The 48,777-nt window shown below is 60.2% G+C and carries 46 protein-coding genes and 1 tRNA gene; 18 read left to right on the forward strand and 29 right to left on the reverse strand.

Translation table 11 applies throughout. The features are described from left to right. The coding region (locus MR935_RS10365) for a glutamine synthetase III family protein (RefSeq protein ID WP_290573277.1) at nt 1-1,665 on the reverse strand (1,665 nt) is incomplete at its 3' end. 429 nt (nt 1,666-2,094) lie between these two features. On the opposite strand from MR935_RS10365, the gene MR935_RS10370 reads away from it, so the two are divergent. The 12 genes from MR935_RS10370 (at nt 2,095) to MR935_RS10425 (ending at nt 13,833) form a co-directional block, all read left to right on the forward strand. Further along, nucleotides 2,095-3,192, forward strand: coding sequence for a class II glutamine amidotransferase (locus MR935_RS10370; RefSeq protein WP_290573279.1), 1,098 nt, complete (start codon nt 2,095-2,097; stop codon nt 3,190-3,192). Then, complete coding sequence (locus MR935_RS10375; RefSeq protein ID WP_290573280.1) at nt 3,192-4,697, forward strand: glutamate synthase-related protein; 1,506 nt, start codon at nt 3,192-3,194, stop codon at nt 4,695-4,697. The genes MR935_RS10370 and MR935_RS10375 overlap by 1 nt, the downstream gene beginning before the upstream one ends. Nucleotides 4,698-4,712: 15 nt before the next feature. Next, the gene (locus MR935_RS10380; RefSeq protein ID WP_290573281.1) at nt 4,713-5,141 is read left to right on the forward strand and encodes a 4Fe-4S dicluster domain-containing protein; all 429 of its coding nucleotides are present in this window, start codon (nt 4,713-4,715) and stop codon (nt 5,139-5,141) included. 6 nt (nt 5,142-5,147) lie between these two features. Further along, nucleotides 5,148-6,386, forward strand: a complete 1,239-nt coding sequence (locus MR935_RS10385; protein ID WP_290573282.1) for an NAD(P)/FAD-dependent oxidoreductase — start codon at nt 5,148-5,150, stop codon at nt 6,384-6,386. Beyond that, entirely contained in the window at nt 6,386-7,114 is a 729-nt protein-coding gene (locus tag MR935_RS10390; protein ID WP_290573284.1) for a glutamate synthase, read from the forward strand. The genes MR935_RS10385 and MR935_RS10390 overlap by 1 nt, the downstream gene beginning before the upstream one ends. A gap of 34 nt (nt 7,115-7,148) precedes the next feature. Then, nucleotides 7,149-8,468: a glutamine synthetase family protein gene (locus MR935_RS10395; protein WP_290573286.1), complete on the forward strand. Its 1,320-nt coding sequence runs from the start codon at nt 7,149-7,151 to the stop codon at nt 8,466-8,468. Between the two features lie 35 nt (nt 8,469-8,503). Then, complete coding sequence (locus tag MR935_RS10400; RefSeq protein ID WP_290573288.1) at nt 8,504-9,079, forward strand: ANTAR domain-containing response regulator; 576 nt, start codon at nt 8,504-8,506, stop codon at nt 9,077-9,079. Between the two features lie 159 nt (nt 9,080-9,238). After that, on the forward strand, nt 9,239-10,084 hold the full coding sequence (gene dapF, locus MR935_RS10405; RefSeq protein WP_320767298.1) for a diaminopimelate epimerase: 846 nt from the start codon (nt 9,239-9,241) through the stop codon (nt 10,082-10,084). After that, nucleotides 10,081-11,700, forward strand: coding sequence for a CTP synthase (locus MR935_RS10410; RefSeq protein WP_290573290.1), 1,620 nt, complete (start codon nt 10,081-10,083; stop codon nt 11,698-11,700). Before dapF ends, MR935_RS10410 begins: the two co-directional genes overlap by 4 nt. Beyond that, a complete protein-coding gene (locus tag MR935_RS10415) occupies nt 11,684-12,865 on the forward strand; it encodes an LL-diaminopimelate aminotransferase (RefSeq protein ID WP_290573292.1) in 1,182 nt (393 codons plus the stop codon). The genes MR935_RS10410 and MR935_RS10415 overlap by 17 nt, the downstream gene beginning before the upstream one ends. A gap of 57 nt (nt 12,866-12,922) precedes the next feature. After that, entirely contained in the window at nt 12,923-13,576 is a 654-nt protein-coding gene (locus MR935_RS10420) for a ComF family protein (RefSeq protein ID WP_290573294.1), read from the forward strand. Nucleotides 13,577-13,757: 181 nt separating this feature from the next. Continuing rightward, nucleotides 13,758-13,833, forward strand: a tRNA-Gly gene (locus MR935_RS10425). Nucleotides 13,834-13,899: 66 nt separating this feature from the next. On the opposite strand, the gene MR935_RS10430 is transcribed toward MR935_RS10425, so the two are convergent. From MR935_RS10430 to MR935_RS10440, 3 genes are all read right to left on the reverse strand, one after another. Next, nucleotides 13,900-14,820 carry a hypothetical protein gene (locus MR935_RS10430; protein WP_290573296.1) on the reverse strand — a complete coding sequence of 307 codons (921 nt, stop codon included), beginning with the start codon at nt 14,818-14,820 and terminating at the stop codon, nt 13,900-13,902. Nucleotides 14,821-14,898: 78 nt separating this feature from the next. After that, nucleotides 14,899-15,756, reverse strand: a complete 858-nt coding sequence (locus MR935_RS10435) for a PfkB family carbohydrate kinase (RefSeq protein ID WP_290573298.1) — start codon at nt 15,754-15,756, stop codon at nt 14,899-14,901. 26 nt (nt 15,757-15,782) lie between these two features. After that, nucleotides 15,783-16,415, reverse strand: a complete 633-nt coding sequence (locus MR935_RS10440) for a Vat family streptogramin A O-acetyltransferase (RefSeq protein WP_290573300.1) — start codon at nt 16,413-16,415, stop codon at nt 15,783-15,785. A gap of 195 nt (nt 16,416-16,610) precedes the next feature. Here MR935_RS10440 and MR935_RS10445 point away from each other — a divergent pair, with 195 nt between their 5' ends. The 3 genes from MR935_RS10445 (at nt 16,611) to MR935_RS10455 (ending at nt 18,685) form a co-directional block, all read left to right on the forward strand. Further along, entirely contained in the window at nt 16,611-17,885 is a 1,275-nt protein-coding gene (locus MR935_RS10445; RefSeq protein WP_290573302.1) for a glycoside hydrolase family 10 protein, read from the forward strand. A gap of 64 nt (nt 17,886-17,949) precedes the next feature. Next, on the forward strand, nt 17,950-18,261 hold the full coding sequence (locus MR935_RS10450; RefSeq protein WP_290573304.1) for a hypothetical protein: 312 nt from the start codon (nt 17,950-17,952) through the stop codon (nt 18,259-18,261). Further along, nucleotides 18,245-18,685 (forward strand): HEPN domain-containing protein, encoded by a 441-nt coding sequence (locus tag MR935_RS10455; RefSeq protein ID WP_290573306.1) that lies wholly within the window; start codon nt 18,245-18,247, stop codon nt 18,683-18,685. The genes MR935_RS10450 and MR935_RS10455 overlap by 17 nt, the downstream gene beginning before the upstream one ends. Nucleotides 18,686-18,752: 67 nt before the next feature. Here MR935_RS10455 and MR935_RS10460 read toward each other — a convergent pair whose 3' ends face one another. The 25 genes from MR935_RS10460 to MR935_RS10580 all read right to left on the reverse strand — a co-directional run bounded on the left by MR935_RS10460 (nt 18,753) and on the right by MR935_RS10580 (nt 44,745). Then, nucleotides 18,753-19,691, reverse strand: coding sequence for a magnesium transporter CorA family protein (locus MR935_RS10460; protein ID WP_290573308.1), 939 nt, complete (start codon nt 19,689-19,691; stop codon nt 18,753-18,755). Nucleotides 19,692-19,859: 168 nt separating this feature from the next. Continuing rightward, nucleotides 19,860-21,014, reverse strand: a complete 1,155-nt coding sequence (ftsZ, locus tag MR935_RS10465) for a cell division protein FtsZ (protein WP_290573359.1) — start codon at nt 21,012-21,014, stop codon at nt 19,860-19,862. 265 nt (nt 21,015-21,279) lie between these two features. Then, nucleotides 21,280-22,230 carry a cell division protein FtsQ/DivIB gene (locus tag MR935_RS10470; protein WP_290573310.1) on the reverse strand — a complete coding sequence of 317 codons (951 nt, stop codon included), beginning with the start codon at nt 22,228-22,230 and terminating at the stop codon, nt 21,280-21,282. 24 nt (nt 22,231-22,254) lie between these two features. Beyond that, nucleotides 22,255-23,391 carry an undecaprenyldiphospho-muramoylpentapeptide beta-N-acetylglucosaminyltransferase gene (gene murG, locus MR935_RS10475; protein ID WP_290573312.1) on the reverse strand — a complete coding sequence of 379 codons (1,137 nt, stop codon included), beginning with the start codon at nt 23,389-23,391 and terminating at the stop codon, nt 22,255-22,257. A gap of 38 nt (nt 23,392-23,429) precedes the next feature. Further along, a complete protein-coding gene (locus MR935_RS10480) occupies nt 23,430-24,656 on the reverse strand; it encodes an FtsW/RodA/SpoVE family cell cycle protein (RefSeq protein ID WP_290573314.1) in 1,227 nt (408 codons plus the stop codon). A 24-nt stretch (nt 24,657-24,680) separates the two neighbouring features. After that, complete coding sequence (mraY, locus tag MR935_RS10485; RefSeq protein WP_290573316.1) at nt 24,681-25,691, reverse strand: phospho-N-acetylmuramoyl-pentapeptide-transferase; 1,011 nt, start codon at nt 25,689-25,691, stop codon at nt 24,681-24,683. Then, a complete protein-coding gene (locus MR935_RS10490; protein WP_290573318.1) occupies nt 25,688-27,070 on the reverse strand; it encodes a UDP-N-acetylmuramoyl-tripeptide--D-alanyl-D-alanine ligase in 1,383 nt (460 codons plus the stop codon). Before MR935_RS10490 ends, mraY begins: the two co-directional genes overlap by 4 nt. 22 nt (nt 27,071-27,092) lie before the next feature. Further along, the gene (locus MR935_RS10495) at nt 27,093-28,529 is read right to left on the reverse strand and encodes a UDP-N-acetylmuramoyl-L-alanyl-D-glutamate--2,6-diaminopimelate ligase (RefSeq protein WP_290573320.1); all 1,437 of its coding nucleotides are present in this window, start codon (nt 28,527-28,529) and stop codon (nt 27,093-27,095) included. A 9-nt stretch (nt 28,530-28,538) separates the two neighbouring features. Then, nucleotides 28,539-30,929 carry a penicillin-binding transpeptidase domain-containing protein gene (locus tag MR935_RS10500; RefSeq protein ID WP_290573322.1) on the reverse strand — a complete coding sequence of 797 codons (2,391 nt, stop codon included), beginning with the start codon at nt 30,927-30,929 and terminating at the stop codon, nt 28,539-28,541. 100 nt (nt 30,930-31,029) lie between these two features. After that, nucleotides 31,030-31,515 (reverse strand): hypothetical protein, encoded by a 486-nt coding sequence (locus MR935_RS10505; protein ID WP_290573324.1) that lies wholly within the window; start codon nt 31,513-31,515, stop codon nt 31,030-31,032. A gap of 36 nt (nt 31,516-31,551) precedes the next feature. Further along, nucleotides 31,552-32,487 (reverse strand): 16S rRNA (cytosine(1402)-N(4))-methyltransferase RsmH, encoded by a 936-nt coding sequence (gene rsmH / locus MR935_RS10510; protein WP_290573326.1) that lies wholly within the window; start codon nt 32,485-32,487, stop codon nt 31,552-31,554. A gap of 18 nt (nt 32,488-32,505) precedes the next feature. Then, a complete protein-coding gene (gene mraZ / locus MR935_RS10515; RefSeq protein ID WP_290573328.1) occupies nt 32,506-32,913 on the reverse strand; it encodes a division/cell wall cluster transcriptional repressor MraZ in 408 nt (135 codons plus the stop codon). Nucleotides 32,914-33,209: 296 nt separating this feature from the next. Then, entirely contained in the window at nt 33,210-33,665 is a 456-nt protein-coding gene (locus MR935_RS10520) for a hypothetical protein (protein WP_290573330.1), read from the reverse strand. A gap of 3 nt (nt 33,666-33,668) precedes the next feature. Continuing rightward, nucleotides 33,669-34,154 (reverse strand): pantetheine-phosphate adenylyltransferase, encoded by a 486-nt coding sequence (gene coaD, locus MR935_RS10525; RefSeq protein ID WP_290573331.1) that lies wholly within the window; start codon nt 34,152-34,154, stop codon nt 33,669-33,671. After that, nucleotides 34,123-34,710, reverse strand: a complete 588-nt coding sequence (gene rsmD / locus MR935_RS10530) for a 16S rRNA (guanine(966)-N(2))-methyltransferase RsmD (protein ID WP_290573333.1) — start codon at nt 34,708-34,710, stop codon at nt 34,123-34,125. Before rsmD ends, coaD begins: the two co-directional genes overlap by 32 nt. 3 nt (nt 34,711-34,713) lie before the next feature. Continuing rightward, nucleotides 34,714-36,537: an excinuclease ABC subunit UvrC gene (gene uvrC, locus MR935_RS10535; protein ID WP_290573334.1), complete on the reverse strand. Its 1,824-nt coding sequence runs from the start codon at nt 36,535-36,537 to the stop codon at nt 34,714-34,716. Nucleotides 36,538-36,676: 139 nt separating this feature from the next. Continuing rightward, nucleotides 36,677-36,940 (reverse strand): HPr family phosphocarrier protein, encoded by a 264-nt coding sequence (locus MR935_RS10540; protein WP_290573336.1) that lies wholly within the window; start codon nt 36,938-36,940, stop codon nt 36,677-36,679. Between the two features lie 181 nt (nt 36,941-37,121). After that, complete coding sequence (locus MR935_RS10545) at nt 37,122-39,515, reverse strand: endonuclease MutS2 (protein ID WP_290573338.1); 2,394 nt, start codon at nt 39,513-39,515, stop codon at nt 37,122-37,124. Between the two features lie 50 nt (nt 39,516-39,565). Further along, on the reverse strand, nt 39,566-40,336 hold the full coding sequence (gene recO, locus MR935_RS10550; protein WP_290573340.1) for a DNA repair protein RecO: 771 nt from the start codon (nt 40,334-40,336) through the stop codon (nt 39,566-39,568). 3 nt (nt 40,337-40,339) lie between these two features. Continuing rightward, a complete protein-coding gene (gene era, locus MR935_RS10555) occupies nt 40,340-41,236 on the reverse strand; it encodes a GTPase Era (protein ID WP_290573342.1) in 897 nt (298 codons plus the stop codon). Continuing rightward, nucleotides 41,233-41,700, reverse strand: coding sequence for a diacylglycerol kinase family protein (locus MR935_RS10560; RefSeq protein WP_290573344.1), 468 nt, complete (start codon nt 41,698-41,700; stop codon nt 41,233-41,235). The genes era and MR935_RS10560 overlap by 4 nt, the downstream gene beginning before the upstream one ends. Further along, nucleotides 41,697-42,191 carry an rRNA maturation RNase YbeY gene (gene ybeY, locus MR935_RS10565; RefSeq protein ID WP_290573346.1) on the reverse strand — a complete coding sequence of 165 codons (495 nt, stop codon included), beginning with the start codon at nt 42,189-42,191 and terminating at the stop codon, nt 41,697-41,699. The genes MR935_RS10560 and ybeY overlap by 4 nt, the downstream gene beginning before the upstream one ends. Continuing rightward, complete coding sequence (locus MR935_RS10570; protein WP_290573348.1) at nt 42,188-43,243, reverse strand: PhoH family protein; 1,056 nt, start codon at nt 43,241-43,243, stop codon at nt 42,188-42,190. Before MR935_RS10570 ends, ybeY begins: the two co-directional genes overlap by 4 nt. A gap of 8 nt (nt 43,244-43,251) precedes the next feature. Further along, the gene (locus tag MR935_RS10575) at nt 43,252-44,478 is read right to left on the reverse strand and encodes a sporulation protein YqfD (protein ID WP_290573350.1); all 1,227 of its coding nucleotides are present in this window, start codon (nt 44,476-44,478) and stop codon (nt 43,252-43,254) included. Between the two features lie 12 nt (nt 44,479-44,490). Then, complete coding sequence (locus MR935_RS10580) at nt 44,491-44,745, reverse strand: YabP/YqfC family sporulation protein (RefSeq protein WP_290573352.1); 255 nt, start codon at nt 44,743-44,745, stop codon at nt 44,491-44,493. 89 nt (nt 44,746-44,834) lie between these two features. Here MR935_RS10580 and MR935_RS10585 point away from each other — a divergent pair, with 89 nt between their 5' ends. The 3 genes from MR935_RS10585 (at nt 44,835) to MR935_RS10595 (ending at nt 47,659) form a co-directional block, all read left to right on the forward strand. After that, complete coding sequence (locus MR935_RS10585) at nt 44,835-45,869, forward strand: nucleoside recognition domain-containing protein (protein WP_290573353.1); 1,035 nt, start codon at nt 44,835-44,837, stop codon at nt 45,867-45,869. Between the two features lie 106 nt (nt 45,870-45,975). Continuing rightward, nucleotides 45,976-46,215, forward strand: a complete 240-nt coding sequence (locus MR935_RS10590; protein WP_290573355.1) for a hypothetical protein — start codon at nt 45,976-45,978, stop codon at nt 46,213-46,215. Next, entirely contained in the window at nt 46,205-47,659 is a 1,455-nt protein-coding gene (locus MR935_RS10595; RefSeq protein WP_290573356.1) for a D-alanyl-D-alanine carboxypeptidase family protein, read from the forward strand. The genes MR935_RS10590 and MR935_RS10595 overlap by 11 nt, the downstream gene beginning before the upstream one ends. The last annotated feature ends 1,118 nt before the right edge of the window (nt 47,660-48,777 follow it).

The raw sequence follows: 48,777 nt of genomic DNA on the forward strand, positions 1-48,777 counted from the left end.
GCGCGAATAAATACCGTGCGCCGCGAACAACGCAACGTTCTTTTCATCCAGATAGTGCGGCAGCGCGTCGATCGTCGACTTAAGATTGCGCAGGCCGCGCTTTTCCGCCTCGTCCACCCATGCGTCATCATAACCGTTGCCATTGAAGATGATGCGCTTGTGCGCCTTCAGCTCCCGCTTGACCAGCGCGGTGAGCGCGGCGGGGAAGTCCTCCGCGCCTTCCAGCTCGTCGGCAAACAGGCGCAGCGATTCGGCAACCGCCGTATTCAGCATGATGTTCGGGCAGGCGATGTTGACCGAGGAGCCGAGCGAGCGGAACTCAAACTTGTTACCGGTGAAGGCAAAGGGCGAGGTGCGGTTGCGGTCGGTCGTATCCTTAGGAATGGCCGGCAGCACGGACGCACCGAGATCCATCTTGGTCTTACCCACGTCGGTGTAGTCCGCGCCGGTCTCGAGCGCGTCGATGATCGCCTGCAGCTCATCGCCGATGAACATGGAGATAATGGCCGGCGGCGCTTCGTTTGCACCCAGACGGTGGTCGTTGCCCGCCGAGGCGACCGAAATGCGCAGCAGATCCTGATATTCGTCGACCGCCTTGACCACCGCGGTCAAAAACAGCAGGAACTGCGCGTTTTCGCTCGGCGTTTTGCCCGGCTCGAGCAGATTTTCGCCCGCGTCGGTCGAGATAGACCAGTTGTTGTGCTTGCCCGAGCCGTTTACGCCGTCAAACGGCTTTTCATGCAGCAGGCAGACAAGATCGTGCTTCTGCGCAACGCGCTTCATGACCTCCATGGTCAGCTGGTTATGGTCGGTGGCGATATTGGTGGTGGTGAATACGGGCGCCATCTCATGCTGCGCGGGCGCGACCTCATTGTGCTTGGTCTTGGCGAAGATGCCGAGCTTCCACAGCTCCTCGTCCAGATCGGCCATAAACGCAGCCACGCGCGGGCGGATCGAACCGAAATAGTGATCCTCCATCTCCTGCCCCTTGGGCGGCCTTGCGCCGAACAGCGTGCGCCCGGTAAAAATCAAATCCTTGCGCTGCGCGTAGTCCTTCTGGTCAATTAGGAAATACTCCTGCTCCGGACCGACCGTGGTTGTCACGCGCTTGACATCCTTGCCGAACAGCGCGAGCACACGGCAGGCCTGCTTGCTGATCGCGTCCATCGAGCGCAGCAGGGGGGTCTTTTTGTCCAGTATCTCGCCGGTGTAGGAGCAGAACGCGGTCGGGATGTACAGCGATCCGTCCTTGACGAAGGCGTAGCTGGTCGGATCCCACGCGGTGTAGCCGCGCGCTTCAAAGGTGGCGCGCAGGCCGCCGGACGGGAATGAGGAGGCGTCCGGCTCGCCCTTGACCAGCTCCTTACCGGAAAACTCCATCATCACGCCGTCCTGCTCGGTCGGGGTGATGAACGAATCATGCTTTTCCGCGGTGATGCCGGTCATCGGCTGGAACCAGTGCGTGTAGTGCGTCGCACCCTTGGAGATCGCCCAGTCCTTCATCGCGCTCGCCACAACAGCGGCAACATCCGGGTCGATCGCGGTGCCTTCCCGCATGGTTTTTTGCAGCTTCTTGTAAACATCCTTGGGCAGGCGTTCCTTCATGACGGCCTCGTTAAAGACCATGCTGCCGAAGAGCGCGGGGACATTCCTTGCTGTGCTCATGAATGATTCGCTCCTTTACTTATGTGAATTTTATTGACAACAAAGTTTATAAAATAAAACAAGCGCTGCGGGTTGTGTTCCCACAGCGCCTTTGCTGTTAACACTTTGCATTATATCCATCCTCTCTTTGCTTGTCAAGTTCAAATGGCGTGTTTTTTCCCGTTTTGGCGGATTTGTTGCAAGATACTGAATTTCCGGCCGCTCAGCCGAATGCTTTCTATGCATTTTGCAAGAATCCGCAAATATATTATCTTTTTGCTTGACGCTTACCCACCCGCGCTATACAATGTGAACAGGACAAAGGCGTCCGCCGCAGCCAAGGATTTGGTTTTCCGATCCTCGGCTGCGGCGGGCGCCTTTTTATTTTGTTCCGTTTCCATCGCCCTGAAACGGGCGCTGCATCAGCGCGACACATAAGGAGGAAGCATCATGTTGCAAAAAGAAGGTCAAATCCGCATCCCCGCAGGCTGCGCGATCTCCGGCATCTTCCATAAGGACGGCACGCGGGAGAACGGCACGCGCATCATCGACTCCATCCGCACCATGCACGACCGCTCCAACGGCCTCGGCGGCGGCTTTGCGGGCTACGGCATCTATCCCGAATACGCCGATTACTACGCCTTTCACGTTTTTTATGATACGCAGACGGCCAAGGATACCTGCGAAAAGGAGCTTGAGCGGCATTTTGACATTGTAAACCTCTCCAAGATACCGACCCACCGCCACCCGCGCATTACCGACGAGCCGATGATCTGGCGCTACTTTGTCTCGCCGCTCAACACCAAGCTGACCGCCAGCCAGCTCGACGAGCGCGAATACGTCTCCCGCTTTGTCATCCGCATCAATCACACGCTGGATGGGGCATACATCTTCTCCTCCGGCAAGAACATGGGCGTATTCAAGGCCAATGGCTTCCCCGAGGACGTGGGCGAATATTACAAGCTGGAAGAGTATGAGGCCTACTCGTGGACCTGTCATGGCCGCTATCCCACCAATACCCCCGGCTGGTGGGGCGGCGCGCATCCGTTCGCGCTGCTCGACACAACGGTCGTGCACAACGGCGAGATATCCTCCTACGACGCCAACCGCCGCTTTATTGAAATGTTCGGCTACTCCTGCGATTTGCTGACCGACACCGAGGTCATCACCTACATTGTCGATTATCTGGGGCGCAAGCTCGGCCTGACCTATGACGAGATCGCAAACGTGATAGCCGCGCCGTTCTGGTCGACCATTGAAAAGCAGGAGACTGCCGAGCGCGAGCGCCTGACCTATCTGCGCAATGCGTTCGCATCGCTGCTGGTCACCGGCCCGTTTTCCATTCTGGTCGGCTTTGAGGGCGGTCTGATGGCGCTCAACGACCGTCTCAAGCTGCGCTCGATGGTCGTGGGAGAAAAGGATAAGACCGTATACATCGCCTCTGAAGAATGCGCGATCCGCGTCATCGAGCCGACGCTCGACGCGATCTGGGCGCCGCGCGGCGGTGAGGCGGTCATCGTAGGTTTGAGCAAGGGAGGAAACCGGTAATGGCTATTGATTTCTTGTATCCGCAGTATGAGGTCGCGCGCAATTACGACCGCTGCATTTCCTGCCGCGCGTGTGAGCGGCAGTGCGCCAACGAGGTGCACTTTTACGACCCCGAGTTTCAGAAAATGATGGCCGACGAGTCCAAGTGTGTCAACTGCCACCGCTGCGTGTCGCTTTGCCCGACGCGCGCGCTCAAGATCGTCAAGACCGACCACACCTTCAAGGAGAATGCCAACTGGACGGGCAAGGCCATCTCCGAGGTCTACCGTCAGGCCGGCTCGGGCGGCGTGCTGCTCTCCTCTATGGGCAACCCCGAGCCTTACCCCATCTATTGGGATAAGATTCTCATCAACGCCTCGCAGGTCACAAACCCATCCATCGACCCGCTGCGCGAGCCGATGGAGACACGCACCTTTCTCGGCAAGAAGCCGGGCAAGATCGAGCGTGATGCCAATGGCAAGCTCGTCCCCAACCTGTCGCCCCAGCTTGCGCTGAACGTGCCGGTCATGTTCTCAGCGATGAGCTACGGCTCGATCTCCTACAACGCGCATGAGTCGCTCGCCCGCGCCGCATGCGCGCTCGGCACCTTCTACAACACCGGCGAGGGTGGCCTGCACGCGGACTTTTACCAGTACGGCGCGCACACCATCGTGCAGGTGGCCTCCGGCCGCTTTGGCGTCCATCAGGACTATCTGGAGGCGGGCGCGGCCATCGAGATCAAGATGGGACAGGGCGCAAAGCCCGGCATCGGCGGCCACCTGCCCGGCCTGAAGGTCGGCCCGGATATCTCCAAGACGCGCATGATCCCGGAGGGCACGGACGCGATCTCCCCCGCTCCGCACCACGATATCTACTCCATCGAGGATCTGCGGCAGCTCGTATTCTCGCTCAAGGAGGCGACCGGCTACAAAAAGCCTGTCATGGTCAAAATCGCGGCAGTACACAACGTCGCGGCCATCGCCTCGGGCGTTGCCCGCTCGGGCGCGGATGTCATCTGCATCGACGGCTACCGCGGCGGCACGGGCGCGGCACCCACCCGCATCCGCGACAATGTCGGCATTCCGATCGAGCTTGCACTCGCCGCTGTTGACCAACGCCTGCGCGACGAAGGCATCCGCGATCAGGTCTCGATCGTGGTCGGCGGCTCGATCCGCAACGCGGCCGATCTGGTCAAGGCCATCGCGCTCGGCGCGGATGCCTGCTACATCGCCACCTCTGCCCTGCTCGCGCTCGGCTGCCACCTGTGCCGCTCCTGCCACGCCGGCAAGTGCAACTGGGGCATCGCCACCCAGCGCCCCGACCTTGTCAAGCGGCTCAATCCAGATATCGGCTCGCAGCGTTTGATCAATCTGGTCACCGCATGGGATCACGAGCTGAAGGAGATGATGGGCGGCATGGGCATCAACTCGATCGAAGCCCTGCGCGGCAACCGGCTGATGCTGCGCGGCATTGGCCTGAACGACCGCGAGCTTTCCATCCTCGGCATCAGGCACGCGGGCGAATAAGGAGGGTAAAGCGACATGAAACGTGTTTACGTCAACGAAAAATGGTGTCTCGGCTGCCATTTGTGCGAATATTACTGCGCGTTTGCCAACTCCGGCAAATCGTCCATGGTCAAGGCGCTCAAGGATCACAAGATCGCGCCCCGCATCCGCATTGAGGAACGCAACAACATCTCCTTTGCGGTCTCCTGCCGCCACTGCGAGGACCCGCTGTGTGTCAAGGGCTGCATCTCGGGCGCGCTGACCATTGTGGAGGGCGCGGTGCATATCGACTCGGAGCAGTGCGTCGGCTGCTACACCTGCATCCTGTCCTGCCCCTACGGCGCGCTGTACACCTCGCACGAAGGCGCGGTGCAGAAATGTGAGCTTTGCCTGAAAAATGAGTGCGGCCAGCCCATGTGTGTGCAGGGCTGCCCGAATAAGGCAATCGTCTACGAGGAGAGGTGAGCAACCATGAATTATGTTATCATTGGCAACGGCACCGCCGCCATCGGCGTGATTGAGGGCATCCGCGTCGTCGATAAGCACAGCCCGATCACCGTGATCTCCGACGAGGTCTATCCGGTTTACGGCCGCCCGCTGATCTCCTATCTGCTGCTGGGCGAAACGACCGAGCAACGTATGCTGCACTACCGCCCGGCGGACTTTTATGAAAAGAACAACGTCAAGACCCTATTCGGCCGGACGGCCTTGTCCATCAACACCGCCGGCAAGACTGTTTCTCTTGAGGGCGGCGAGAGCGTGCCCTACGACAAGCTGTGCATCTGCACCGGCTCGCGCCCTTTCGTGCCGCCGACAGAGGGCTTGGAGACCGTCAAGAACAAAACCAGCTTTATGACGCTGGATGACGCCAAGCGCCTTGATGCTTTGCTCGGCGACAAAAATGACAAGCGCGTGCTCATCATCGGCGCGGGACTGATCGGCCTGAAATGCGCCGAGGGCATCCACCGGCGTGTGTCCGCGCTGACCGTTATCGATCTGGCGCCGCGTATCCTGCCCAATGTGCTGACCGACGCGCCCGCCGCCATCATCCAGCGGCACATGGAAAGCAAGGGCGTCCAATTCATACTGGGCGACTCGGCCGCGCGGCTAACGCCAGACAGCGCCATCCTGCAAAGCGGCAAGGTGGTCGATTTTGATATTCTGGTCGTCGCCGTCGGCGTGCGCCCGAACACCGAGCTTGCCGCCGCGGCTGGCTGCACGGTCGAGCGCGGTATCCTGATCGACGACCACGCCGCCACCTCAGTGGCCGACATTTACGCCGCAGGCGACTGCACGGTATCGCACGACATCGCCTCCGATACCGACCGCATCCTCGCCATCCTGCCCAACGCCTATTTGCAGGGCGAGACGGCAGGCATGAACATGGCCGGCGGCGACCGCGCGTTTACCAAGGCCATCCCGATGAACGCCTCGGGCTTTATGGGGCTGCACATGGTCACCGCCGGCTCGTACGAGGGCGAGCAGTACCTTGAGCATGATGCGGACAGCTACAAGCTGCTCGTCACCCGGGACAACCGTCTGGTCGGCTTCATTCTGATCGGCGAGGTCGACCGCGCGGGCATTTACACCTCGCTCATCCGCGAGCAGACCCCGCTCGACACCATCGACTTCGCACTCATCCGCGAAAAGCCGCAGTTGATGGCGTTCTCCCACGCCGAGCGCGCAAAACAGTTAGGAGGGGCACACTGATGACTACTGTACAGGCAGGTCTTACCTATTATAAACAAGTCAACGAGGATATCCGCGCCGTTGCCGACAGCGAGATAACCGTCGAGAATGTCCTCGGCCAGCGCTACATCGGCTGCGGCTCGGCGGATAAAAAAATCACCATCCGCGGCACACCGGGCAACGGACTTGGGCAGTATCTAAACGGCTCGACGCTCGAGGTGTTCGGCAACGCGCAGGAAGCCGTCGGCGACACGATGAACGACGGCGATATCATCATCCACGGCAACGTGGGCGACGCCTGCGGCTACGGTATGCGCGGCGGGCGCATCTTCATCCAAGGCGACTGCGGCTACCGCGGCGGCATTCACATGAAGGCCTATCAGGATCACTTCCCCGTCGTTGTCATCGGCGGCAAAGCAGGCTCATTTCTTGGCGAGTATCAAGCCGGGGGGCTGATACTCGTGCTCGGCCTTGGTCAAGATGGTGCGTATCCCGCCAGTAATTTTTGCGGCACGGGTATGCACGGCGGCAAAATTGTGTTAAGATGTGATAAAGCGCCGGGCGGCCTGCCGCCGCAGGTGCTGGTGCGCGCCGCCTTAGCGGATGATCTGGACGAGATCGCCCCCTATATTACGGCATACTGCGGCTTTTTCGGCGGCGATCCCGCCGCATTGCAGGCGCAGCAATATTATGTGCTCACCCCCAACCCCGCAGCAGGCTATAAACAGCTTTACACCTATGAAGACTGATGCTTCATCCCCATATTGTTAGGAGGACGGCTTTATGGACACCACCATGAGCGAGGTCGTACAATTTATTGAGGAGAACGACGTGAAGTTCATCCGGCTGGCATTTTGCGATATCTTCGGCAATCAGAAGAACATCGCCATTCAGCCGGCCGAGCTGTCCCGTGCGTTTGACCAAGGCATTCATTTCAACGCCTCGGCGCTGCGCGGCTTTCTCAACGTTGATGTGTCCGACCTACTGCTTTTCCCCGATCCGTCCACGCTTTCCGTGCTGCCGTGGCGGCCCGCGCAGGGGCGCGTGGTGCGGTTCTACTGCGATATCAAATACCCTGACGGAACGTACTTTGAGGGCGACGGCCGTCATCTGCTGCGGCAGGCCAGCCGCCGCGCGCGGCAGGCGGGCTACTCGCTCACCATGGGTACGGCAAGCGAGTTTTATCTGTTCGAGCTGGATGAGCACGGCCACCCGACCACCATCCCGCACGACCACGGCGGATATTTCGACGTTGCCCCGCTCGATAAGGCGGAAAACGTGCGCCGCCAGATCTGCCTGACACTGGAGGAGATGGGTATCCAGCCCGAATCCTCCCACCACGAGCAAGGCCCCGGCCAGAACGAGGTCGATTTCCGTTACGCGGAGGCGCTTGAGGCCGCGGACAACTTCGTCACGTTCAAGTGGGTCGTCAAGACCATGGCCGCCTCGAGCGGCCTGCATGCCTCCTTCCTGCCCAAGCCCCTGCCGGACGCGCCGGGCAGCGGACTGCACCTGTCGGTCTCGATTCTGCGCGAGGGACGCAACCTCTTTCACCCCACGCTCGCGGACTCTGCCGACGGCCGGTGCTTTATTGCCGGTGTGCTGCGCCGCGCGGCTGAAATGACCCTGTTCGGCAATCCGCTGACCAATTCCTACCAGCGCCTGGGCGAGTTTGAAGCGCCCAAGTATATCACTTGGTCGCACCGTAACCGCTCGCCGCTCATCACTGTGCCGCTGGCCGACGGCGTGCGCGCAAACCGGATGAAGCTGCGCGCGTTCGACGGCTGCATCAACCCGTATATCGTCTTCTCGCTGCTCATCCATGCCGGTCTTGACGGCATTGAGCAGCAGCTCCCCCTGCCGGCGGCGTGCGATGACAACCTGTTCACCGCGCCCACCGATGTGCGCGCGCGCTACGCCGCGCTGCCCGGTACGCTGTGCGAAGCCATCGCCTGCGCCCGGCAGAGCGACTTTATCCGCCGCTGCCTGCCTGACAAGGCGCTGCGCGCATTCTTTCTGTCCAAACAGGCCGAGCATGACCAGATCGCCGCGGCGGAGGACCGCATCACAGCCGAGCACGCACTCTACTTTGAGCGCTACTGAAGCCCACCAGCTGCCGAAAAGGAGGGGGAAACCGTTTGGAGCACATTCTGATCGTATCAGCAACCGCCAAATCGCTGGCTATGCTGACCCAGTTTCTCTCCTCCTGCGCGGTACAGGCGCAGATCGCCACGGCCACCTCCTGCGCTGAGGCGCGCCGCACTCTGCTTGACACGGATTACGACCTGCTGCTTGTCAACGCACCTCTGCCCGATGAGTTCGGCCACGAGCTGGCGCAGACCGCCGCGCAGGACACGCTCGCGGGCGTCATCCTGCTGGCCAAGACTGACATCGCCGATGCCGTTTCCGAAAAGGTGGAGGACGGCGGCGTGATCGTCGTGCCCAAGCCGCTCTCCCGCACGCTGTTCTTGCAGGCGCTGCGCATGATCCGTGCTTCCCGCGCACGGCTGGCCGGGCTGCAAAAGGAAAACCGCCAGCTGCAAAAGCGCATCGAGGATATCCGCCTTGTCGACCGCGCCAAATGCCTGCTGATCGAATGCTGCGCGATGACCGAGCCGGAGGCGCACCGCTATATCGAGAGGCAGGCCATGGAGCAGCGCCTGACTAAGCGCGAGGTGGCCGAGCGCATCCTCAGCGGCGGGCTGCCCGGCTGAACGCCGCCCGCCGGACGGCGGGAAAAATTTTTGCACTTTTTTGAAATGGATAGAGAAATCCTCGACAAATTATGATATACTGAATGGTGTATGGGCTGCCGCGCCGCGCGTGTCCGCTCATGCGCCATTTTCGTTATCGTTTTTTAAGGAGGGAAAACCGTGAAGCTGTCCTTCACCAAGATGCACGGCTGCGGCAACAATTATCTCTACTTCAACTGCTTTGAGCAGACCGTATCCGATCCCGAAGCCCTTTCTATCCGCCTGAGCGAGCCGCATTTCGGCATCGGCAGCGACGGTATCATCCTCATTTCCCCTTCCGACAAGGCCGATGCGCAAATGCGTATCTTCAACGCCGACGGCTCGGAAGGACGGATGTGCGGCAACGGCATCCGCTGCGTGGGCAAATACCTATATGACAACGGCATGGTCGGCGGACGGACGACGATCACGGTGGACACGCTCTCCGGGGTCAAAACGCTCACGCTGTCGGTAAAGGACGGCCGGATGGAGACCGCCCGCGTCGATATGGGCGCGGCCATTCTCACTCCGCGGGATATCCCGGCCGCGCTGGACGGCGAGCGCGCGATCGGCGTGCCGCTCGTCGTGGATGAAACGGTGTACCACATCACCTGCGTATCCATGGGCAACCCGCACTGCGTCGTCTTTCTTGAGGAGGATATCGACCAGCTCGACCTGCCGCGCATCGGCCCGAAGTTTGAGCATAACGCGCTGTTTCCCGAGCGGGTCAACACTGAATTTGTCAATATCCTGCCTGACGGCAGCTTGAAAATGCGCGTTTGGGAGCGCGGCAGCGGAGAGACATGGGCCTGCGGCACAGGCGCCTGCGCTGTCGGCGTGGCCGCCTGTCTGACCGGGCGCGCGCGCATGAACGAGGATATCACCGTCCATCTGCGCGGCGGCGATCTAACGGTACAATACACCGACGAGACCGTGTTCATGACAGGCGCGGCAACGACTGTATGTAAAGGGGAAGTGGAGATATGACCAAGTACATCTTTGTGACCGGCGGCGTGGTTTCCGGTCTCGGCAAGGGGATCACGGCGGCTTCGCTCGGCCGTCTGCTCAAAAGCCGCGGCCTAAAGGTGGCCGCGCAAAAGCTCGATCCCTATATCAACGTCGATCCCGGTACGATGAGCCCGTTTCAGCACGGCGAGGTTTATGTGACCGACGACGGCGCCGAGACCGACCTTGACCTCGGTCATTATGAGCGCTTTATCGACGAGGATCTGAACAAATTTTCCAACCTAACCACCGGCAAGGTATATTGGAACGTGCTCAACAAGGAGCGCGCGGGCGAATATCTGGGCGAGACCGTGCAGGTCATCCCTCATATCACCAACGAGATCAAGTCGTTCATCTACTCGGTCGGCAAAAAAACCTCGGCCGATGTGGTCATCACCGAGATCGGCGGCACAACGGGCGATATCGAGTCCCAGCCCTTCCTGGAGGCTATCCGGCAGGTAGCCAGCGAGGTCGGCCGGCGCAACTGCCTGTTCATCCATGTCACGCTCGTGCCGTTCATCTCCGGCTCGAACGAGCCGAAGTCCAAGCCCACGCAGCACTCGGTCAAGGAGCTGCGCGGCCTTGGCATTTCCCCGGACATCATCGTCGCCCGCGTCGACCAGCCGATGGACGACGAAATCAAGCGCAAGATCGCCATGTTCTGCACCGTGGCCGAGGACTGCGTGATCGAAAACCGCACGCTGCCCGTGCTGTATCAGGCGCCGCTGATGCTTGAGGAAAGCCACCTGTCCGATATCGTCTGCCGCGAGCTGTCCATCGGCGCGGGCAAGGGCGATATGAGCGAGTGGATCGCCATGCTTGAGCGCATTGCCGCCCGTAAAGAGCATGTCAAGATCGCACTCGTCGGCAAATATGTCAAGCTGCACGACGCCTACCTCTCGGTTGCCGAGGCCTTGCAGCACGGCGGCTATGAGAACGAGTGTTTTGTCGATATCGACTGGGTTGACTCCGAAGAGATCAACGACTCGACTGCGGACAAGCTGCTCGGCGAGGTCGATGGCATCATCCTGCCCGGCGGCTTCGGCCCGCGCGGCGTGGAGGGCATGATCTGCGCGGCCAATTACGCGCGCACGCAGGGCATCCCGTATTTCGGCATCTGTCTGGGCATGCAGATCGCGGTGATGAGCTATGCGCGCAACGTGCTCGGCTTTGAGGATGCGAACTCGGCCGAGTTCGACCCCGATTCGACCCACCCGGTCATCGACCTGATGGAAAGCCAGCAGGGCATCTCCAAAAAAGGCGGCACGATGCGTCTTGGCGCATATCCGTGCAAGGTGCGCCCCGGTACGATCATGGCCGACTCCTACCAGCAGGAGATGATCTCCGAGCGCCACCGCCACCGCTATGAGTTCAACAACAGCTTCCGTGAGGAGATTGAGCGGCACGGTATGCTGATTACCGGCACCTCGCCCACCGGCGAGCTGGTCGAAACCGTTGAAATACCCGCGCACCCGTTCTATATCGGCGTGCAGTTCCATCCTGAGTTCAAATCCCGTCCAAACCGGGCGCATCCGCTGTTCAAGGCGTTTGTTGCCGCATCGCTGAAAAGGAGCAAACAACATGCAGATCAACACTAATTTTGACAACATCGCACAGAGCTACCTGTTCTCGACCGTCGCCAAAAAGCAGCGAGAGTTTCAGGCCGCCCACCCGGAGGCCGACGTCATCAAGCTGTCCATCGGCGACGTGACCCGCCCGCTCGTGCCCGCCGTCATTGACGCGCTGCACACAGCAGTTACCGAGCAGTCCCAGCAGGAAACCTTCCACGGCTACGGTGACGAGCAGGGCTACGGCTTCCTGCACGAAGCGCTGCAAGGCTATTACCGCGCGACCCACGGTGTCGCGCTTGATGCGGACGAGATCTTCATCTCGGACGGCGCAAAGAGCGACCTTGGCAACATCCTCGACCTATTCAGCGCGGACAATACCGTGCTCGTGCCCGACCCGGTCTATCCGGTTTATGTAGACACCAACGTCATGGCCGGCCGCCGCGTCATCTTTGCCGACGCCAATGAGGGCAACGGCTTTCTGCCGCTGCCGGATGCGTCGGTCTCGTGCGACGTGATCTACATCTGCTCACCCAACAACCCGACCGGCGCAGCCTACGACCGCGCGGGTCTCAAAGCATGGATGGACTATGCCAACGCGCAGGGCGCTGTCATCCTGTTTGACGCGGCGTATGAATGCTTCATTGAGGACACGAGCCTGCCCCGCTCAATCTACGAGATCGAGGGCGCGCGGACATGTGCGATCGAGTTCTGCTCCTTCTCCAAAATGGCGGGTTTTACCGGCACGCGCTGCGGCTGGACGATCGTGCCCAAGGCGCTGCTTGACGGCAAGCTGAACAAGATGTGGCTGCGCCGCCAGACGACCAAGTTCAATGGTGTGCCCTACATCGTGCAGCGGGGCGCGGCGGCCTGCTTCACCGAGGCAGGACAAAAGCAGCTCACGGAGACGCTGAGCTACTACAAGCAGAATGCCAAGGTGCTCGCCGCCACGCTTGACGCGCTCGGCATCTGGTACACCGGCGGCAAAAACAGCCCGTATCTCTGGCTCAAGTGCCCGAACGGCATGGATAGCTGGACTTTCTTTGACTACCTGCTCGAAAATGCCCACATCGTCGGCACGCCCGGCGCGGGCTTTGGCAAGAACGGCGACGGCTTCTTCCGCCTGACTGCCTTCGGTGACCAGCAGCGCACGCTGGAAGCCGCCGAGCGGCTGAAAAAGCTGCTCGGCAAATAAGTTCTCAAAGGGCTGTCCCTACGCGGATAGCCCTTTTTATAAGGGAGGTGTGTTGGGTTGGGCATTCTGTTTACCAAGCGCTGCGTGCTCTGCGGCAAGCTGCTCTCGACCGCGGATGATGGCCAAACTGCCATGCTGTGCCGCGCCTGTGCCGCCGAGATACGGAACAGCTACCGCTGCCCCGGCCATGTGCAGGTCAAAGGCGCGGATGAAGCTGCCGCCGCGCTGTACTATACAGGAGCGGTCAAAAGCGCGATGCACCGGCTGAAGTTCCGTCATATGCCGCACTATGCGGACTGGTTCGCGGCACAGACCGCTCCGCTGCTCGCTGCGCGGCTGGATGAATGGAAGCCCGATCTGGTCACCTTTGCGCCAATCGGTCGACTGCACCTGTACCAGCGCGGGTACAACCAAGCCGAGCTGCTCGCCCGCGCAATCGCACAGCTGCTTGCCCTGCCTTGCGCACCCACGCTGCGCAAGCGCAATTTTGCGCCCAAGCAGTCTGCGCAGCAGAGCGCTGAGGCGCGCTGGGTCAACGCTGACCGGTCGTTTCTGCCACGCAAAAACACAGACCTGACTGGTAAGTCAGTCATTTTCGTCGACGATATCATCACCACCGGCGCGACGGCTGCGGCCGCTGTCCATCTTCTGCGGCAAATGGGCGCGGCGCGGGTCTATGTGCTCGCACCGACCAAGGTGCCCCGCGGATAGGCGGCGGCTTTTTCAGCCACCTGCCTGTCCGACCGGCCGGTCTTCCCTCAGCCGATTCGCTGTTTAATGTGCCCGGCAAACTTATCCGAGAAATTTGTAAAAAAACGCTTGACTTTCTGCCATCCTCTTGCTATAATAATATTCGCGCTGATGAGTTAGCGCAAACAAAAAAATAAGACATGCGGCTGTAGCTCATCTGGTAGAGCGCCACCTTGCCAAGGTGGAGGTAGCGAGTTCGAGCCTCGTCAGCCGCTCCAACAAAAAGCACTATCGAAACGATAGTGCTTTTTATATTTTCCCTGCACATTAGGCTGCGGCGGTCATCATCCTGGTTTTCCGTCCGCTTTCTCTTGCAGATGCAACTGCTTGGCCAGCCGATCATAAAAGCCAACCACCCCTTGGTTGTCCCCCCGCATCAAAAACGTATACTGGTGCCGACCAAAGTCAAGCGTGCACCGCAGGATGTCCTCATACTGCTCTTCCTCTTGCACACGGATCGCATGGATATTTCCCAGTGGAATATAGGTGAACTCATAGCTGAACTCATTCTTCTTTGCCCTTTTTTCCTCTTTGCCGCGCCGAATCAGAATCAACTCCTCATGGTTGACCATATGCAGCATGCTTGGCATCGTACGAAGAGACAGCGGATGCACAATCTTTTGCAGCCAATCCCTCCCCGCCGATGCAAGCGGCGCTTCGGGCTGAAATGCACCCACACGCGCAGTTTCCCCCTCGCCTTCCATGTCCCGCAGCAGATTGATGAACAGCACATCCAAGTCGGGTATGTCCTTCGGGTCGCCCACGCAGAGCACCGCCGATGTGATGTGGCGCGCCGTCTGATACCGCGCACGGATGATCGAGACAAAGCGCTGCATGATCGACATAGAGACCGTGTTGAATGGAATACACACCTCACCCTTTGCCGTGTACAGCATCAAATTCCCCTGCAGGAAGTACCGGTACAGCGCAAGCCCCTCGATCTCCCGATACAGCACCTCGGTTCGCTGCACGGCCGCTTCGTGCCGCTTAAGCAGCACGACCCGCTCCTCATACGCCCCGACAACATAATCATACAGCTCCATGTCTGGCGTTGCCCTTCTTCTCTCGATATCCCGCGGGATCTTGAGAAGCATCAGGGCATCGGCCCGCTCCCGCACATAGGGCGCGAACAGGCGTGGAAGCGGATGCTCCCCATCAACCTCATATATCCACGGCCCAAACGCATCGTATTCCGAAATCGCCATAAAATCCCCCTCTCTTTCCGCGATACGCGCGCATTGCTGCTTTTTTGAGCCGCACCCCGGTCTCCCCTTGTGATGCGTTTATATGCTCATGGGCGCATTCCCGGTGTCTGCCGGCCGGCTGCTCAGCCGACCGAGCAGCTTTTCAAACTGTACCCCGTGCATCGGGTCAGTCTGCTGCGCTGCTGTGTACGCGATGCAGTCCTTGACAAATGCACCGGCGTGCGTACAGGCATCGGCCAGCTTACCGCCATTTAACAGCGCAGCCAGCATGACCGCGGCAAACAGATCGCCCGTTCCCGGATAGTACCGGTCAATGCGTTGGTGAAGCGAGAGTGCGCCGCCCTCGTCCGACAAGCACCCCGTACCCACGCGCCCCTCCGCAAAGTCAAGTCCCGTCAGCACGACCTGCGCACCGTATGCTGCGCACAGCGCGTGTATCCACTCCCACGCCTCGTCCGGGCCGGACGGGCGGCTGGCCGGGTCGCGGCCGAGCAGGATGGCAGCCTCGGTCGTGTTAGGCGTGATGATATCCGCAGCCGCGCACAGCTCGCGCATACGCGCGCACAGCGCGGCTGTCAGCGTGGCATACACCCTTCCGTTGTCGCCCATGACGGGGTCGATCAGCACTATGCCCCCCGGCGCCTTGAGTCGCGCTGCCGCCTCACGCACACGGTCGATCTGCCCGACCGAGCTGAGAAAGCCCGCATAGACCGCCTCAAACCGCAGGCCGATGCGCTCGTATTGCTCAATCGTACCCTGCATCGCATCAGTCAAATCGGTCGTTACCCAGCCGGGTATGGCCATATGGCTGGAAAACACCGCCGTGGGCAGCGGCACACACTGATGTCCGGCCGCTGAGAGCACTGCAATGACTGGCACAAGCGACGAGCGCCCAAAGCCTGAAAGGTCGTGCAGCGCCAAAACCTTTTTTTGCATCCATCCTTCACATCCTTCGCAATTTGTTACCGGGCAATATGCTTGATTCGCTGCAAATCCCCGCTGCACAGCGCATCCATATTTCTGAATATCTTTTCCGCGTCCCAGTCCCACCATTTCAGGTCGAGCAGATACGCGATCAACGCTTCGTCAAAGCGTTTTCGGAGCACCCTGCACGGGTTGCCGCCGGCGACGCAGTACGGTGGAATGTCCTTGGTCACAACAGAACTTGCCGCTATGATCGCGCCGTCTCCAATGTGAACGCCGGGCATGACCGCTACATCCTGCCCGATCCAAACATCATTGCCAACAACCGTGTCCCCTTTTAGCGGGAGGTCTTCAAAGCGCGGTGTAAATTGCTCCCATCCACCGCCCATGATATTGAATGGATAGGTTGTCACGCTGTTCATCCTGTGGTTTGCACCACTCATAACAAATTCTATCCCCTTTGCTATGGCACAAAACCTGCCGATGATCAGCTTGTCTCCGAGAAACGCATAATGGTGTGTAACATAGTCTTGAAAGCGCTCCGCACCGTTTATATCGTCGTAATAAGTATATTCCCCGACGATGATATTCGGTCTGGTGATAACATTTTTGATAAACACCACTTGCTTGATGTTTTCGTTCGGATATATGCTATGCGGATCCAGCCCCAAGACCTCACCCCCTCCAAACTGCTTGCTTTTCCCGCTTCATTCTATCATAGATCGCGGCGCGCTGCAATGCTCGGTGAACGCGCAAGCCACCGTTCTCGGCTGACACAGCGGTGCAGGCGAATCTCCCTTGCTTTCCGATGGACACAATGGTAAAATAATGATAGAACCAATCTGTTTGCCAAAGGAGTATGTTCCATGCTGCACAAACGCATCCTTTCCATTTTGCTGCTGCTTAGCCTGCTGCTGCCCGCCGCCTCAGCCGCCCCCACGGAGACAAGTGAAATGCGCGGTGTCTGGGTTGCCAGCGTGTATAATATCGACTACCCCACCAAGCAGGGCATGACGGCCGAGGCGCTCCGGCGTGAAGCCGACACCATGCTCGACAACATCACCGCCATGGGGCTGAACACGGTCTTTTTGCAGGTGCGTCCCTCGGCGGACGCACTGTATACCTCCACCCTGTTCCCTTGGAGCCGGTACGTCAGCGGTACGGCCGGGAGCGCCCCGGACGGCGGCTTTGATCCGCTGGCCTACTGGATCGAGGGCGCGCACCGACGTGGTCTGGAGCTGCACGCATGGCTCAACCCCTACCGCATCACCAAGCAGGGCAAGAGCGAGCTCGATGCGCTGCCCGCGGACAGCCCTGCCAAGGCGCATCCCGAATGGGTGATCGAATATGAGGGTAACTATTATTTCGACCCCGGCCTGCCCGCCGTGCGGCAGCTTGTGGTCGATGGCGCTGCCGAGATCGTCCGCAGCTACGACGTTGACGGCATTCATCTTGACGATTACTTCTATCCCGGCGCAGACTTCAACGATGCGGCCACCTACGCCCGCTACGGCAAGGATTTTGCCGATATCGCGGACTGGCGGCGCGACAATGTCAACACCCTGATCGCCGCGCTGGACAAGACCCTGCACCAGCTTGACCCCACGTTGTCCTTTGGCGTCAGTCCCGCCGGTATCTGGGATAATAAGCAGAGCAATCCCCGCGGCAGCGACACCCGCGGCCGCTCATCCTACCGCGAGATCTACTGCGATCCGCTGGCGTGGATCGAGCAGGGCACGGTCGATTACATCTGCCCGCAGCTCTACTGGTCGATCGGCTTTGAAGCCGCCGATTTCAAGGTGCTGGTCGAATGGTGGCAGCGCGCGGTGCAAAACAGCGACGTAGCGCTTTATATCGGCACGGGCGCTTACCGCGCGGCCGAAGCCGCGCCCGGCGATGTGTGGTACGGCACGGACGAGCTGACACGCCAGCTTGACCTGATGGACGGTGCCTCCGGCGTGCAGGGCGCGGTGTACTTCAGTTATACCTCACTGCGCAGCATCCCCGGCTGTCCGGCCATGCTGGCCGACCGCTATGCCGCCCGCGACCGCGACCAGACAGACGATAACATACCTGAGACCGTCCGGAAGGACTCGCTGCTGGACATTTTCTCCCGCTTTATCGCCAGCCTGTTTTATTGACGAAACGCCTCTGTTGTCCAACAAAGCTGCCCGCTACGAATTTGACCCACAGGAGGATGAAAGGATGAATGATTTGATCGCACAGGCGGTGCGGGATATCCTGACCGTCTGCCACCCGCAGAAGATCTTGCTGTACAACGAAAAGCGCACACTGTCCACCGGCAAGCTCAAGGCGCTCAGCTTGTGTATCATCGTACCCAACGGCACCAACTGCCGCCAGCTGCGTACCAACCTCTATCTTGCCATCTCTGTCGATATATCGGTATCACTCAACGTGTATCCTGCCGACGAGTGGCAGACGCTGCTGTCCGAGCACTCCTCCTATGCGGCGTGGATCGCGCGGAAAGGTCAGGTGGTTTATGAGTCGGAGACGTAAAGGTGCGTCCGACAGCCATTTCTACTACGAATGGTTGGATAAGGCGCTGTGCGACCTGCAATGCGCCCGCCTTCTGCTGACCTATGGCGGCGATGCCTGCAACACTGCTTTCCACTGCCAGCAGGCGATTGAAAAGGCGCTCAAAGGCTACCTGCTGTTCCGCACCGGCAAGCATTTTGACGGCCACAACCTGACCTACCTCTGCCGGCAGGCCATCCGCCTGGATCCAGATGCTTTCACCGAATATCTGGACGAAAGCGCCGCACTGAACGACCTGTACATCGAAACGCGCTACCCCACCGACTTCCCCTTCGAGATCGACGAGCTGGAGATCCGGCGCTATCTGGATATGTCCGAGCGGATGTTCGCCGCCATTCGCCAACAGCTCTATGCCAGCGACCAGCCGTACACGGTCGAGCAATAGTCCGCGTGAAACAACAAAAGAACGCTGCCTTGCAGGATTTCCTCGAATCGAGCAAGGCAGCGTTTTTTCAGTCCAAATTTTTCTTTTTCAGCATAAACCATGCGAGGAAGCAGCCCCCGACCGAAATCAGCAGCGGAATCCACCAGAAGAAGCTGCCCGGCAGGCCACCGTCGATATTCATGCCGTAAAAACCGAATATGATGTTCGGAATGGTCATGATGATGGTCAGCACGGTCAAAACCTTCATGATAATATTCAGGTTGTTGGACACGACTGAGGCATACGCATCCATCGTACCGGACAAGATGCTGGAATAGATGCCGGCCATCTCGATCGCCTGCCGAATCTCGATCAGCGCGTCCTCAAGGATATCGCGGTCATCCTCGTACAACTTGAGCACCCGGCCGCGCAGCACCTTTTCCATCGTGACCTCATTGCCCTTGAGCGAAGCGGAAAAGTAAACCAGCGATTTGCTCAGGCCAAGCAGCTGGATCAGTTCCTCATTCTTCAGCGAATCATACAGGCGCTTTTCAATGCGCGAAAAGTCGCGTTCGATCATGCGCAGATTTTTGAGGAAACGCCCCGCTACGCGCAGCAATATCTGAAACACAAACCGGGTGCGCAGCGCGGTGTGCACGCCCTTGACCGCACCCTCCGCAATTGACCGCAGAATAACGCTGTCCTCCAAGCAGACAGTAATGACCGAGCTTTGCCCAACGACAATGCCCATCGGCAGCGTGCTGAACATCTGTCCGCCATCCTCGACCGAGTTTTTTTCGACCATCGGAATGTCGATGATCATCAACAGACGATCCTCCTCAGTTTCGACGCGGGAGCTTTCCTCCGGGTCAAGCGCCGCGCGGATGAACTCCTCCTCGACGTGCGCCGCGCGGGCGATCGCGTCGATCTCATCCGAGCTCGGCCGCACCATATTGACCCAGCACCCCTCGGTGAAGCCCTCCATCTCGGTGACGCGGCCATCGACCGTTTTGTAAAATTCAACCATATTGTACCGCCTTTCCGCAGCGGTATCAGATAGGAGCACCGCCGCGTGTTATTTTGTTTTGCTTACTTCGAGGGTCAGGACTCACGGCGATCACACTCCTTTTTTCATTTTATTATTTCACACCAAAACAGCCCTTTTCAGGGCTGTTTGCAATATGAGCTGATTTTTTTATCTATGATCCTTGTCAAAAATACGCATCAGCACGTCGAACGCGGCGTCGTCCGAGCCAAGTTCGCTCGACTGGGTCTGCACCGGGGCGGCAGGCTTGTCCTCCGCCGCGGCGGCGCTCGAAGCCTCCGTAAACAGACCGGCGCCCGCACCATGCGTATCCTGCCGGCCGTCCATGTTCAGCTTGGCCGAATTTGGCGCGCTGTCAAAGCCGGTCGCAATGACCACGACGCGAATCTCATCGTCCATCGTGTCATCAATAAACGCACCAAAAATGATGTGCGCATCGGGGTGCGCGGCCTGCTGCACCATCGTGGCCGCAGTCTCGACCTCGTCAAGTCCGATATCGTCCGAGCCAATGACCGAAACGATAACACCGCGTGCCATGTCGATCGAGGTCTCGAGCAGCGGGCTGGAAATCGCCATACGGGCGGCCTCTGCCGCCTTATCTTTCCCAGCAGCGCGGCCGGTGCCGATATGCGCGTAGCCCGCATCCTTCATGACCGAGGTAACGTCGGCAAAGTCCAGGTTGATGAAGCCCGGGACGGTGATAAGCTCGGAGATATTGGCGACCGCCTGACGGAGCACACCGTCCGCGATCTCAAATGCGTTCTTAAAGGTGATCTTCTGCTCGGAAACGTATTTCAGCCGTTCGTTCGGGATGATGACGAGCGAGTCCACATTTTTATTCAGCTCGTCGATGCCGCCGAGCGCCTGCTCGAGACGCTTTTTGCCCTCAAACGCAAACGGACGGGTGACAACGCCCACCGTCAGGATGCCCATTTCACGCGCGATCTGCGCCACGACCGGCGCTGCGCCCGTGCCGGTACCGCCGCCCATGCCGGCGGTGATGAACACCATGTTAGTACCCTGCAGCGCCGCAGCGATCTGATCCTTGCTCTCCTCGGCAGCCTTGCGGCCGATCTCCGGGTTGGCGCCCGCGCCCTGCCCCTTGGTCAGCTTTTCACCGATCTGGATCTTGGTACCGGCCTGAGAAAAGTGCAGCGCCTGCATATCCGTGTTGATCGAAACAAATTCAACACCCTGCACGCCACTTTCCACCATGCGGTTGACCGCGTTGCCGCCGCCGCCGCCGACGCCGATGACCTTAATATTTACCACGCCATCCAAGCCCTGTTCAAACTCAAAACCCATTGTTGCCATCCTCCGTTATGCTAAAAATCGTCTCGATTATTTTATTCCCAAATTTGAAGCCGGCAGCCGCCGCGCCGCGCTCCGGGCATACGTCCAGTATTATTTTAATTTTAACCCTTTTTGCCCTATTTTGCAACATAAATTAGTGAATTTTTCAAAATTGTATTGAAATTTTCTGTGCCATTCCACCAAAAGCATCATCTTTCGGGCGCAAACACACGGTTTAATCCACTCTCCCTCGTATTTTCGGCTTGTTTTGTTCCTTTTACGCGGCGTCACCACCGCTTGCCGGTTCACCGCCGTCACCATCGTCCTCGCCCGCCTGCTGCCCGTTGTCCAGCTGCTCCTCCGCACCGTCATCTATGATAGCGCCGTCCGGGTCAAGCTGCACCGGCGCGCTGTCATCTCCGCCGACTGCCGATTTGGCCACATTCTCCGCCGTGTCGGGCACAAAGTGCAGCCGTGCCTTGCTGTCCCAATACAGCCTGCCGGTATCCGAGGGCGAGAGCCGCTCAGCGATGACCGTCTGCACGAAGCGCAGCCGGTAGCCGAGCCTTTCCGTCGTGCCCACACGGATATCAAAGCGCCGCAGGTACCCGATGCGCACGTCGGTCAGCGACTGCATGTTGATAAAATCGACCTGATCCAGCATACCTGCCTCATCGAGCGTTTGCAGTGCGGTCAGCAGCGCATCCGTATAGGCATCCGCATCCGGCGTGACCGTCTGCCCCGGCTGCATCCCCATCAGCGACACCCCGGTCACCACCGGCAGCCCGCCGTCCGTGGCGCGCCGCTCCAGCACCTTACCCTGTGCGCTCAGCAGAAAATAGCCGCCGTCAGACGGCACTGCGAGCACGGCCTTGCACTCGGTCACAGTCACGACGATGGCATCCGGCAGGTGCCGCCTGATCTGCACTGTCTCCAGATACGGAAAGCGTTCGGTCAGGCTGTTTGCCGTTTTGATCTTGTTCCACAAATAAAGGTTGTCCCCTTTTTTGACGTCCATCCCGGCAACAAGTTCCTCAGCGCTGTATTTAGACACGCCCACAACTGTGATCGTGTCCACTTGGAAAAAGATCGTCAGCGCGAGCACGGCCGCCGCGAGCAGTATGCCGACGAACAGCGCCCGTCCCACCGCGGAAAAAAGGCGCTGTCTTCGGTTTGCCCGTCGTCGTCTTTGTTCGGGCGTCTTCTGTTTTCGTCTTCGTCGTTTCATCTCACCGGGACGCCCCTTTTTGCCTTACTTTTGACGCTGCTCCACCACCTGCATGATCTGCTGATAGATCTTTTCGCTCGGATCATGCGCGGCCAGCTTAGTCGCGTCGCGCCCCATACGCGTCAGACGCGCGCCGTCGGCCAGCAGCGCCTGCACCGCGTCGTAGAGTACCTGCCCGGTCGCGTCCTTTTCCAGCAGCACACGGCAGCCGCCAGCCTGCTCGAGCGCGCGCGCGTTTTTTTCCTGATGATTCTCCGCCACAAACGGCGACGGCACCAGAATAGACGGCCGGCCGAGCATACAAAGCTCGCCCAGCGTCGCCGCGCCTGCGCGGCACACGACCAGATCAGCCGCGGCCAGCCGGTCAGCCATATCGTAGATATATTCGGTCAGCTCGATATTCGGATGCTTTGCCAGCTCCGCGCCCTGCTCGGCTGCCAGCTTGGGCAGCCACTCACGCGCGGCCGCACCCGTCGCGTGGATATGGTGATAGGCCACGTTGTTTTTGCACTCGAGCGCCAGCATACCCGCCATGTGCTCATTCATGTATTTGGCGCCCATCGAGCCCCAAAAGGACACGACCAGCTTATCCTCCGCGCCCAGACCAAACTTGGCGCGTGCCTTTGCGCGGTCGGCCGCAGCGATTTCCCCGCGCACCGGCGCGCCGGTCAGCACGATTTTATCCGCCCCGCCGAGCAGAGCGCGCGTCTGCTCAAAGCAGACCAGTACACGGTCGGCCTTTTTGGCCAGCATCTGTGTCACCTTACCGGGCAGCGCGTTGACTTCGAGCAGCACGGTCGGTATGCCCATTTTCTGCGCCGCGCGCACAACCGCGAACGACGCATAGCCGCCGCAGCCGATCACGCAGTCCGGCCGCGCCTTTTCCAGCAGCTTTTTCGCCTTACCCACCGCCGCGACAGCCAGCTTTGCCGCCTTGAGATTGTGCGCAAGCCCCTTGGGGCTGAGCGAGCGCGACAGACCGATGATCTCGATCGTGTCGAGCGGATAGCCCTCGCGCGGCACGAGCTTATTCTCGATCCCGCGCGCCGAGCCTGCAAAGCGCACGACCGTCTCCGGCTGCTTCTGCTCAAAATACCGCGCGATCGCAAGACCGGGTGTGACATGCCCGCCTGTACCGCCGCCGGTGATGTAGAGTTTCAAATCTGCTTTCCCCCTGTCATAAGTCGCGCGCCGCACGCTTACTCGCTCTGCCGCGCGTCTATCCGCATATAGCGCGATATATTCAGCAGTATGCCCATCTCGCCAAGCTGCATGAGCAGCGCCGTGCCGCCAAAGCTGAAAAATGGCAGACTTGCGCCCGTGACCGGCAGAATACCTGTCACAACGAACAAGTTCATCAGCGTCTGAATAGCGAGCTTGGCGGTAATGCCGGTGGCGACCATCGCGCTGAACTTATCCGGCGCGGCGCGCGCGACCGTGAAGCCGCGGTAGATCAAATAGCCGAACAGGACGATGATGATCAGCGCGCCGATAAAGCCCATCTCCTCACACCATGCGGCGAAGATAAAGTCGTTCTGCGGCTCGGGCAAGTACAGGTGCTTTTGCCGCCCCTGCCCAAGTCCAAGGCCGAAAAAGCCGCCCGAGCCGATGGCGATCTGGCTCATCGAGCCTTGGTAGCCGTCGCCCTGCATATCCAGAAACGGATTGAGCCAGACGGCAAAGCGCTCCCGCACGTGCCCAAACAGAAAATAGAACGCGGTGACCGCGCCCGCGCCCGCCACGCCGATCGGGATGAAATACCACAACCGCATACCTCCTGCCAGCAGCATGACAACGCCGATGCCGCAGATGATGAGCATACCTGAGGTGTGCGGCTCAAGCGCGAGCAGCACAACATAGGCGGCCAGCAAGAAGCCGTATGGCCGTATCAGTCCCTTGAAGCTGCGCAGACCCTGCGAGTCCCGCGCGATCCAGTACGCAAAGCAGATGATGACCGCGATCTTGGCGATCTCGGACGGCTGGAAGCCAAACAGCCAGCGCCGCGCACCGTTGCGTACTGTGCCGAGCGGCGTGGCGACCAGCACCAGCAGCACGACCGACAGCCACATGATCGGTCGGTAAAGCTGCGCGTACACCTTATAATACAGCTTGGAGACAAGCACCATAACGGCGACACCGGCCACTGCATTGATGCTCTGCCGCTTGATAAAATAGGTCGAGCTGCCATACAGGTAATACCCGCTTGAGTAGCTTGCCGAATACAGCGCGATCAGGCCGACGGCCAGCAGCAGCAGCACACAGAAAAACATACCGGCATCCCATGTATGCGCGTGGACGCGCACATGCCCCCGCGCCTGTGCGCTGGGGGCGGCGTGCGCGGCGGCCACCTCGCGCGGAGCCGGGTGCAGCTCCCGTCGCGCCGGGATGCGGTGCGCGGAGCGCGTCTGCTTGGTTGTCGAAGCCATTGGACACCTCCAAAGGGTCAAAAATCAAAGGATGGGCGCGAGCGCGCCAAAGTACGCCAGCAGGCAGAGCAGCAGGGTCAGGCCGGAGAAAACGAGCACGATCTTCTTTTCCCCCCAGCCGCACATCTCAAAATGGTGGTGGATAGGCGCCATCTTAAACAGGCGCTTGCCGCCCGAGGCCTTAAAATAGGCCACCTGCAAAATGACCGACAGCGTTTCTATGATATAGACCAGACCGACCAGCAGCAGGATGAGCGGCATATCGCACGCGAACGCCAGCCCCGCGACCGCGCCGCCGAGAAACAGCGAACCGGTATCGCCCATGAACACCTTGGCCGGATTGAAGTTATAGAGCAGAAAGCCGAGCAGACCGCCCGCCAGCGCTGCGGCAAAGACGGTAACACCGAAATCGCCGCGCGCGATGCCAATGCAGGCGAAAAATACTGCGACCGGCAGCGTCACACCGGCAGCAAGGCCGTCTATGCCATCGGTCAGGTTGACTGCATTATCCGCGCCGACGATGACGAACGCGGCAAAAATGATGTACAGCGGCCACGGCAGCGGCAGCTGCACAGCAGTAAACGGAATCCACAACTCAGGCAGGCCGTCTGACTCCAAAAACAACACCACAATGAACGCTGCCGCAACCAGAATTTGCAGCACCAGCTTTTGCCTGGGTGTCAGGCCGGCGTTTTCCTTTTTGCGAATTTTCGCATAGTCGTCCACCAGGCCGACCGCACCATAGGCCAGCGCCAGACCGAGCACAGCCAGCGACGAAACCGAGACCGTCCCCTCGCGCAGCAGTGACAGCACATTGCCCGCGGCCACCGCCGCCGCAATGCCGATGATGAACATAAAGCCGCCCATCGTCGGTATATTCTGCTTGTTCATATGCCATTTCGGACCGATCTCCAAGATCTTCTGGCCGAATTTCATCCGCCGCAGATAACTGATAACAGCGGGGCCTATCGCTGCGGTGATTAGGAACGCGGCCGCGCAGATGAGCAGCGCCAGCCTTTCGTTTGTCATATTCATTCTTCCACATCCTCCCCCAGGAACATCCCGAGCGCGCGCTCCATCCGCATACCGCGGCTGCCCTTGAACAGCAATGCGTCGCCCGGGCTCGCGTCCCGCAGCAGCGCGGCGACAAGCGCCGCGTGGTCGTCAAACGCGAACGCGCGCACCATGCCGCGCTCCTGCGCACCCGCGACCATTGCGGCCGCGTCCGACCCATAAGCGTACAGCGCGTCGGCGTGCTCCGCTGCCGCGCGCCCCGCGCGCCGGTGTCCCTCCTCGGCATAATCGCCCAGCTCGAGCATTGAGCCAAGCACGGCGAAGCGGCGTCCCTCAGGCGCCATCGCGCCAAGCACACGCAGCGCGGCCTCCATCGCGTCCGGACTGGCGTTATAGCAGTCGGCATAGATGTGGTAGCCGTTCTTTTCATAAAGATTCTGCCGCATACCGCTTGCCTGATAACCGGCAAGTCCGGCCGCGATCTCCTCCGGTGTTTGGCCGAGCAGCAGACCGACCGCCGCCGCTGCCAAGGCGTTGCACACATTGTGCGCGCCCGGCACGTGCAGGCGCACGGTAAACCGCTCGCCCTGCGGCAGCGTCTGACACGGCAGGCCATTGTTGACGACATCAAATGCGCCATCCTCCCGCTGCTCTGCAACGAGGTCACACGCGGTATTTTCCACGCCGTAGGTATAGACGCGGCAGCCGAGTGACGCGCGTTTGTCCCACAGCAGCGGCTCGTCGCCGCAGAATACGGCGCAGCCATCGGGCGCAAGACCCTCGAGTATCTCGAGCTTGGCCTTGCAAATACCCTCCCGCGAGCCGAGAAACGCGATATGCGACGTGCCGATATTGGTGATGACCGCAATATTGGGCTTTGCTGCCGCCGTCATGCGGCTAATTTCTCCGAAGTGGTTCATCCCCATTTCAGCCACCATGACCTCGGTCTCCCGGGTCATGCGGAACAGCGTCAGCGGCAGGCCGATCTCATTATTGAGGTTGCCCTCGGTCTTGCGCGCGGCAAAGCGGCGGCTGACCACGGCGTAGATGAGCTCCTTGGTCGTCGTTTTTCCAGCCGAGCCGGTCACGCCGACCACCGTGCCGCCGCACAGGCGGCGGTAACCGCCCGCCAGGTCGAGCAGCGCCTGCGCGGTATCCGCCACATACAGCGCGGGCACGGGATACGTTTCGTGCCGCCGATGCGACACGACCGCAGCCGCGCCATTCTCGATCGCCCCCGCGATGAAATCATGCCCGTCAAACCGTTCCCCTTTGATCGGAACGAACAGCGCCTGCGCCGGGAGCTGACGGGAGTCAGTCGAAATATTTTGCAGCGCGGCATCCCCTATTGTCTCTCCCTGTGTCCACGCGGCCGCGTCGCGCAGCGTAAAGCGTTCCATATGTTCGCTCCTCCTGTAACATTTACTTCCCGAAATAATCGGCGACGATCTCTCTTTCATCCATGTGATGCTTGACATGGTCGACCTCCTGGTAGGTCTCATGTCCCTTACCCATCAGCACGATGATATCGTCCTTTTTGGCGTGTGCCAGCGCCCAGCGGATGGCCTCTGGCCGATCGACGATGACCTGCACCGGCGTTTTGGTATCCTGCATACCCTCCAGAATATCGTCGATGATGGCCTGCGGCTGCTCAGTGCGCGGGTTGTCACTCGTCACGATACAGAGATCGGCAAGCGCAGCCGCGATGCGTCCCATCTTCGGGCGCTTACCGCGGTCGCGGTCGCCGCCGCAGCCAAACAGTGCGACCACGCGCCCCTTGGCAAAGCCCCGCACCGCGCGCAGCACGTTTTCCACGCCGTCCGGTGAGTGCGCATAGTCGATCAGAACAGTATAATCGGTATCGGTCGGCACGACCTCCACCCGTCCCTTGACACCGGAGGCGCTCGCCAGCGCGTCAGCCGCCTGCGCCAGCGGCATACCAAGCTGCATCACGATGCCGAGCGCGCACAGCGCGTTCTGCACCGAAAAATGCCCCGGAATGCCCAGCCTGACGCGCGCCAGCTCACCCATCGCATTGGCGAGAAACGCAACGCCGTCCGCGTGCAGGCACAGGTTTTTTGCGGTCAGATCGGCTGCGTCCTTGTCGCAAGAAAAGGTCAGGCAGGGACAGCGCGCATCGGCCAGCATGGCCGTGGCCGCCGGATCGTCCAGATTGACCACACCCTTATCACACACCGTAAACAGCAGCGCCTTGGCCTTGCGGTACGCCTCCATCGTCTTGTGAAAGTCCAGATGATCCTGTGTCAGATTGGTGAACGCGCCCACTGCAAAGCGGATGCCGTGTACGCGGTCGAGCACGAGCGAGTGCGAAGACACCTCCATGATGACATGGGTGCAGCCGGCCTCGCGCATACGCGCCAGCAGCGCGTGCAGCTCGTAGGACTCGGGTGTGGTGCGCTCGGTTTCGACGACCTCTCGGCCGATCAGGTTCTGGTTGGTGCCGATCAGCCCCACCTTGTGCCCCGCGCACTCGAGCATGTGCTTGACCAGATAGGTCGTAGTCGTTTTGCCGTTGGTGCCCGTCACACCCAGCATCACCATGCCGTCCGCGGGATGTCCGAAGCGGTTGGCCGCGATCTCAGCCAGCGCGCGGCGTGCATTTTCCACCACGATGGCAGGCGCACCCGCGGGTGCCTCCTCGCACACGATGGCCGCCGCACCCTGCTCGAGCGCCTTGCCGATATACCGGTGTCCATCGGTCTCGTAGCCGCGAACGGCGACAAACAGGTCGCCCGGTTCAACCGCACGCGAATCATACCGCACCTCGCGGATATCCGTATCCTGCGCCGCGGTGCTGCTTTCCACCGCGACGCCTTGCAGCAGCTGCTGTAATTTCATGTGTTCCTCCTATCGGTCGTCGACGCCGGTCGTATTGGTAAAGTCCACCGTGACCACCGCGCCGATATTCACTTTCGTTCCCTGCACCGGGTTCTGACGGGTCGCTGTTGTCTCACCCGTCACCTGCGAACTGGCAACGCCCTTCTGCTTCAGGTACAGCCCGTATTCAGCCAGCTTGTCGCGGCACTCGCCCGGCGTCAAGCCGGTCAGATCGGGTACCTCGACCTGCTCAGTATGCTTTGCGCCGCCATAGTACAGAATGACGGAGCCGTTCGCCGGTATCTTGATGCCGCCCGCAGGCACCTGATCGGTGACCACGCCGCCGCCGTTATCCACTATGCGGTATGCGAGGCCGGCTTGCTTGAGCGCGTCCGCCGCCTGATATTCGTCCATGCCGATCACACTGGGTACGGTCAGCTCGCGGCGATCGTTCTCCTCCTCAGAATAGCTGGGTGTTACGCCGATGTAGGGCAGCACATCCTCCATGATGCGCCCGACCACAGGCGCGGCCACCGCGCCGCCGCCGTGCGGTGCCGATTCCGGCAGATCCTGCACCGCGACCAGCACAGCGATCTGCGGATCGTCCATCGGCGCGACGCCGATAAAGGACGCGGTGTAGCGGTCCTCCTCATCGCCCTTCTGCTTCTGTATTTCCGAGGTCGCGGTCTTGCCGCCCACGCGATAGCCCGCGACATAGGCGTTCTTACCTGTGCCGCCGTTTACAACGGCCTCCATCGCCTCGCGCATAAAGGCCGAGGTCTCGGCCGAGATGACCTGACGAACCACCTCGGTCTTGGCGGTCGATTTGACCGAGCCGTCGGCATTGAGCACCTCCTTGACGATAAAAGGCTTTTTCAGCTTGCCGTTATCGACGATGGCCGAAACCATGTTGACCATTTGGATGGGCGTTACCGTAAAGCGCTGGCCGAACGAGGCCACTGCGAGCGATACCTCATTCCATGCCGAGGTATCATTCAGATCATGGAAAATGCCCTTGCTCTCGCCCGGCAGGTCGATACCGGTCTTGCCGGTCATGCCGAAGGCCTTATAGAACTGGTAAAAGCGCTCCTTGCCGGTTTTGGCGGCAATCTGCATCATGCCAACATTGCAGGAGTTGACCAGCGTCTCCTCAAGCGTCAGCGAGCCGTGCCCACCGGTCTTCCAGCATTTGATCGGCTGCGACCAGTCGCCCACCATCATTGAACCGCCGCAAAAGTAGCTGTCCTGCTTATGCGCCACGCCCAGCTCGTAAGCCGTGGCGACGTTCATCAGCTTGAAAGTCGAGCCGGGCTCATAGGTGTCCATGATGACCGGGTTGCGCCACATTTTGTACAGCACATTAACGCGCGCCTCGCCGATCTTGTTATACAGCGCCTCATTGGCCTGAATGCTCTCAGGCAGGTTTTCCAGCCCGCCCTGCTGATAGTATTTGTCGGAGATCGCAGCTTCAACACCCGCTTCCTCCAATATTTTCTGCACCCCGTCCTTGACTTCGTTGAGATAGCGCTCCTCGGTTATTACATAGACGCTGTTGGGGTCAAAATCGGGCAGGTTGGCCATGGCCAGCACGGCGCCCGTCTTGACATCCAGCACAACGCCGGACACACCGGCGCGCGCGCTCGGGTTATCGGCCAGCGCGGTTTGCAGATGCTTTTCCAGATAGCTCTGGATATCGCTGTCGATGGTCAGCACGAGCGAATTGCCGTCCTGCGCGGGAATTTCCTGCTCATATTCGACCGGCATATCCTGATTTCTGGCGTTTTGCGCGCGCACGATTCGCCCCGCCGTGCCGGCCAGCTCATTTTCATACTGTGCCTCAAGGCCGATCACGCCCTTGTTGTCGCCGTCCACATAGCCGAGCACGGCAGAAAGGAACGCGCCGTATTGGTAATAGCGCTTGGTATCCGGCTCCAGATAAACGCCCGTGCAGCCTGCGTCCTCCAGCGTGGCAGTCAGCTCCTTTACCGTGTCCTGCTCGACCTTATGCGCGATGATCTCATACATCGAGCTGGTCTTCTGCACCTTTTTGAGCACCACATCATAGTCCAATTCAAGCGCTTCGGACAGAACCTCCGCCAGCTTTTGCTGCTGCATCTCGGCCGTTATGCCCTTTTTCACCTTGGCCTCGTCGATTACGCCCTTGGGGTTTACCGTCACGCGCTGCACCGTGGCCGACTCGGCCAGCACCTGCATATTGGCATCGTATATCGTGCCCCGGTTGGGCGCGACGATCGCGTCCCGCGTTTGCAGGGTTACAGCCTCCTGCATATAGAAATCGTGCCGCAGCACCTGCATATAGAACAGCCGCAGCCCGACCAGACCAAAGCCCAGCCCGACAAACAGCAGTGTCAGCGCGCCGATACGCCCGCGCATTTGGTTATTCGGTCCCTTGACTGTCATGCTCGTTTTGTTCCTCCCTGCGGTGTTTGAGGTCGAAAAAAGTGTAAGGAGTCAGAAGCATTCCACCTCTCACTCCCCTGTACGCATCCTATTCATTTCATCAGCGGATATATTCCACGACCGCCGAAAAGCTGCGCACCAGCCCGGCAAGCAGCGTGTCCAGCGAAACGCCGCTTCTTGTGACCGTGACACTGTCCGGGTTGACCAGCTCGATATACTCGATCTGCGAATTGTCCATCTTGACCATGCCGAGCGTACCGACCGCGTAGGCCTCCACCTGATCCATGTTGAGGCTATGAACCTTTTTGTTGGAAAGCGAAACGTTTTGCGCGGTCAGCTCGTCCAGCCTGTCCGCCTGCGCGGTGACCTCGGCGGTCAGCTGGGTCAACTGCATATGGCAGAACAGGATATAGACCGCCGCCACAGCCAACACGACCAGACAGGTACACACCCCCGGATACAGGCGCGCCCGTTTGCGGCGGCGCTGCGCAGGAACGGCGTGCAGGCCGCCCGCAGGCTCGGAACGGGCGGGGATAAAGCGCTCCTCATATTCTCTGTATGCTACGCTTTCCCGGCTCGCTCTCATCGTCCATGCTTCCTTTCTCCGCCCCGTGCGGTGTAGTTACAGTCGCTCACACACACGCAGCTTGGCGCTGCGCGCGCGCGGATTCTCCTCGATCTCCCCCGCATCCGGCAGGATGGGCTTACGCGGCATCAGCCGCACCCGGGGCTTTTTGCCGCACACACAGGCCGGAAAGTCCTTCGGGCAGGTGCAACCCTGTGCAGCCGCCTGAAACGCGGTCTTGACGATACGATCCTCCAAGCTGTGGAAGGTGATGACCGCAAGCCGTCCACCCGGCCGCAGACAGTCGATCGCCTTGTCCATCGCCTCGCGCACCGCGCCCAACTCGTCATTGACCGCGATGCGGATCGCCTGAAAGCTGCGCTTCGCCGGATGCTGCTTTTCACGCAGCGCCTTTTTCGGCATCGCGCCTTTGATGATATCGACCAGCTCCAGCGTGGTCTTGATCGGCTTTTGCGCCCGCGCGCGCTCGATTGCCGCGGCAATCAGCGGCGCATAGCGCTCCTCGCCATAGTCAAACAGGATGCTGCGCAGCTCCTCGCGGCTCCAGCCATTGACGACATCATACGCGCTCAGCTGCTGGCTTTGATCCATGCGCATATCGAGCGGCGCGTCCTGCATATAGGAAAAGCCGCGCTCCGCGTGGTCAAGCTGGGGCGAGGATACACCCAGGTCGAACAGGATACCGTCCACCTCCGCAAGACCCAGCTCGTGCAGCACCGCGTCGAGCTGCCGAAAGTCGCTTCTGACCGGTGTGACCCGCTGCCAAACGTCCCGTAGGCGGTGTGCTGCGTTTTCCAACGCCTCGCTGTCACGGTCGATGCAGATCAGGCGGCCCGCGTCGCTCAGCCGCTCAGCGATGCCGAGCGAATGTCCCGCGCCGCCAGTCGTCGCGTCCACATACACGCCGTCCGCTTTGATGCAGAGCGCGTCCAGACATGCGTCAAGCAGAATGGATACATGATGAAATTCCATGCTGCCTTTTACGCCTCCTTAAAAATCGACATCCTCCAGATCGTCCTCATCACTCTGGTCGTTGTATGCGTTCCAGCGCTCACTGTCCCAGATCTCCGCGCGATCCATCATGCCGACCACTGTCACGTCCTTTTGCAGGCCGGCAAACTCGCGCAGATCGGCGCGGATCAGCACACGCCCCTGCGCGTCCAGCTCCACATCAATCGCTTTGGCCATGTAATACCGCTGCGTGCGGCGTGCTTTCTCGCTGCCGCCGAGCGCCTTGAGCCTTTGCTCAAACGCCTGCCATTCCTGTTCCGGGTAAGCGTACAGGCAGCCGTCCCGCCCTTTGGTGATGGTGAACCGGTCTCCCAGCGCGTCGCGGAGCTTGGCGGGCATGGCAAGACGACCCTTGGCGTCTATGGAATGCTTATACTCGCCCTTCACCGATCCACACCACACTTTCTGTCTCGGTGGAACGTGTGACACTTTGCCCCACTTCTCACCACCGTATTTTCATTATAGCGATGCGCTCTGAAGATTGCAAGATTTTTTTCTGAATTTTTTGCAGATTATCTTGGCTGATTTTCGATGTTTTTATGCACTTTTTGCAATTTCAAACACTTGTTCGATGAAATAATGTAAGATTTTAGGGAGACTGTACCGCCAGCTTGGGTGGGGGAAAATCCCACAAAAACAGCCGAGCGCTGCCCTTACGGACAGCGCTCGGCTCCGGTATTTTTTCACTTGGCAACGCTCCGAAAGCGCTGGCGCGCCTTGCGCACTTCCTCAAGCGAAAGCGCAACGGCTTCCTCGGTTCGCTTGAGGGTATCCTCGCAATACTCGTTGGCGACACGGCGCAGCTCGCGCGCCTGTATCTCAGCATTGCCCTGCACTTCCTTGGCCTTGCGGCGGGCGGCAACAACGATCTCAGTTTCCGACACCATCTGGCGGGCATCCTCCTCGGCCTGCCGGCGGATGGCCTCGGCCTCCCGCTTGCCGGAAGACAGCATCTCATTGCGCTTTTCCACGATATCCTGCGCCATCTTCAGGTCGCTCGGCAGCGTCGCGCGCAGCTCATCGAGCAGATCGAGCAGACGGTCACGCTCTATGATGCATTTTTCGCCCGCCAGCGGGATGCCCTTGGCGTCCTGCACCATGTCGTACATGCTGTTGATCAGTTCGTCTAAAGTTGCCATCGTTTAGCCTCCTTTTTTTGTGCGGCGCACGATATCCTCCATCAGCTCGTCCGGGACAAAACCCGCTATACTGCCGCCATGCACGGCAATATCTTTTACCACCGAAGAGGAAAGATACATATTCTCCGCGCTTGTCATCAGAAACATGGTGTCAAGCGCAGGATTTAGCTTGCGGTTGGCAAGCGCCATCTGGAATTCATATTCAAAATCCGATACCGCGCGCAAGCCCTTGACGATCGCGCATGCATTTTTGCGCGCCGCATAATCGGCCAGCAGGCCGCCGCACGAGTCCACCTCGACCCCGGACAAGCCGGCGGTCGTCCGCCGCAGAAAATCCATGCGCTCCTCCATGGTGAACATGGGCGTTTTATTCTGGTTATGCATGACCGCAACGATCAACCGGTCAAACATGACAGCCGCGCGCCGAATGATATCCAGATGTCCCAAGGTGACCGGATCAAAGCTGCCCGGGTAGATCGCAGTTCTCATGTTCTTCATCCGTTCCGCCGTTCTGCCGCTGCAAAACGGTAATCATAGTCGCACCGTAGCGGCGCTCCCGCACCGCGGCAAAGCAGTGGGAGAACTTGTCCTCTGCGGCACTTTCGCATATTATTATACCATTTATAGCGAGAATGTCAAACCTTTCTATCTGCGCGAGCGCATTTTCCAGCACTGTGCCCCCGTATGGCGGATCGAGAAAAATCACGTCATACCGCCGTTTTGCAGTGCGGGAGAGAAAGGCGGCCGCCTCTGTTTTGAACAGCGAGGCACGCGCGTCCACCCGGGCGGCCTGTGTATTTTTACGCACGATATGGTATGCCGCCGCCGCATGCTCCACAAAATCGCAGTGCTTCGCGCCGCGGCTGAGCGCCTCGATGCCAAGCTGCCCCGTACCCGCGAACAGGTCGAGCACCTCGCTCCCGCGGATGTGCTCCTGAATCAGGTTGAAGATATTTTCTTTGACGCGGTCGGTCGTTGGCCGGGTGTGCATACCGGGCACAGGCGTCAATCTGCACCCGCGCGCCGAACCGGATACCACACGCATGGCTCAATCCTCCTTGTGGAAAAAGTCGTACACCGCTTTGGCCGCATTGCGCGGCACGACGCGGGCAAGCTCCTGCTCGCCGGCGTTTTTCACATTCTCAATGCTGCCGAAATGCCGCAGCAGGTCGGCGCGGCGCTTGTCGCCCACGCCGGGGATCTTATCCAGCGTCGAGCCGCGCACCTTTTTGCCACCCAGCTTGCGGTTGTACTCGATGGCAAAGCGGTGCACCTCCTCCTGTATCCGGCCGATCAGCGCGAACAGCGCAGGCGTGGCCGAGATGCCGAACTCCCGTCCGTCCGGCGCGACGAGCGCGCGCGTGCGGTGGCGGTCGTCCTTGACCATGCCGAAGCAGGGCGTCGAAAGGCCGAACGAATCGAGCACCTCCTTGCACACGCGCACATGCCCCAAGCCGCCGTCAATCAGAAAAGCGCTCGGCAGCGGGGTGAATTTTTCATCTCCGTCCAAATAACGCCGCACCCGGCGGGTAAGCATTTCGCGCATCGAGGCGTAATCGTCCTGCCCATTGGCCGCGCATTCGATCTTAAATTTGCGGTAATCACTCTTTTTGGGCTGTCCTTCCGCAAATACGACCATTGAGCCGACCGTGTCCTGCCCGGCGAAGTTGGAGATGTCGTAAGCCTCCAGCCGCAGCGGCAGCGCAGCCATGCCGGTAACATTTTGCAGCAGCTCGAGCGATTTATGCCGCCGCTCAGACTGCATCTCGCGGCGCTCGATCTCCTCCCGCGCGTTTTTTTCCGCCATGCGGGTCAGCACACGGCGCTCACCGCGCTGCGGCACGGCCAACTCGACCCGCCGCCCGGCGATCGACGACAAGTATTCTGCCACCGCCTCCTGCTCCTCCAGCTCGTGCGAGAGCAGCACAGCCTTGGGCACCGCACCGCGCGCCGCGTAATACTGCTTGATAAAGGAGGAGAGCACCTCAGCCGGGTCGCTCCCGGTCAGGTGGAACAGGGTATACTCCTTGTCCTGCAGCGCGCCGCCTGCATAGTGCAGCACGCAGACGCAGGCGCGCGTCTGTCCCTGCACAAAGGCCACCACGTCCAGCTCGGCAAAGCCGCCCGCGACTACATGCTGCCGCGTGCCCAGCTTTTGCACGGCACGCAGCCGGTCGCGCAGCAGGGCGGCGCGCTCGAACTGCAGCTCCTCCGCGGCCTCGTTCATCTTTTCGGTCAGCTCCCTTTCGAGCTTTTTCGCGTCGCCCTCGAACAAAGCGACCGCCTGCGCGATCAGCGCGCGGTACTCCGCCGACTCTACCTTACCTGTGCATGGCGCACAGCACCGTCCCAGATGCAGGTTGAGGCACGGCCGCTCCTTGCCGATGTCCCGCGGGAACACACGCGAGCAGGTCTTGAGATGCAGCGTCTCGCAGATCGTGTCGATCGCGCGGCGGGCGGCCACGCGCCCCGGGTAAGGCCCGAAATACCGCGCCCCGTCCTGCGCAGGTCGGGAAACGACCTTAAACTCGGGATACGGCGCGTCGGCATTCAGCCGGATATAGGGGTAGCCTTTGTCGTCCTTGAGCAGAATATTGTACTTGGGCTTATATTTTTTGATCATCGAGTTTTCAAGGACGAGCGCCTCAAACTCACTGTCGGTCACGATGATATCAAAATCGTCGATATGGCTGACTAGCTGCCGCGTCTTGGCGTTCAGGCTTTCAGGCGGCTGAAAATAGTTGGATACACGGTTTTTCAGCGCCTTGGCCTTGCCGACATAGATGACCTTGCCGGTCTTGTCCTTGTGCAGATACACGCCCGGCTGCATCGGCAGCTTGCGCACGCGCGCCTTCAATTGTTCACGGGTCACGGCTTGTGCTCCCTCCTCTGTACACGGCTTTACAAACGGCACAGGACATGCCGCCTGCCGCCGCTATCCTATGCCCATTCCGCGCGGATAAAATAAAAGCGCCGATTCTGCGATCGGCGCTTTTGCAGGATGCGATAACTCAATCGGTAAAGTTGGAGGTGATCAGCTCGACCAGCGCAGCGACAGCGTCTTCCTCATCCGGGCCGTCCGCGATCAGGTTGATCGTCGTGCCCTTGGTGATGCCAAGGGAGAGAATGCCGAGCAGGCTCTTCGCGTTGACGCGGCGCTCCTCCTTCTCTACCAGAATGGTGCTCTTATACTCGTTGGCTTTCTGAATAAAAAAAGTGGCAGGGCGGGCATATAAGCCTACCTGATTTGTAACCTTGACCTCTTTCGAATACATACTTGCATCGCTCCTATTTCTTCAAATCCGGTATTTATAGTCTATCCCTTTTTACCCGTTTCGTCAAGGCGGTTTTGGAAAACCACCCTTTGCGTTTTCCACGAAAATTTTACTTAAAAGCATATTTTCTCAGGCATTTTCCCTAATACAACCAATGAAAATACCTTTTCGCGCCCGTGCTTCAACGAAGCTCCACAATGGTCACACCCTGCTCGCCCTCGCCGTAAACGCCGCTGCGCACCGACTTGACGCGCTTGTTTTTACGCAGATGAGCCTGTATCGCACCGCGCAACACGCCAGTGCCCTTGCCGTGGATGACCGTGACCGAGGGAAGCCCCGCCATGAGCGCGCGGGACAGGAAATTGTCCACCTCGAATACAGCTTCCTCGGCGCTCATGCCGCGCACATCGACCTCGCTCTCGGCTGTGCGCAGATTCAGCTCGCGCGCGGGTGCGCTGCGGCGCGGCGGCGCTTGCCGCTTCTGCGCGGGCTTCGGCTCGTCCACCAGCCGCATTTCGTTGGCCTGCACAGTCATTTTCATCGCACCCGCCTGCACCTGCACACCGCCGTCCTTATCGGCCGGCGCAAGCACGGTGGCGATCACGCCCGCGACGTTGAGCAGCCGCACACGGTCACCCTTGCGCACGGGGCGCTGCTCGTCCGCTTCGACCACACGCTTGGCAATGCCCCGGCGCTGCTCGTTCTCCGTCTGGGTGATGACGCCCCGCAGCGCGGCCTTGGCCGCAGCCAGATTCTGCTCCGCCGCGTCCTTTTGGGACTGCTTTTTCAGCTCCTCCAGCTCGCCGAACACGGTCTCGGCTGTCATGCGCGCGTCCTTCAGGATGCGGTCGGCCTGACTGCGGGCACTCTCCACCATCTTATCGGCTTTTTGCTCGGCTGCGTCACGCTCAGCTCGCATTTTATCCCGCTCGGACTGCGCGGCCGCGCGCATTTTTGCGGCCTCGTCCCGCAGCTGCTCAATACGGCGGCGCTCGCGCTCCAGCTCGGCCAGCACATCCTCAAACCGTGCGTCCTCGGTCGATACCTGCTCCTTGGCGCGCTCGATGATGGTCGGCTGCAAGCCCAAGCGCGCCGCGATAGCAAACGCATTGGACTTGCCCGGGATGCCGGTCAGCAGGCGGTAGGTCGGCTGCAAAGACTGCACATCAAATTCACACGAGGCATTCTCGATGCCGTCGGTCGTCAGCGCGAAGGTCTTCAGCTCGGCGTAATGCGTGGTCGCGGCGACACAGGCGCCCATCTGCCGCGCATAGCCGATGACCGCGACGGCGAGCGCCGCGCCCTCGACCGGATCGGTGCCCGCGCCCAGCTCGTCAAACAGCACAAGGTCGCCGGGGGCGCAGCAGTCCATGATGGATACGATGGTCTTCATATGCGCCGAAAAGGTCGAGAGCGACTGCTCGATCGACTGCTCATCGCCGATATCGGCGTAAACGCGGGTGAACAAGCCGATTTCGGACTGCTCATTCGCCGGGATATGCAGGCCGGAGGCCGCCATCAGGCTCAAAAGACCGAGCGTCTTGAGCGAAACCGTCTTGCCGCCCGTGTTCGGGCCGGTGATAATAAGCGTGTCGTATGCCTGACCGATGGCAATGTCGATCGGCACGGCCTTGTCCTTGTCCAGCAGCGGATGGCGCGCGCGGAGCAGGCGGCAACGGCTGCCGCTTTCCAGCAGCACGGGCGCGGCGGCGTTCATCTCAAACGACAGCTTGGCGCGCGCGAAGATAAAGTCAAGTGTGGTCAGCGCGTCCACATCCTGCGCGATCGCGTCGCTGTACAGCGCCACCTCGGCCGAAAGCGCGGCAAGAATGCGCTCGATCTCGGCCTCCTCCCTGCCCTCGAGCACCTTGATCTGGTTATTGATCTCGACCACCTGCTGCGGCTCGACGAACACGGTTGCGCCCGTGGACGAGGTATCGTGTACCAGGCCGGGTACATCGCCGCGATGCTCGGCCTTGACCGGCACGACAAAGCGGCCATTTCGCTGCGTGATGATGGTTTCCTGCAAGTACTTTGCCCGCTCGCCCGAGATCAGGCGGCTGAGCGTTTCGCGCACCTTGCCCGATATCCGGCGCAGCTCGCGGCGGATGGACAGCAGCTCAGGCGATGCGCCGTCGGCTATCTCCTCCTCGGAAACGATGGCGGTCGTGATCGACTCCTCAAGCGGCCGGTTGCCCGAGAGCAGGCCGAAGATGGGCGTCAGCGTGGTTTTTTCCTCATGCTCGGCATCGTATAGCAGCGCGCGGCGCGCAGTTTGCAGCACACTCGCCACATCGAGCAGCTCACGCGGGTTGAGCGTGCCGCCGCGCCCGGCGCGGGACAGCACAGCCCCCACCGCGCGGATGCCGCCGAACGACGGACTGCCCTGCCGAATCATCAGGTCTTTAGCGTCGCTCGTCTGCCGCATCCAGAGCGCGGCCTGCTCCCGGTCGTCCAGCGGACGCAGCGCACGGCATTTCTCCTTTGCGCCCTCCGACGCGGCCTGCGCCGCAAGGCGATCCAGAATTTCATAATATTCGAGTGTTTTTAAGGATTTCTCCCCCAATTTATTCATAACAAACTCCTGTTGCAGTCAATTGCGGTATATGGTGCGCCAAAGCCCGTTTATCTGCCCGCCTGCGGCGCGGGGATGCAGACCGACCGGTAAAACCGCAGGCTTTCAAACCCGCGCGCCAGATGATACTGCGCATATTGCTCGGCCAGCGCGCAGAACTGCCCGCGGGAAGGCTCGCCAAGGGTGAATGCGTACACCTTGCGCGTTTCGCTTGTCAGCGCATGGATGATAGCGCGCAGCGTCCCTGCGTACAGCGGCGCATAGCCGCCGACGCGCTGCGCACAGTCTGCGTCCGCCGCGCGCCCCGCCGCGACCGAAAAGCACACGGGTGGGGGCTCGATCGTCCGCCCGCACACGCCGCAGCAGGACAAATCAGGCGCGTAGCCGCTCTCGGCCAGCGCACGCCACTCAAACGCCGCCTTGACCAGCGCAGCATCCCGTTTGCGGTTCAGCAGCGCGCCGAACGCGCCGAACAGCAGCCGGAAAACCGCCGGCGCGTCCTCGTCCGGTGTAGTCAGCGCGCCCGCGACCTCGGCCAGATAGCAGGCCAGCGCGTACCGTTCGATATCCCGCGTCAGGTCGAAAAAGGAATGCACCAGATCGGCCTCGCGCAGCGTGTATCTGCCGCCGCGCGCAAGCAGGATAAAGTCGGAAAAGCAAAGCTGCCGCGCCGCGGGCAGCTGCTTTTTGCCGCCGCGCCGCGCGTTTTTGCACAATATCTCGATTTTGCGCCCATCCTCGGTCAGCGCGGTCAGGTAGCGGTCGTAGTCACCGAAATCGACCTCGCGCAGGCCGAGCGCGCGCAGCTTGACCTCGGCCACCGGTCAACTGTCCTCGTAGCCGAAGTTGCGCATCTGGTATTGGTTGTTGCGCCAGCCCTCCTTGACCTTGACCCACAGCGTCAGATACACCTTGGCATCCAGCATCCGCTCCATGTCGGCGCGCGCCTGCTGGCCGACCTCCCGCAGCATCTTGCCCTGCTTGCCGATGATGATCCCCTTGTGGCTGGCCTTTTCGCAGTAAATGGTGGCGCCAATTTCGATCAGGCCGTCCTCCCGCTCGCTCCAGTGCTCAATGCCGACCGCCGTGCCGTGCGGCACCTCACGGTCGAGCAGGCGCAGCAGCTTTTCACGCACGATCTCGGCGGCAAGCTGGCGCTCGGGCTGGTCGGACACCATATCCTCCGGAAAGAGCGGCGGCCCCTCGATGGCGTATTTGTCGATCTCGCCCAGCAGCTCGTCCAACCCCTCGCCCGTGCGTGCGCTGACCGGCACGACGGCCGCAAACTCATGCGCCGCCGCATAAACGGCGATCACGGCAAGCAGCTCCTCCTTGGGCAGCGTGTCGATCTTGTTGATGACCAAAATGGCCGGCATATGATTGCGCTTGATCTGCTCAATCAGGCTCTCCTCAGCCGGGCCGATGCTTGCGATCGGCTCGACGACCAGCGCGGCCACGTCGACCTCGCCAACCGTGTCGGTGACGACCTTGCACATATAGTCCCCCAGCCGGGAGCGCGGCTTATGCAGGCCGGGCGTGTCCAGCAGCACATACTGCGTCTCTCCGCGGCTGAGCACACCCGTGATGCGGGTGCGGGTCGTCTGCGGCTTGGAGGAGACGATGGCGACCTTCTGTCCCACCAGCTTATTGGTCAGCGTCGATTTGCCGACATTCGGGCGGCCGACCACAGAGACGACCGCAGTTTTGGTTATTTCGCTCATTGTATTCTCCCATATCGAAAAATAAACCACCACGCCGCCGGCACGGAAACGGCCAGCGCGGCCAACACCCACCGGTGCGCCGCCATGCACCGCAGCGCGCACAGCAGCACGCCGCCGCTGACAAACACGCAGACGCCCACGGCGACGCAGGCGAGCGCACACACAAAAACAGCGGCGGCGGCAATGTCCTTCGCGTCCCGCACCAGCATATCATAGCCGCTGGCGTGCTTGTCGCACAGGCGCTCAACGGCGGTATTCATCAGCTCCGCGCCCATTGTCAGGCCAAAGCACACGCACAGGATCGCGGCCTGCGTGGCGCTCGCCTGCCCCAACACCGCAAACAGGGTGACATACAGCGCCGCCATCATGTGCACGCGGAAGTTGCGCTCGCCCCGGATGCAGAGTGCCAATCCGCGCAGCGCATACAGAAAGCTGTCCCTTAATTTTCTGATTTCTTTTTTCATGTATCTCTTGTCAGTCCGAGAAAGGCGAGGTTGCCCTCTTCCTTTGCGCGCATCAATTTGGTGTCCTCATCGTTCCGCTCGTGGTCATAGCCCAACAGATGCAGCACGGAATGGGTGGTCAAATAGCCGCACTCGCGCGCGGGCGAGTGGCCGAACGCCTCGGCCTGCTCGCAGGCGCGGGTGTAGCACAGCAGCATATCGCCCAGCATGACGCAGCCCGTGTCCGGCTCACTTTCCAGCTCCTCCTGCGCTTTGCCGTTGTAAAACGCATACATCGGAAAGGACAGCACATCGGTCACGGCATCCTTGCCCCGCTGCTCGGCGTTCACCCAGCGAATGGTGTCCGCATCGACTACGGTCACGTCGATCTGCGCGGCAAAGCCGACCCCTTCGCTCACCAGCACCCGCTTGGCACACGCTTCGATCAGCGCGCGCACGTCCTGCTGCTTGTCCACCTTAGTCTCAAACCCGATATTGATCCGGTGCTTCATCGCTTGTCCCCCCTGCGGCGGACGATCGCCTTTTTGTGCGGCTTTACGCCTGACCTCTTGCCCTCATATTCGGCATAGGCCTTGACGATGCGCTGCACCAGCTCGTGGCGCACCACATCCTTTTCGCTCAAAAAGCACTGGGCGATGCCCTCAACGCCGTCCAGCACACGCAGCGCTTCCTTTAGTCCGGACTGCTTGCCGTCCGGCAAATCAATCTGCGTCACATCGCCCGTGATGACCGCCTGCGAGCCAAAGCCCAGCCGGGTCAGGAACATCTTCATCTGCTCGGGCGTGGTGTTCTGCGCCTCGTCGAGAATGATGAAGCTGTCGTCCAGCGTGCGTCCGCGCATATAGGCGAGCGGCGCTACCTCGATCGAGCCGCGCTCCTGATATTTTGCGAAGTTTTCCGCGCCCAGCATGTCAAACAGGCCGTCATACAGCGGGCGCAGATAGGGATCGACCTTGCTCTGCAAGTCGCCCGGCAAAAAGCCGAGCTTTTCCCCCGCCTCGACCGCCGGGCGCGTCAGGATGATGCGGGATACCTTTTTATCGCGGAACGCGGCCACGGCGGCGGCCACGGCAAGATAGGTCTTGCCCGTGCCGGCCGGGCCGACGCCGATGACAACTGTATTGCTGCGGATGGCCTCCATATACTTTTTCTGTCCGAGCGTCTTGGCCTTGACCGGCTTTCCCTTGGCCGTGATGCACAGCACATCGCGGCTCATGGTCTGCACCTCGCCCTCACGCCCATCGCGTGCAAGACCGATGACATACTGCACGGTCTGTGTGCCAATAGCTTCGCCGCGCCTTGCCATGCCGGTCAGCGCGTCGATCGTGCGCGCGGCGGTCTCAACGTCCCGTTCTTCGCCGGCTATCTTCAGCTCGCTGCCGCGGCTGACAACGGATACGCCCAGCGCCTGCTCGATCTGCTTGATGTTTTCGTCGAACGCGCCGAACACGGTCATCATCAGTTCAAGCTGTTCGATCTGAATGGTCTTTTCTATGTTGCTGCACCTTGCTTTCCATGGTGATTTTGTACTTCTCCGAAGCATTGCGCGGCCTACGGCACCTCTCCGGCCGTTTCCGGCTCAGGCGGGGGTATCGTGCTGTCGTCGAGCGCCTCCTCGCCGATCTGCTCGAGTGCGTCCGCCGTCAGCCGCAGCACAGCCGCGCCGTTCTCCTCGGTGACGCTTTCGGTGTGCGCGGTCAGCGTGCCATCCATCCCGCGGACTATATCGCCCAGCGCACGGGATATCATGTCCACCCGCACCTGTTCTGCCGTACGCGTATCGGCGGTGCGCTCATAGAACGTATAGGTCTGCACGACGAGCGACACTGGGAACACCACGCTGTCCGACAGCCACGCTGTCTTCGTTTCCACTATTTTATCACAAGCACCAGCTGAAATTCCACTACTAAAATACAAATTTAACCGTTTCTTTCCGACCACCAGCGCGTACTGCCGCCGCACCTTGCCGGTATAGGTCTTTTTATCCACCGTCAGCGCACGGGAGACCGTTTTTTGGTAGGCTGTGTAGGCCTGCACCTGACCGCGTGCGTGCGCCAAATGGTATTCGCCGCCCTCGGCGGTCGGCGGCACCAGGCCGCTGATGAGCGTGTCTCCCGTGCGCACCGCATCGCCTGCGCGCACCGTGGGCTGCCCCTCCTGTGCGCGTACCGTATGTATCACGCCGCTGCGCGCAGCGACCACCTTGGTCACCGCCCGCCCGTCCAGCAGCTCAGTGTGGGGCTTTGCAGCGCGCGCCTCGACCGTCAACCGGTTGCCCTGCAAATTGAGCGCGAAAAAGCTGATCTCGGGCTGCTGCTGTAAAATCTGCCAGCGGATGCGCTTGGCATCCAGCGCGCCGCACCGCATACCGACGCGCACGCCGAGTGCGTCCAGCTGCCGCAGGATCTCCGCGCGCGGCAGCGTGGGGTCGATGTGCGGCTCGATCGCCCACACATGCGCATACAGCACCCAGCACAGCAGCGCGAGCATACACAGTCCGCCCCAGAGGGCGTAGCGCGGCCGCAGACGCGCCGAAACAAACGGCAGTCCGCGCCTGCGCACGATATGCACCCGGCAGCCCGTGCGCCCCATACAGCCGCGCAGCGCGCGGAAATCCGCGACCGACAGCGTGGCGTACATCTCATTCCACGCCGTGCGCTCCATCCGCCGCAACGTCAGCGAATGGCTCGCACACACGTTAAGAAAGCGCGGCAGGCTCGCGCCCGTCACGCGCACGCGCACCTGCCCGCGCGCCAGCAGCAGCAGCCGCCCTATCATCCCGCTCCCTCCCTACCGACCCGAGGTGTATTCGACCGAGACGATCGTCCCGGTCACTGCCAGCTCGTCAAGCGAGAGCGCGGTCAGCCGCAGCGCGTCGCCCGTGATGCGCACCTCGCAGCCGGCGCATTTGACGCGCAGCAGGCCATCGTCGTATTCCTGTATGCCGCGGTGGTTTTCGACCACGACACGGCTGTTGCCGATGATCTCTACCCGCGGCCGCCCGCTGTGCAGATCGTCTATCAGTGACGAGGTGAATCCCTCCATGCGTTCTCTCCTCCGTTCGACTTATCGTATGCGCAGATAGCATCAAACTTGCCTGCCGCACATAGGCTTGCAAGACCGAGGTGACCGCTATGAAGCTGCTTTTATCGTTTGCGCTGTTTTTCGCCTTTCTCATCTGCCCCGCCGCATGCGCCGAGGGGGTGCGCGACGGCCTTACGCTCGCCGCGCGCGACGCGCTGCCCGCGCTTTTCCCCTTTTTTGTGGCCAGCGGCCTGCTGGTGCGCACAGGCGCCGCCGACCGCCTTGCGCGCCTTGCCGCACGCCCGCTCGCGCGGCTGTACCACCTACCGCCTGCGGCCGCGCCCGCCGTACTGCTTGGGCTGACCGGCGGCTATCCGGTCGGCGCGGCGACCCTGTCCGGCCTGCTTGCGCAAAAGCTGCTGTCCCCTGCGGATGCGGCGCGCGCGTGCACCTTTTGCAACTGCGCAAGCCCCGGCTTCTGCATCGCTCTGGTCGGCCTGCGGGTGTTCGGCAGCGCGCGCACCGGCGCGCTGCTATATGCCATACACGCGCTGGCCGCACTGCTGACCGGGCTGCTCCTCGCCCGCGCGGACACCGAGCCGCAGGCGCGCGCCGACACATCCCGCCCTACCGGCGAGGGCTTTTCCGCCGCCTTTTGCGGCGCGGTGCAGCAGGCCGCGTCCACCGCATTGACTGTGACCGCCTTTCTGACCATCTTTTCGGTGCTGCTCACCCTGCTGCGCCCCGTCCTGTACACGCTGCCCGGCGGTATGCTGCTCTGCGGCGGCATCGAGCTGACGAACGGACTGCTCGCCCTTCCGCTCCTGCCGCTGCCCACGGGTGCGCTGCTCACGCTCGCCTCGTTCCTGCTCGGCTTCGGCGGGCTGGCCGTACAGTTTCAGGTGCGCGCGCTGCTTGCGCCGCACGGACTTGCGCTGCGCGGCTTTGTGCTGGCCAAGCTGCTGCACGGCGCGCTGGCTGCCGCGATGACCGCGGCGCTTTTCCGGCTCTCGCCCGCCGTGCTCAGCGCTTGCGCGCCCTGCGCCGCCCCGGCCGCGCCTGCCGCGGACTGGACAGGCGCGGCCGCCCTGCTTCTGGCTTTGTTTGCAATTGGGGGTAGAAAAAAAGTGAAAACTGCTGTATAATAAAAAAATCCACGGCAGCATCCATGCACAGCAGGCGCGAAATGCACCACCCTGCTGTGCGCCGCGCGGCGCTGCCTACCACACTTGGATTGGAGTGAGCCACCGCATGAAGCTGAAAAAGCTGCTGCGAAAAAATATCGAGCCGCGCTGCTCTTACTGCGCGCACGGCAGTCCGCTGGCCGATGGACTGCGCATTCTTTGCCCCCGCCGGGGCGTTGTAAACGGCAGCGAACACTGCCGTGCCTTCCGTTATGACCCGCTGCGCCGCGTACCGCCCAAGCCTGCCGCCCTGCGCGGCCACTTCACTGATGCGGACTTCGCGCTGGAGAGCCCCCATGAGAGCTGACACGATCTTCCGCCGCCTGACAGCGCTCGGCCTTAGCTGTCTGCTGCTTTGCGGCGCACTTCCTCTGCCATATGCCCTCGCCGCGCCCGAGGACGGCGTTACGGCAGACACACCGGCCGTCGATACGGGCACACCCGGTGCAGCGGACACCGCCGGCACGGTGATGTCCAGCCTGCTGGAAGACCCCAAGATCGAGGCGACGGCCGCTATGCTCATCAACCCGGATACCAACATGGTGCTGTATGAGAAAAACGCGGATGAAAAACGCTATCCGGCCTCGATCACCAAGGTCATGACCGCGCTGCTGACACTCGAGCAGGTGTCCGACCTGAATGAGACGGTCACCTGCACCGAGGAAGACTGGGCCGAAATCACCGCCGACAGCTCGAACGCTGATATCAAGGTCGGCGAACAGGTCAAGGTCATCGACCTGCTGTATGCACTCATGCTGCCCTCGGCCAACGAGGCCGCATATATGCTTGCCCGCCATGTCGGCGGTACGAGCGAGGCCTTTGTTGATATGATGAATACCCGCGCCGCCGAGCTGGGCTGCACGGGTACACACTTCTCCAATCCCTGCGGCCTGCATGAAGATGACCACTACTCGACCGCACGCGACCTGCTCAAGATCACGCAAGCCGCTATGCAGGACGAGACCTTCGTCACGATCGCCAACACCGCGCAGAAAACTATCTCAGCCACCAATATGCACGCCGAGCGCAAGCTGTATACGACCAATCAGCTGATCTTCAGCTCCTATCAGCCGTGGTACTATGCCTACTGCAAGGGCATCAAGACCGGCCATACCTCACAGGCGGGCAACTGTCTGGTCTCCTACGCGGAAAAGGGCAAGGCGCGGCTGTTTGCCATCGTGCTGGGCTGCGAGGACGCGCCCGATTCGTCATCGGTCGCCAAGAGCTTTACCGAAACAAAGCGCCTGTTTGAGTGGGGCTATGAAAACTTCGTCTCCAAAACGCTTGCCAAAAAGGGCGATGAGATCATGCGCATTGATGTGCGCCTGTCCACCGATACGGACGAGCTGATACTGACCGCCAAAACCGATCTGGTCGCCTCCATCCCCCGCAATCTCGCGGTTGAGGATCTGGACACAGTCTCGACCACGCCCGCGAGCAAGGACGCGCCCATCAAGGCGGGCGAGGTCATCGGCAGCCAAACCTACTCCAAGGACGGCGTTGAGTACGGAACGGTCGAACTGATCGCACTCAACGACGTCGAGCTGAGCCTTGTGCTCTATTATGCGGACAAGCTGGAAAACTTCTTCAAGAGCACCGCGTTTAAAATCGTACTCGCCGTGCTGGCCGTCTTTGTCGTGCTATACATTCTGCTCAATTTGTTCCTCGGCAGCGTGCGCCGCCATAATCAGCGCCGCAATATGCGCTCACGCTATGAAAACACCAACTACCAGCGCAGACGCAGAAGATAACGCCAGAAATCCCACCTACGCGGTGGCAAAATAAAAGGAGCGCTTCAGCGCTCCTTTTATTTTTAACGCTTATTAAGCATAATGATTACGAAAAACATTCATATGCAGATAGAGAAAACGGGGCTGTGAATTGCGTGGCGCAGCGCCGCAAGTGAAGGGTTGGTTGCATCATCAGACAGAGCGTATATGAAAGCCTCCGTCCCTTGTTCCATGCCGGACTTCGGGACAACTTGGAGTTGTTGACAAAGTCATATAGCGAAAAAAGCCTCCTGATTTTTAGAGAGCATTTATCGCTGATATAATAGTTGATATCATAGTTTTTAGAACTTACTAGAAAGTTACTTTTTGAAGAACAGACTTTGTCAACAGCCCTAAATTGTCCCGAACTTGTAGCTGCACTCCCGAAAAGCAGATGGATTTTTCTCTCAAAATCGAAATGGGCAGGAAGCCATTTTAAGGCTTTCCCGTCCATCGGAATAAGCCGCCCGACTTGTCTGGCAGTCATAGCATTGACCGTCACTATTATTCCCAGCAGTTACTGTTTCTCCCGGCTGTTCACCTCTGTCCGTGTCTTGCTTTATATCCCGCAGGATAGCATTGATTTTCTCCATCTCCGCTTCATGTTCTCCTATCTTCTATGCGTTCAAAAATTTGTATATCCTGTCTTGCTTTCGCCCGGTATTCCGGACGGTGCTTCGTCAAATCAGACAGCGAAGCCGCAGCCATTCCAACAAGCTGGTTTCGTTGCATAACTTCCCTTGCCCTGTGTCTGCTTCCCGAAATTCAGAAATTCTTTGAAATCCCGGAGGGATAGAAAAATTGGAAGAATGGAAAGCACAGCGGGACAAGGAAACAGAGGAAAAAAGAAGCCTATGAGAAAAGCGGCGGTATCCCTCATGATGATGTTGTATAAATAAAGTTGACAGCTTATTCTCAAAGAATTCATGTATAATTAAAGAGAATAAGGAGGAACTCTTAATGTCACGTACCCAACGTAAATATGACCATGAATATAAGGTGCAGGCTGTCAAACTTGCCAGAGAAATCGGCGGTGCTAAGGCAGCCAAAGAATTAGGTATTCCAGAAGGAACCATCCATACATGGCTGAAAGCAGTTAG

Origin of the sequence: Agathobaculum sp., assembly GCF_022775115.1 — a bacterium.
GTDB lineage: Bacteria > Bacillota > Clostridia > Oscillospirales > Butyricicoccaceae > Agathobaculum.

Bases quoted from the DNA above. Each gene is read 5' to 3' on its own strand.
- MR935_RS10370 (WP_290573279.1), top strand. From the start codon at position 2,095: ATGTTGCAAAAAGAAGGTCAAATCCGCATCCCCGCAGGCTGCGCGATC.
- MR935_RS10375 (WP_290573280.1), top strand. From the start codon at position 3,192: ATGGCTATTGATTTCTTGTATCCGCAGTATGAGGTCGCGCGCAATTAC.
- MR935_RS10380 (WP_290573281.1), top strand. From the start codon at position 4,713: ATGAAACGTGTTTACGTCAACGAAAAATGGTGTCTCGGCTGCCATTTG.
- MR935_RS10385 (WP_290573282.1), top strand. From the start codon at position 5,148: ATGAATTATGTTATCATTGGCAACGGCACCGCCGCCATCGGCGTGATT.
- MR935_RS10390 (WP_290573284.1), top strand. From the start codon at position 6,386: ATGACTACTGTACAGGCAGGTCTTACCTATTATAAACAAGTCAACGAG.
- MR935_RS10395 (WP_290573286.1), top strand. From the start codon at position 7,149: ATGGACACCACCATGAGCGAGGTCGTACAATTTATTGAGGAGAACGAC.
- MR935_RS10410 (WP_290573290.1), top strand. From the start codon at position 10,081: ATGACCAAGTACATCTTTGTGACCGGCGGCGTGGTTTCCGGTCTCGGC.
- MR935_RS10415 (WP_290573292.1), top strand. From the start codon at position 11,684: ATGCAGATCAACACTAATTTTGACAACATCGCACAGAGCTACCTGTTC.
- MR935_RS10430 (WP_290573296.1), bottom strand. From the start codon at position 14,820: ATGGCGATTTCGGAATACGATGCGTTTGGGCCGTGGATATATGAGGTT.
- MR935_RS10435 (WP_290573298.1), bottom strand. From the start codon at position 15,756: ATGCAAAAAAAGGTTTTGGCGCTGCACGACCTTTCAGGCTTTGGGCGC.
- MR935_RS10445 (WP_290573302.1), top strand. From the start codon at position 16,611: ATGCTGCACAAACGCATCCTTTCCATTTTGCTGCTGCTTAGCCTGCTG.
- MR935_RS10450 (WP_290573304.1), top strand. From the start codon at position 17,950: ATGAATGATTTGATCGCACAGGCGGTGCGGGATATCCTGACCGTCTGC.
- MR935_RS10455 (WP_290573306.1), top strand. From the start codon at position 18,245: ATGAGTCGGAGACGTAAAGGTGCGTCCGACAGCCATTTCTACTACGAA.
- MR935_RS10460 (WP_290573308.1), bottom strand. From the start codon at position 19,691: ATGGTTGAATTTTACAAAACGGTCGATGGCCGCGTCACCGAGATGGAG.
- ftsZ (WP_290573359.1), bottom strand. From the start codon at position 21,014: ATGGGTTTTGAGTTTGAACAGGGCTTGGATGGCGTGGTAAATATTAAG.
- MR935_RS10470 (WP_290573310.1), bottom strand. From the start codon at position 22,230: ATGAAACGACGAAGACGAAAACAGAAGACGCCCGAACAAAGACGACGA.
- MR935_RS10480 (WP_290573314.1), bottom strand. From the start codon at position 24,656: ATGGCTTCGACAACCAAGCAGACGCGCTCCGCGCACCGCATCCCGGCG.
- mraY (WP_290573316.1), bottom strand. From the start codon at position 25,691: ATGAATATGACAAACGAAAGGCTGGCGCTGCTCATCTGCGCGGCCGCG.
- MR935_RS10490 (WP_290573318.1), bottom strand. From the start codon at position 27,070: ATGGAACGCTTTACGCTGCGCGACGCGGCCGCGTGGACACAGGGAGAG.
- MR935_RS10495 (WP_290573320.1), bottom strand. From the start codon at position 28,529: ATGAAATTACAGCAGCTGCTGCAAGGCGTCGCGGTGGAAAGCAGCACC.
- MR935_RS10500 (WP_290573322.1), bottom strand. From the start codon at position 30,929: ATGACAGTCAAGGGACCGAATAACCAAATGCGCGGGCGTATCGGCGCG.
- MR935_RS10505 (WP_290573324.1), bottom strand. From the start codon at position 31,515: ATGAGAGCGAGCCGGGAAAGCGTAGCATACAGAGAATATGAGGAGCGC.
- rsmH (WP_290573326.1), bottom strand. From the start codon at position 32,487: ATGGAATTTCATCATGTATCCATTCTGCTTGACGCATGTCTGGACGCG.
- MR935_RS10520 (WP_290573330.1), bottom strand. From the start codon at position 33,665: ATGGCAACTTTAGACGAACTGATCAACAGCATGTACGACATGGTGCAG.
- coaD (WP_290573331.1), bottom strand. From the start codon at position 34,154: ATGAGAACTGCGATCTACCCGGGCAGCTTTGATCCGGTCACCTTGGGA.
- rsmD (WP_290573333.1), bottom strand. From the start codon at position 34,710: ATGCGTGTGGTATCCGGTTCGGCGCGCGGGTGCAGATTGACGCCTGTG.
- MR935_RS10540 (WP_290573336.1), bottom strand. From the start codon at position 36,940: ATGTATTCGAAAGAGGTCAAGGTTACAAATCAGGTAGGCTTATATGCC.
- MR935_RS10545 (WP_290573338.1), bottom strand. From the start codon at position 39,515: ATGAATAAATTGGGGGAGAAATCCTTAAAAACACTCGAATATTATGAA.
- era (WP_290573342.1), bottom strand. From the start codon at position 41,236: ATGAGCGAAATAACCAAAACTGCGGTCGTCTCTGTGGTCGGCCGCCCG.
- MR935_RS10560 (WP_290573344.1), bottom strand. From the start codon at position 41,700: ATGAAAAAAGAAATCAGAAAATTAAGGGACAGCTTTCTGTATGCGCTG.
- ybeY (WP_290573346.1), bottom strand. From the start codon at position 42,191: ATGAAGCACCGGATCAATATCGGGTTTGAGACTAAGGTGGACAAGCAG.
- MR935_RS10570 (WP_290573348.1), bottom strand. From the start codon at position 43,243: ATGCTTCGGAGAAGTACAAAATCACCATGGAAAGCAAGGTGCAGCAAC.
- MR935_RS10575 (WP_290573350.1), bottom strand. From the start codon at position 44,478: ATGATAGGGCGGCTGCTGCTGCTGGCGCGCGGGCAGGTGCGCGTGCGC.
- MR935_RS10580 (WP_290573352.1), bottom strand. From the start codon at position 44,745: ATGGAGGGATTCACCTCGTCACTGATAGACGATCTGCACAGCGGGCGG.
- MR935_RS10585 (WP_290573353.1), top strand. From the start codon at position 44,835: ATGAAGCTGCTTTTATCGTTTGCGCTGTTTTTCGCCTTTCTCATCTGC.
- MR935_RS10590 (WP_290573355.1), top strand. From the start codon at position 45,976: ATGAAGCTGAAAAAGCTGCTGCGAAAAAATATCGAGCCGCGCTGCTCT.
- MR935_RS10595 (WP_290573356.1), top strand. From the start codon at position 46,205: ATGAGAGCTGACACGATCTTCCGCCGCCTGACAGCGCTCGGCCTTAGC.